Below are 55,269 nucleotides of genomic sequence, written 5' to 3'. Positions count from 1 at the left end.
GATGCTGGTGGGCATGGGCCTCTTCGCCATTCAGGAACACTATCGTGCGGCTAGGGCCGGAGCTGCACTATGACACTGGTCGACATCCTCACGCTCATATCCGGTGTCCTCGTTGGCTTCACCCTCGGGGTGATCGGCGGCGGCGGCTCGATCCTGGCCCTACCATTGCTGCTGTATGTCGTGGGCATGAAGGACCCGCACGTCGCGATCGGTACGAGCGCGCTGGCGGTCGCTGCCAACGCCTTCGCCAACCTGATCCAACACGCCCGGGCCGGAACCGTGAAGTGGCCCTGTGCCCTCGTCTTCGGGGCATCGGGTGTCGTCGGCGCTCTGGTCGGCTCCACCCTGGGCAAGATGGTGGCGGGTCAGCACCTCCTGGTGCTGTTTGCGGGCGTGATGATCGTGGTCGGGGTTTCGATGCTGCGGGGCAAGTCGGGCGGCGGCGATCCGGACGTGCGGATCACGCGGCCAATCGCTGTCCGGCTCGTGGTGATCGGCCTTCTCGCCGGCCTGCTGTCAGGGTTCTTCGGCATCGGCGGCGGCTTCCTGATTGTGCCCGGCATCATGCTCGGCAGCGGCATGCCCATCCTCAACGCGGTCGGATCGTCGCTGTTTTCGGTGGGAGCGTTCGGCTCGGCGACAGCCTTCAACTATGCCCTGTCAGGCCTCGTGGACTGGCGCGTGGCCGGCTTCTTCATCGCTGGCGGGGTCGCTGGCGGCATGGCCGGCATGCAAACGGCCATCCGGCTCGCCGATCATAAGGGCCTGCTCACCCGCATCTTCGCTTTCGTCCTGCTGGCCGTGGCCGCCTACATGCTGTTCCGCAGCCTGGGCGGGATCGGCAGCTAAGCACCATTGGAGGCCGATCATGATCTTTCGTCAGTTGTTCGAACCCGAGTCCTCGACATACACCTACCTCCTCGGCTGCCCGGAAACGCGCAAAGCCGTCCTCATCGATCCTGTCCTCGAAACGATCGAACGCGACCTTGCCGCACTTCAGGAACTGGATCTCGAACTGGCCTATACGTTGGAGACGCATGTGCATGCGGACCATGTCACCTCGGCCTGCTATCTGCGCAGCCTTACCGGCTCCAAGATCGCGTACCCCGCCATGGACAGCCTTCCGTGTGCTGACGTCGGCGTCGCCGAGGACCAGCCCCTGACCGTCGGCGCGCTCAAGCTTCAGCCGCTGTTTACGCCGGGGCACACCGATGCCCACCATACCTACCTGGTCGATCAGCCCGATGGTCTTCGCGCCTTCACCGGCGACGCCCTGCTGATCGACGGCTGTGGGCGGACCGATTTCCAGAACGGTGACGCCGCCACGCTCTATCACTCGGTCACGCAGAAGATTTTCACGCTGCCGGGCGACGGTCTGATCTTCCCCGCTCACGACTACAATCATCGCCACATCACGACAGTGGCGCAGGAGCGTGAGCGAAACCCGCGCCTTGCCGGCAAGACCGTTCAGGAATTTGTCGCGATCATGGCGGCTCTCGATCTTCCCTACCCGAAGAAGATCGACGTTGCCGTTCCGGCAAACAAGCTTTGCGGTGATTGCCCAACAGATTTGCCGGAGCGGCTACGCCAAATAGGCGGCAAGTCCGAGCAGGGCTGAGCGATCCGCTACAGGTTCATTTACAGGAGAAAGTCGATGCCAACACGCACCTCGAAGCAGCTCGTTTCTGAAGCGAATGCCCTTGTCGAAACTATCGCGCCTGAGGATGCAGCCAAACTTGTCGGCAATCCCGAGGTACGGTTCGTTGACATCCGCGAGCCAGGTGAAGTCGCGAAGTCAGGGCTGGTGTCTGGTGCGGTACATGTCCCGCGCGGCCTTCTGGAATTCCAGGTCGATCCTCAAAGCCCCACCCACAATCCCAAACTCGCCGCCGGATCGCGGTTGGTGCTCTATTGTGGGTCCGGCGCCCGCTCAGCGCTTGCCGCAAAATCACTCAAGGATATGGGCGTGGAGAATGTCGCCCACGTCCCCGGCGGGTTCGCGGCGCTCAAGGATGCCGGCGCTTCAATCGCACCGGAGTAATCCCATGGCGCGCTCGAGCACCCGTCCTCGCTGGCAGGATACAATCCTTGGATAGCCATATCGCATTTGCCAGCCTCGGATTGAGCCCGATTGCCATCTCCATAGGCCCGCTAGACATCCGCTGGTACTCGCTCGCCTATATCGCCGGCATTATTGCCGGATGGTGGTATCTGTTGCGGCTGCTGGCCCAACCCGCGGCCCCGATGAACCGCCAGCAGGCTGATGATCTCGTATTCTATGCGACGCTCGGCGTCATCCTGGGTGGCCGCCTTGGCTATGTAATCTTCTACGGTCCCGAGATGATCCTCCACCCCCTGCAAATCCTCAAGCTGTGGGATGGCGGCATGTCGTTCCACGGGGGTGCCGCCGGCGTCTCGCTCGCGCTGATCCTGTTCGCGCGACGACACGGCCTCGAATGGCTGCGGGTCCATGATTATGTCGCCTGCACCGTGCCGATCGGCCTGTTCTTCGGTCGTCTCGCCAATTTCGTGAATGGCGAGCTTTGGGGAAAGCCCACCGATGTGCCCTGGGCGATTGTGTTCCCCGGAAGCCATGATGGTCTCGCCCGCCATCCCAGCCAGCTTTACGAAGCCGGGCTGGAAGGGTTGGTCCTGTTCGCCGTGCTCGCCTTCCTGTTCTGGTTCACCGACGCGCGGCGCAAGCCGGGGATGCTCGTCGGGGTGTTTCTCATCGGCTATGGTCTGGCCCGATTTACGGTCGAGTTCTTCCGAGAACCCGATGCCCAGCTTGTCGGCTTCGCAGCCAGAACAGGGCTTCACATGGGTCAGTGGCTCACGGTGCCTATGATTGCGGCAGGGATCTACCTCGTTGCCGCAGCATGGCAGCGGTCAGTCGATCACCCGGCTCAAGTTACCCGAAGCCAGTGACGTGCTCGCATCGGGCAGATCTGCGCTCCGCTGGAATGGCAGCGATCAACCTACGCGATTGAACATCGATCGATTCAACCGTAGCTTCGCCCCCCGAACATTAGGTCCCTAGCGGCCAGATATCTCGCCTAAGCAGTAGCGCCAATGGCTGTGGGAGACGGCGCCAGGCTGGCGTCGGCGGCGTCCGCCCGCTCTAAGGTAGTGCAAACGGCGACACATATTCGTTATGTTTATCCTGCACGGGGCGCCATTTTCAAGATTATGGCAGAGATTTTCGAAGCTTTTCGAGCTTTCGAGCAACGCCGATTCGGGCATCGATGCTCAACGCCTTCTCATAAGCGTCCACCGCCTCCCGGATCGCGCCTTCCTTTTCGTACCATTCGCCCAAGAGCCGCAAAGCATGCGCTTGCAGCGTGCGCTCAGAACCTTGCGCCGCGACATGCAAGCCGGCCAAAAGTGCCTCTCGCATCCCGCGATCCATTGGCTTTTCTGACGCGAGGACCATACGAATGACATGAAGATCGCCAGCGCCGATGCGCTCGATCTGCCAGCTCTTGCGGTCGAGCATAGCCCCGTCGAAGTCATAGCCGACACGGCAGGCGTTCGTCCGTAACAAGTAGACGTGGCGACTGGTCGTATCGAACTCATAACCGTCCGCCCAACCTGTCTCGACCTCCCAGCGAGCGATTTCATCCCCCAGTTCGAGATCGAAAAGAATGTAGCGGCAACTGTCGGTGCTGCCGGGGGCATTTGCGGTCTGACAAATAGCGATGCGTCCATCGTCCGACAGGCCGTTGCTTATCAGATTGGCGCTCAGTTCCTTTTCGACCAGCTTTGCGCCGTCGGCCCCGAAGGCTACGAACCGACCCTTGAGGCCATCGCCGAACAAGCGGTCGTGGATGATGAAGCTGCCATTGTTCGCGGTCTTTCCATCCGCGGGACGCTCGAGCTGTCCCGTTGCGACAATTTCATCGCCGTGAAGCAGGGACCAGGAACCATGGCCTTCGCGGCGGTATCCGCCGACCGTACCTTCACGATTTCGATCCGCCCAAATCAGGTGAAAATCTCCATTGGGGGATGCGGCATGATGACCGAAAAACCCGATCGACTCGATCCGAACGAGGTCGTGCCCGAACTTCTGCATGCGAAGACCTGTTATCTTTGGGCGCGTGGGCAGCTCGCTTTGGGTTTCCGTTCCAAAGAGCCGCCGCAGAAATCTCTTCATCCCATACTCTCCGTCTCTGGGCGCGTTGCGACTTCAGAGCCGTGCAGGGGAGGCCCGCTCGACGCAAGAGGGCTCAAGCTCGCTGCCCGCCTTCTTGCCGATTGACTTGTCATTGGCGCTGCGCCAGATTTCTCGCAGGCCTTCAACAGGGGCCTGCCGTCTGCATTTGCGAAGCCATAATGGCACTGTTTTGATCACTGACCCATCGCATTTCGTGGCTTTGGGGGCGGTAGCAGGCGACGCCGGTCCGAAGCCCACGGAGACCTGCGATGATGTTTCAATATTCCACCCTCGCCGGGTTGAAATCGCTCGCCAAGCAAATCCAGGCGGAGCAATCGGTCCCTCGGCACGATGCGCTCGACCTCGCGGCATGTGCAGGCGGGTTCCAAGGCTATGTCGATGCGAAACGGAAACTTCCAAGCCGATCCACGCTCCACAATGTCATGGTTCGTCAGAACTGGTGGGGATATGAAACAAGGGAAAGCGGCACCGCGCACATTGATCTCAAATTGCGTGCGCCACTGACCGAGCTGGTACGGCGTCACCATCTGACGGGCTATCTGGGCGCCTGCAAGATCGAGGACTCGGTCTTTCTGGAGCGGACGGGCCAGCAGCGCCACGCCAATGAAATCCAATGGTATATTGGCCGGATCGCCCGTGCGCTGCAGTTCATGGACGCAACCGGTCTCAAACCCTCAAGCGCCCGCAGATGCTATCCGACGCACGAGTATGACAGTCGTCCGCCCGTCGCGGATCATGATCATTGCTGGTTCGATCCCGAAGCGCGGGTCCATATATTGTCGACAGAACCCTATCCCGGACGAACCGAACGAGGCGAACCCCGACAGATCGAATGGGAACGGCGGCATGGATGGAGCACCATCTATGTCAACTGGGGCAGCATTTATGGAAACGGCACTGAGTTCATCCTTTGTTGCCCCGCAGCCTACGCCGAAGTGCTTTCGGCCAAGGTTGAACTCCTCGAACGCTCGTCGCCAGCCGTCGAGGATGAAGCGGTCGTGATCGAGACATTTGATCCCGCCGCGCGCAAGGTCATCGTCTTCGATTAGGTTTGCCGGAAGGAGCGGGGCTGCGGGCGCGCTCTTTCCCGCCGGCCTGTCGGTCGGCTCCTGAGGGCGCGGCACCTGATGTATCGGGCCCCGCCGCACTCTGAACCGGCGGCATTTCCAAATTGCGGGCGTTGAAAGCCGACATGCCCCGGCTTTCCGCCCGCACTCATTGGGCACATGGCCGCCTTGTTGCAGGGTGCGCTCCATTGATCAGGCGCTCGCTGGGCGCTCGCGGTCCGTCAGCCACGGTTCGGCCTCGATAATGATTTCAGAAAAATACATCCAGATTTGGGGCCAGTTTCCATTGCGACAATTCCGGTTTCGACCAGAACATCTTGGCGCCTTATCAATACGGGCGTGTGACCGGGTTCCGTCACGTATGTCCAGGCGAAAGCTAAAGGTGACGGTATGCGCTCCCGACGCGCGTTTCCTTTGCGCGGTCACCTTTTTACCCTGATCGCACGTTCAGAAAATAAACGGATTATAAAATAGAGCAGCTTTTCGCTGTGGCTTAGCGTCGGACTGCGACTCATTTCGGTCGCGAATGATGAAAGGAAAAGCCATGGACAAGCGTGAAAACGGTATCGTCGATCTGGGCGATGCGCGCACCGAAACCCGCGGCCTCGGTGTCGAAGGTCCGATCGACCTTGCGACGCTCCAGCGGACATACAACGCCGGCATCCAGACCGACGACTGATGCACCGGGCGTGCGGCGCCTCGGTGCCGCACGCACGCATATATCTCATATGGCCTCCTACCGCCTCCGCTCCGACCTCAGATATTGCGCAATAGGCACACGGATAATTTGCCTCGATCTTTCGGCGAGCCGCTACTTCCTGCTGGAAGATGTTGCAGCCGAAGCGTTTGAGGCGTTTGCGAAGGGCAAGGCGAGTGAAGAGCAGACCGCTTGGCTGGTCGAACGAAATCTGGTCGAGGCTGGCGTTCCCACAGTCCCACCATCGCTGGCTCCTGATCCGACCGAAAGCATCTTCGATGGTCCAACCGGGGCATCGCACCCTTGGCTTATCTTGGAAGCCGTCGCCTCCCAATGGCGCGCTCGCCGCAACCTCGCAGCCCGGCAGCTTGGCACTCTCCTTATCCCGACGGGGCTGCCCGAAACTGGACTAGATCCCTGCAGACTCGTTGCCGCCGCCTTTGCCCGGGCATCGCGCTATCGCGATGCGACCGACCAATGCCTCGTCCGGGGGCTTGCCATGCGAACGATGCTTGCGCGCCGCGGACTGGGCGTCGATCTCGTCATCGGAGTGATGCTGCCGTTCGCAGCGCATTGCTGGGTTCAGGCAGGCTCTGTCGTACTCAGCGATCCCCTGGACCGCGTCCGGAATTTCAAGCCCTTGCTGACGGTGCGATGAGACTTGCCTTCCGCCTCGACATTGCGCCGTCGGGTCTTCCGCCGTCGCCTGCCAGCACCGCGACGGAGTGTCCGGTCTTCAGCTCGTCCGTTGCGCGGTTATGCAGTGCGGCGCCGTGTATCGATCTTGGGGAAAGGGGCTGCATCGTCGGGCCGCTCTTCCGGCGTGAAATACCATCGGGCCGCGTGACCGATCTCAATCGGGACGAACGGCAATCGATCGCCGAGACGCGCGGCTTGGCGCTGCTCGCTGGCTATTGGGGTGGCTATATTGCCATGCTGATCGGCGATGACGGAACAGTTTCCTTGATGCGTGATCCGTCCGGAATGATGCCATGCTATATGCGCCGCGCGGCGAGCGGTGTCGTGCTGGCCAGCGATATGACGGCCATCGCCGAGCCGGGACAAGTCGCCGTCGATTATAGCGCGCTGGCGCGCATGTTTGGCGGGATCGACTTCATCGGCCGAAAGACAGGCATCGATGGCGTCGAGGAACTGCTTCCCGGCGAGCGTCTCGTCGTAACGGCTGACGGGAACCGGATCGAGCAGGCATGGTCCCCATGGGACCATGTTCGCCCGCCTAAGGGCTGCGGGTTCGAAGCTGCGGCTGTCGCTCTGCGTGACACGCTCAAGGACAGCATCGGCGCCTGGTCGACCGGCTTCGACAACATCTTAGTCGGCGTGTCGGGCGGGCTCGACAGCTCGATTGTAGCAGCGGCGCTCGGCCCGCGCATACCAAGGTTCCGGTGTCTGACCATGGTCGAGCCCGGCACCGATGGGGATGAGCGGCGCTATGCTAAGGCCCTCGTCGATAGGCTCGGTGTCGGGCTTGATGCGCCGATCTTCGACCTCGGCACCGTCGACGTTACTAGGCCGGTCATGCGCCACCTGCCGCTGCCCATTGCTGCCCACTACTTCCCCGCCCTTCAGGCCGAGCATCGCCGACTCGCGCGCGACAGGCCGATCGACGGATATTTTTCGGGCAATGGCGGCGACAATGTTTTCTGCGCCCTGCGCAGCGCGGCGCCGCTTGCCGACCGTTTTCTTGCACAGGGACTTCACCCGGGACTGTTCGCTACCGCGCGCGACCTTGCCGACTTGACCGGCTCGGGCATGATCGACGTCGTCCGCGCAGGCTGGGAACGCATTCGGCGACGGAAGGGCGGGCATCGCAGGCGTATCGATCTTACGGGCCTCGGATCTACGGGCCGGGCCGCTGCTGTGGCGGAAGGAGATCGGCATCCCTGGTTCGCGGCGCCGCCGGGCGCGCTCCCGGGCAAGGCAGCGCATGTTGCCATGCTGGCCCGTGCCCAAAAGAGCATCGAACTCTATCCCCGTGCGATCAGCCCGCCCCAGATCACCCCTTTGCTGTCGCAACCGGTCCTCGAACTCTGCCTATCGATTCCGTCGTGGTTTTGGGTGCGAGGGGGCCGCGATCGTGCGGTAGCGCGCATGGCGTTCCGTGATCTCCTTCCCGATCTCATTCTCGAACGCAGGACGAAAGGCAGTCCCGGCGGGTTTGTCCGGCGCGTGTTTGACGCTCAAGGAACGATGGCCGTCGAAATGCTTCTGGAGGGCAAGCTCGTCGGCGCCGGGCTGATCGACCCCGACTGGCTTATCCGAGCAAGCAAGGAAGGCTGGCGGGACGATGGACGCGATCACCGGATCCTGACGTTCGCGGCGGCCGAGGCATGGACGCGCTGGTGGGAGGAGGGAGGCCGGGTCGAAAGCTAATGTCGGTTCTCATCGTTCGCCGTTTTGGCGCTGCAACTGCGCGGGGCCGCGTCACGCATCTTGTCCCATAGCGCGTAGCGGTCGGCGTGAGGCGATTGTGGATCGCGCTTGCCGAGGAGCCAATAATCGAACCACGCGATATTTTCCTCCATCGCAAGAATGCGGTTCGACGGGATGTGGAAGATGTGCGTTTCATCTGTCGCTGTGTTCTCGCCCGGATAAAGGCTGAGCTGCGCGGGAACACCGGCCTTGCGGAGCGCGGCGTGAAGATCAATCGACGGAATGAGCGGTGCCGCGACCTGTTGCAGCACCGCGCCGCAAACTTCGTTTGCACGAAGCGACGGAGAGAGCCGGCGATAATTTGCGAGCGCCGCCGGATCGGTTGGCGGCCCGCCGAACACCGTGCCGTAAGAACCTGCCACGTTGAAATAGAAGGCCGGTTCGAGATAGCCGCCGTCGCCGCTCGATGCCGCGCGGAACATCGAGCTGTTCGTGATCGTGACATTCGTCATTTGCGAGCCGAAGCTGTAACCTGCGATCCCAACCCGCGCCGGATTCACGATCCCTCGATCGACGAGCTCCTTCACGGAATCTTCGAAGGTCGCGACCGAGTTCAACCAAATTAGCTGCCTCAGCTTCTCTGGCGAAACCGCCTTCGTCTCGCTGACCCAGGCTTCATAGGCGGCATCGATTTCGGCGTTTTGGCGGGACGTCGGACTATTGACGAGCAGTACGACATAGCCCCGTTCGGCGAACAGTTGCGCCGGATATTCCCATTGATTTTCGTGCGTTGCAAAGCGGTCGTCCGCGTCCGATGCATGCGTAATGACGATCGCCGGATATTGCCGACCCTTTGTGTATCCGCGCGGCCAGACGATATAACCGGTCGCCTTGTAACCATGTCGATTGATCCAAGTTCGGGGTTCGATCCGAAGCGGCGCGATCCCTTCGTGATCGGCCGAGACCGATGCCACGCGGGTTATGCCGCCACTCGCAACGTCGACGCGCACCACCGATGGCGGCACCGTCTGCGATTGCGCGATGCAGGCGCCTTTGGTGAGCGAGACCGTAAAGTCGCAATAGTTGAGGCTGAGAGCGCTACTAATCGTTCGGACACGATCATTTTCGATGATTGCTAGCCCGAAGCGAGGATTGTCGATCGTGCGGAACCCCGCAATCGCGCGCCTTCCATCAGGCGACAGGAAGCCGCCGGCCGCGCGGGCATCGCCCACCGCAAAGGGAAAGCGTCCGAAGCTCCGCCGCTCGTCGCCGGGAATGGTTTCGACAAGCTCGCGCGTATCGCCGGTGCCTTCCGACGACAGCCGGCCGCCATGAAGGCCGGGGAGGCGCCAGTAACCGCGAGCGGCTTTGCCATCCACCACTCGAATTTTTTCCGATGTGAACGACCAGCCTATCGTCACAACCTGCTGCCCTCCGGCGGGGTCCGTTTCCATCACATCGAACCGCACCTCATCCTTCTCCCACTGGACGAAGCTCCTGTCGAAAAATGTCCGAAGGTCGCTTTGCGGACGCGTCGCGAGAAGAATGTCCCTGCCCTCAGGATCGCGGAGGTAGATCGAGGCAGTGGCCCGGCCGGGGGCGCGGCGCTGCGCGCGCTCGGCAGTGACCGCGTCGTCGTAGCGCATCGCTTTGACGAACGGTGCGGCGTCAAGGACGACATACCAGAGCCAGCGCCCATCGGGAGACCAGCTGTGCGCCCGCACCCCCGTAGCAAGCGGCGCATGACCATAGCCCGGAAGCACAGCACCCTCGGTATCGCCATAAATTGCAGTCGCAGGATGCGCGACGATCGGGGTTACAGCGCCGCTCGCCCCTATCCGATAGAGCTGGACGCCATTGCCCTTATCGAGCCGCGCGCTCCAGTCCCCCGTTCCGGGAATGCGCTTCAGCTGATCGATCCACGCGGCTCGCTGCAGCTCGCGGGTCGTGCCCTTTTCCAGATCAACATATCGCAGCAGCGCGACCGTCCGGTCGCTCTGGCGGTCGGCGATCCGCACGACATAGATCGCGCTCTTCGCATCCGCCGAGACCGCGAGATCCCGTACCTCGGGGACCGTCAGTTGATCGTCGATCGTCCAGCTGCGGCCGGCTTTCTGTGCGGCTGAGGCCGGCGAGGTCGGCAGCGCCGCGCCGAGCAGTGCCGCCCCTGCGAGCAGAAGAGGGCGGATCATGCTCACCACTCCTGCCGCACGGTGAGGCCGACGAAGCGCCCCGCCGGTGAATAATTTGTCGTATCGTAGGGCGTCTCGCTGGGCAGGGCGGTGACAATCGCCGTCGGCTTCGCATTGAACAGGTTGAGCGCGGCAAGCGACACGTCGGTCCGCTTGCCAAGGCGCACCCGCGCCGTGAGGTCGAGCGTGGTATAGGAGGGAATGCGCATGCGCACCGCCTGCCGATCGTCATCGAGCCCGCTCATATGGTTGACGAAGGCGGCGAGCGTGAAACGGTCGCCGCCATAGGTAACTCCGGCACGCCCGCGAAAGCGCGATGGCCGGAACAATGTGCCGGCGAGCGACGTCCAGGCAGCGCCGGGAAGGATCTGCTGGCGGCTCTTCAGGAAACTGCCCGCGGTCGAGAGCGCAAGCTCTTTCCCACCATCGAATTCAATGCGGTAGCGCATCGAAAGATCGACGCCCGAATAGCGCTGGCGCGCGATATTGCGGTCGCGTGCGTCGATGAAAGCAACGATGGTCGCAGGGTCGTAGGGCCGGCCCGTACTATTCTCCAGGCCGAGAAGTGCGCCGTCAATGATCGCGGCAAGATCGTTCGCATCGGGGTTTAGCGTAACAAGATCGGCATAGAGCGGATTATCGAGCACGCCGACGAGCGACGGGATCGGCGTCGCGACGCGGTCGGTGTAATCGATCCTGTACCAAGTGGCGGAGAATTCGAGGCCGCGCGCAGGAGTAAGCTGCGCGCTCAGCGTAATATTCTCCGAACGCTCGGGTCCGAGGCGACTGTCGGGGCCCGCCGCGAAGATGACGTTCGCGCTCGCCGGATAACCGTTCCCATAGCGGGCAGCGCGTCCCATGATCGCCGAATAGCCGCTATACTGCTGGTAGAGCGTCGGCATTTTGAACGAACGCCCCCACGAAGCACCGAGGCGGAGGATCTCCGCCGGCTCCCAAACGACGCTGAGCTTGGGGATCATAATGCTCGGCGCGTCCGAATAATCCTCGAAGCGGAGCGCGGCTGTGAGCGAGAGCGAGTGCAATCCCGCAATCTCTTGCGCGGGTGCCGTGACCGGGACCAGCAGTTCGCCATAGGCAAAGAGATTGTCACGCCGCCGCCGGACATCGCCCGTGGGGGACGCCGCGAAGAAGTGATTGCGCCGCGCCCCACCGCCGACGGCAATGCGCACGTCGCCCGCCGGCAGGGCGAACAGTGGTCCTTGGAAGCCCGCTTCAAGCGCGAGGTTGCGGTTGAAAAAATGTTTGTCGATGTGTGCGAGCAAATTTCCCCCGAAAAAGAGGTCGGAGAAGCCGCCCGTGCGATCGGTGCCGAAGAAGCCGCTCGCCTTGAAGCGCCAGTCCCCGCCGAGCTCCGCAGAGATGTTTGGGGCGATCCCGAAGGATTCCGAGGTACTGACATTGTCGAGCCCCAACTGGTCGGGGGCGAGCGCCAGGCTGTATCCGGTAACCGAGTGTAGCCGACTCTTCTTGTAAAGAAGGTCGGCAGCAAGCGTCACATCCGGACCGATCGCCTGATGTCCACTCAGGAGCAGCGAGTGCCGCCAGGTCGCGGGAAAGAGCATCGTTTCCGCATTGGCGGCGTCCGCATAATCGCGATCCCCCGCGCGGATCGCCGACGAACGGCTATAATCATAGGCTGCGAGCAGCCCGCCCGACGACCACGCCTTGCCGCCGAGCAGCCCGTACTGCTGCTGGACATTGCCGCCATCGGTCGATGCGCCGACGCGCGCCATTGCCGACGCACCGTCATAGTCGCGCTTGAGCAGGATGTTCACCACGCCCGCGACGGCGTCCGCGCCATAGATGGCCGAGGCCCCATCCGCGACGATCTCGATCCGCTCGACAGCGGAAACAGGGATGGCGCTGACGTCGATCACCGATGACACGCCGGTATAGGCGAAGCGATTTCCATTGATCAAAGTCAGCGTTGCATTGGGACCGATCCCGCGCAGGTTGAAGGTCGAGGCGCCGTTGACGTTGGCGTTCTCGTTTGGCGCTCCCTGGCCGTTGCCGATGCCGGGGTTGAATCCGCCGCCGAAATTCTGCGGGAGGCTGCGCGCAACTTCGCCGAGATCGGCCTGGCCTGCGTTACGGATATCTTCGCTCGTCACTCGGACAACCGGGGCTGCGGACGGGGCGCCCGCGATACGGCTGCCGGTCACCACGATGTCTTCTTGTGCCGGACTGCTCTCGGACTGCGCTCGCCCCAAAATGATGACCGAACCGCGCTCGAAGCGCGGGGTCAGCCCGGTTCCGCGCAGCAGGGTCTCGATTGCTTCGCGCGGAGTGATGTTTCCGTCTAGCGTTGGGGCCTTCCGGCCTGCGAGATCGGCACTCGACGCATAGAGTTCGATTCCTGCCTGCGCAGCCACTTTTCGCAGTGCCTCGTCGAGATCCTGCGCTGGCAGATCGAAGCTCTGGCGATCCTGCAACTGAGCCGCCGCGGCAACGGGATGCAGACAGGCCACACCGGCCATCAGCGACAAGCAAAAACGAGACTTTCCGGACATCATCATACTCCCCCTGGGTTGTGACCGGGTGCTTGGGCACACGGCCTTTGGGGGAGCGATGACGCCGGGTCGGCGACCGCCTTAGGGGAATGATGAAATAATTATCGGTGGCGCAGGTGGATGCCGTCGGCGCGCTTGCTGATCTCCAGATCGAACAATTGGGCGAGCCGCTCGGCCACTGTCTCGGGCTGGCTGATCCTGAACCGGCCCGACGCCTCGAGCCCCGCGGTTCCTGCGTCGTCGATGATGATCGGCTTCGCCGCGTAGCGATTGGCTTCGGCAGTGAGCTGATCGAGCCGGACCGAGCGATAGTCCGCCCAGCCCGACGGCCATTCGCGGCTGTCTTGCTGTGTCGGCGATGCGGCTGGTGGCTGCTCCTTGCCGTGCGGGCCGTAGGTCACGGACCGTCCCGATGACAGGACTTGGGCGTGCCGGGCGCCGGTTTCCGGGGCGCCGCCGAAGCGAATATCGGCCTCGCCGCGCAGCATCGTTACGCTGAGCGCGCCATTTTCCTCGAAACCGATATCGAATGCCGCATCCTCGGCCGTGACCACGCCGTCGCCGGCCTCGACGCGAAGCGGTTGTTCATTCTTGCTCACCGAAAGCCGGACGCGCCCCTTGGCGAGCCGCAGATGGCGTGTCGCTTGCGCAAATGAGACTTCGAGCCGGCTATCGGTGTCGAGCACTGCGGTGGAACCATCGGCAAAGCGGAAGCTGCGGATCTCCCCGCGGCGGGTGACCAGCGGCTCGGCCGCGCGCGCCGCGAGCGCACCGTCTCCGAGCGGACCGGAAAGCGGAGCGCCTCCGGCGCCGAAAGCCAGAAACACCACCGCAGCGGCGGCGATCACGGCTCCCGCCGACAGCCAGCGTCGCCCGGCCCGGCGTCGGCCGCTGCGCTGTTCGGTTTGCGCAGTGCCGTGACGCGGCGAGGATTTCAGGATCGCCGAGGCGGCGAGATTCTTCGCGATCCGTTCATAGGCCGCCTTGTGATCAGGCGAGGCCGAAAGCCAGGCGTCGAACTCGCCGCGGTGCGCATCGGGGTTCTCGCCGCGCATCTTCACGAGCCAGGCGTGCGCTACCGTGTCGACCGGATAGTCGTCAGACGCCTCACTCATCGGCCGCCGTCCACCACCTTTGCGATAAAGCCGAGCGCCCTCATCATATGATATTCCACCGTCGCGATGCTGATGCCGAGGCATTCATGTATCTCACGATAGCTGAGTTCGTCGACCCGGTGCATCAGAAACACCCGGCGTGTCTTTGGTGGCATGGCGTCGACCGCCTCTTCATAGAGCCGGAGAAGGTCGTCGGCTTCCATATTCCATTCCTGCTGCGGCGGGCTGGCGGCATCGCTTTCCTCCTGAAAGGAAAAGAAAAGCGCGGGGTTGCGCCGCTGCCTCCGGGCGCGGTCGATCAGCAGGTTCTGCGCTATCCGGCGAAGGAAGCCGCCCGGATTGGCGAGGCTGTGACGCTGCTCGCTGCCCGCCGCGCGCGCGAAAACTTCCTGCACGAGATCCGGCGCTTCTTCGGGCCCAGCCCTTCGGCGAAGAAAATGAAAGAGCCAAGGACCATGCGCCCGAAAAGCGTCATCGAGGTCGCAAGCGTCCGCCGGTGCCACGACGGGCCGGTCGTCGGGATGCGCGTGACAGGCCGACGACACCGAAAAGGGGTGGCGCTCCTGCGACAGTTTCTTGGCAGGGTATGATGACAATTTACACAGCCGATTGGCACGAGATCGCTGGCCGGCGTTTGCCCGGCTATCGATCTTCCAACGCTGTGCCGCCGTTTGGCCGCGTGGGAGCGGCATGGTCCGGAACGGCCGCCAGTCCGACAAGGACGGGCGTTCATAATGGCTGGCGAGAATATCGCGCGGGCGTTGCCAAATCTGTCCCGCACCCCGAATCATGTCAGCATGGCCGCGCAAAGACAAGGATTATGGGCAGAATCAGACGTTGGGCACCGGGTCTGGCACTATGACGCGCCTCCAAGCAGCCGCGCATAGCTGGCCGCTTCGCCGGCGCGGCGTTCGTGATAGCGGAGCAGAAGGTTGCGCGTCTCATGCGGCGGGCCGCTTGTCAGCGCGGCCGCGAGCGCATCCAGTTCGGCGACTGTTTCGCCGACAAGCTGTTCGTCGAGGTGCCGCGCCAGATGGAGGCGGTCGCCGAGCGCGGTGATGCTCGCGACCAGTTCGCCATTGCCCGACCGCGCTGCCATTTCGATGAACAGTCCGGCGGTTCGATCGGGATAGTCGCCATCCTGCGGAGCCGGCGTCGCGCGCCCGCGCGGGGTCGTCGCAAGCGCAGCGAGCAGCAGGATGAGATGGAGTTCGAGCATGTCGCGATACTCGGTCTCGGACAGGCGATGCGCGTGAAACCCGTCGCCATGGCTGAAATCGACCATGCGCTCGCCCGCCAGTCGGTAGAGGCAATCACGCACCGGCGTCACGCTGACCCCGAGCTGATCGGCGATCTTCGCCGATTCCAGCCGGCTGCCAGGCACCCAGCCGCCGGCCATCAGCCGGCGCTTGATCGCTTCATAAGTTGGCTCGACGACATGCGCGGGGCTCATGCGCCGTTCCGCTCGGCCGCCGCGAACTCTGCGAGCATCGCCATCTGGTCGGGACGCAGCCCATCGACCGCGCCGATATGCTCCGGGATATCGCCTCCGAGGAGTAACGAAGGGCATTGGCCTTCATAATTGCCGAGATTGGGACGGTGCTGGCGATAGCCCGCGAGCGCGGCAAGCTCGCGCGGGAAGCCGCGCGCGATCTCGGGGGGATAGGCGAGCCATAAATTCTCATAAGGTTTGAGCCAGCCGAGGCTGTAGCCGATCACGACACCGCGCCGCACCTGGTCGGTGATATTGGCGCCGGCGCCATGCGCGGTCGAGCCCAGAAAGCAGATCGCGGCGCCCGGGTCGCACGCAGCGATGATCGGCTCGCCGGGGTCGATCTTCGCCATGCCCTCCGCGCCATGGCTGTGAGGATAGATGTGCGTTGCGCCATTGTCCGCGGTGAAGGGGGTGAGCGGCCAGATGACATTGAGCAGATATTCGTGCGCGCCTTTTTCTCCCGCCCACATGTCATGGTCGCGGTGTGGAAACTGCCGGATCTCGCCCGGATGGATTTCGATCGCCTGCGCGACATTGAGCTGGATGCTCTCGCAGGCGTCGCCGAGAATGGATTCGACCGCCGCGAGGATTGTCGGTTCGAGCGCCAGTGCCTGCGCCCAGACCGAGCGCTTCATCAGGGCGCCGAATCTTTTGGTGCGGTGACCGTAGAAGTCGCCGCGCCCGAACGGTGTCGCGGCGAAGACCGGATCGAGATCGGCGTCGAGCGCCCCAATCGCATCCGGCGGCATCAGGTCGGGGACGATGCAGTATCCCGTCTCGCGCAGTTCCCGGGCAAGATCATCGGACGCAAGACCGGTCATGCTTCCGCCTCCCCATCGTCGTCGGCGAGGCGGAACGAGAGCGGCGCATAGACGCCGCCGCGCTTGAGGTCGTCGAGCACATGCGCGTCGATATGGATGTGCAATGCCATCAATCTCCCACCCGGATCCGCGGCCTTCGGCCCGAGCGCGTCGCATCTCCAGCCGAACTCCCGGACCTGATCGAACCAGCATAGGTCGGCGACGCCGGTATAATCGGTGATGCCTTCGCGCAGCGCATGCTCTGCAAGGGCGGTCACCAGCTGGTCGCGCGCGGCGCGGCGCGATGCTGCGTCCTGGTCCCGGTCGAGGCAGAAGCGGCTGATCTCGCACACGGTGGGGCCGCGCGGCACGTCGCCGGCGCACAGATGCGCAAAATGATCGCCAAGGAGATGTGCGCCCTCGGTCGGGAGCAGCCGCGCCGAGGCGCGGTGGCGGCCATCGGCGTCGAGCAGGATGAGATAGCGCGCCGCCGGCGTGTCGAAATGGTCGAGCTCATATTGGCCGGCGAGTACTGGCAGGTCCCATTTGAGCAGGTCGATGAAGACGCTCTTGCGCGCGGCGAACATGGCGCGCAGCGCCGCGTTCCCGGGCGCGGCGGGCGCCCGCGGGGTCGTGTCGATCATGATGATTCCTCGGCTGTTGGTGCCGGGAATCAAATCATTTTCCGTGGACTGCGCGTATCCCCAGATATGAGGATGATCCGCGCGATTCCAGAAGCTCTTGATAGTTGAGCCTGTCGCTCGTCGTCACGCGGGTGTCATCCGGACGATCAGCCGTGCGGTGTACCGGCCCGAAGCGTCTGGAGCAGCGGACAGGCGGGATCGTCGCCGGCCTCGCAAGCCCGTACCGAAGCGGCGAGGACACGCTCCATCCGCTTGAGATCGGCGATCTTCGCGCGCACATCCGCAAGGTGCGACGAGGCGACGTCGCGCACCTCGGCGCAGGCAGCCTGGCCTCCAGTCGCGAGTTGGAGCAGCGCCCGCACCTCGTCGAGGGTGAAACCGAGCTCTCGGGCCCGGCGCACGAAGCCGAGGCGCCCTACATCCTCCTCGCCATAGTTGCGGTAGCGACCGCGCCGGAGCGGAACGTCGAGGACGCCGATCCGCTCATAATAGCGGATCGTTTCGATGTTGCAGCCTGTGCGGCGCGAGAGTTCGCCGATCTGCATCGCTCTGGTTGCGGCCATCGCAAAAATACCTCTTGAGTCTGTAGCTGCTACAGATGCTACGGCGTCCCCTCACACCGCACAAGGAACCGATCCCAATGCAGAATCGCCCCAAGGGTATCGACGCCGGCGCGTTCACCTTAGCCGGCATCGCCGCGGCTTTCGGCGTTGCATCCTGTTGCGCGCTGCCCTTCCTGCTGGCCTCTGCGGGGATCGGAGCCGCATGGCTCGGCGGCATCGCGATGGTCGCCATGCCCTATCGCACGCCGCTTCTTCTGATCGGGGCGGCATGCCTCATTCTCGGCGCCTTCCTGCTGTTCCGCCAGCAGCGCGCGGCCGCGCGCTGTGGCCCCGGCGGTGCCTGCACGCCCCGCTGGGTGCGCATCCTGACGCTTGCCGGCCTCCTGCTTGGCGCGGCGCTGCTGTGGGCGGGCTACCATTATGTCTGATGCCGGCCCCGACCTTCGTTCGACGATCACCTGTCCGCAGTGCGGCCATCGCGAGACGGAACCGATGCCGACCGACGCCTGTCAGTTCTTCTATGACTGCAAGGGCTGCGGTGCCGTGCTGAGGCCCGAGCCCGGCGACTGCTGCGTGTTCTGCTCCTATGGAACCACGCCCTGCCCGCCGATCCAGATCGGAGGCAAGGGCGCGTGCTGCGACTGAGCGGCACGCCCTTGCCTCGGCTGTCATTCCGGGCGTGCCTGCCTCCTTGCTGAATTTCCGGACAAGTCGTCGTTGACGCGGTCAGCGCGCGTGCCACCAGTCATAGACGTCCCCGAATCCGATGAGGCCATCGAACAGCGCGCAGAGGGTCAGCATCTGGCCGCAATGCACGTCATAGCGGTCGCGCGCGGTCTTGAGATGCTGGACGACCGTCACTTCGCCGATCCCGAGAATGACCGCCACTTCGGCCGCGGTCTTGCCGCGTGCGGTCCATAATACGCACTCGCGCTGCCGTTCGCTCAGCGTCGCTTTGCTTTTTAGCGGCACGGCGCCGACGAGCTGGCGTGCCGAGACGATCGCGAGCGCGCCGATGATTTCGGCAATGCGGAGCATATCGTCCTGAAGCTCGCTTTGCGGGCGCAGGACGAAAGAGCAGGCGCCGCTGGCCTCGCCAGGGAGGTGGCGCGGCACCGTATAGCCGTCGGCGAGACCATATTCGCGGCCGACATGGAGCATTTGCCGGTCGCTGCGGGTCAGCGGGATGTAGCTTTCGATCTCGTCCCAGCGGAAGCCGGTCATCGACCGTTCGCCGGCGCGGCGCACCGGATCGGCACCGCCAAGATCGAAACCGACATAGACCTTGGCCCAGGCATCGGGGTAATTGTGAACCAGCAGGGATGCCGGCTCGGCATTGCCGCGCCGGTCATAGGCGAGCGCGAAATGGTCGAAGCCGAGGCGCATCGATGCGCGCGCGAGGGCTTCGAAGAGCCCGTCCTCATTCGTCGCCGTGGAAATTTCGAGGGCGAGTTCCTCCATCAAACAAAAATGCTTCACTGTGACCGTCCGGTCGCCGGCACGTTCCCAACCCGTCGATCCCGCGAGCCGCTCCCTGGGTCGCCGGTCCCGGTTCCTCTCCGGCACGGACGACAGATGGGACATTATGCGACTGGTCCCGGCCCTCGGCGAGGCGGGCTTTTGCCCTGGCCCCTGCTGCGCGACGGCGATCGCCTCCCGGTCCTAATCGATTGGCCGGAAACGGGAAAGGCGCGGGCCCCGGAAAATTGGCCCCAGATCTGCATCTATATTCCGGTCGCCGGACGGTGCCGCGGGGCGCCGGAAAGAGAGCGAGAGGAAGGCACGGGTCCTGGTGAGCGGATCGAAGGAGGCGGGAGTGGCCCTGCCTCCGGTCCGCCGCGGAGACCTTGCATGACATATCATCCCTTCTTCCTGCCCCGGGCGCTCGCGCGGCCCGGCGTCCGCCCGGCCGGCATGTACGCCCCAACCCTGGCGGGCAGGGCGGCGACATGAAACTCCTGACCCCCGATCTCGCGGCGCACCTGCGCGCCAACGACGCGGCCCGTCGTGCAGCCGTCGCGCGCGGCGGGCGCGAGCCCGATCCGGCGCCCGTCGTGCGCTTCTTCAACCCGGTGGGATCGGCGACCTGGCTCGCGACCGAGATGGACGAGGACGGCATATTGTTCGGCCTTGCCGACCTTGGCTTCGGATGCCCCGAGCTCGGCAGCTTCGCGCTGGCCGAACTCGAAGCGGTCCGGCTGCCGTTCGGCCTTGGTATCGAGCGTGATCTCGGCTTCACGCCGCATCATCCGCTCTCGGTCTATGCCGCGGCGGCTCGCAGCGCGGGCTCGATCCTGCTCGGCGAGCGGCGTTTGCGCGAAGCGGCAGCGCGGATGAGCGGGCGTGGCTGCCGGATTTCCGGGTGCGGATAGGTCCGCCTGCGGCGGCCCCAAAGGGAGAGGAGGGCCGGGTTTTCGTGACGGGCTTGAAAGCCGGGAGAGTGTCTCGCGGCGGCCCGTCATGGAGAATGGCCATGGCCAGAACTGCCGCCAAAATCACCCTCAGCCCGTCGCGCGACATCCCGCTCGACCGGCTGGTCCTGTCGCAGTCCAATGTCCGGCGTGTGAAGGCCGGCGTGTCGATCGACGCGCTGGCCGACGACATCGACCGGCGCGGGCTGCTCCAGAGCCTCAACGTCCGGCCGCTGCTGGGTGCCGACGGCCAGGAAACCGGCCGGTATGAGATACCGGCCGGCGGGCGCCGCCACCGCGCGCTGGAACTGTTGGTGAAGCGCAAAAGGCTCGCGAAGGATGCGCCGATCCCCTGCGTCGTGCGCGCTGCCGACAATGATATCCTCGCCGAGGAGGACAGTCTCGCCGAAAACAGCTTTCGCGAGCAGCTTCATCCGCTCGACGAGTTTCGTGCGATGCTGGCGATGGTCGAGAAGGACACCGGCATCGAGGAAATCGCCGCGCACTTCCACACCACGCCGGCCGCGGTGCGCCAGCGGCTCAAGCTCGCGGGTGTCTCGCCGAAGCTTCACACCCTCTACGCCGACGATGCGATGACGCTCGACCAGCTGATGGCGTTCACCGTGTCGGACGACCATGCGCGCCAGGAAGAGCTGTGGGACCAGCTCGAACACAGCTTCAACAAATCGGCGGCCTATATTCGGCAGAAGCTGACCGAGAACAGCGTGCGCGCCGCCGACAAACGGACATGCTTCGTCGGTCTGGGCGCCTATGTCGAAGCCGGTGGCGGCGTCGTGCGCGACCTGTTCGAAGCCGACGGCGGCGGCTGGCTCACCGATCCGGCGCTTCTCGATCGGCTGGTCGACGAGAAGCTGAAGGCGGAAGGCGAGCGCGTCCTTGCCGAGGGCTGGAAATGGGTGACGACCTCGATCGACCTGCCGTGGGACGCCACGCGCGGCCTCCGCGAAATCGACCGCGAGGTGACCCCGATGAGCGAGGACGAGCTGGCGCGCGTCGCCACGCTCGAGGCCGAAGCCGAGGAACTCGAGGGTGAATGGGCCGATGCCCCGGAGGTTCCGGCCGAGGTCCACGCGCGTCTCGATGCAGTCGAGACCGAGCTCGGTACGCTCGCGGACCGGCCGGAGCTGTTCGACCCGGCCGAAATGGCGATCGCCGGTGCCTTCGTCTCGATCGATCGCGATGGTTCGGTGCGGGTCGAGCGTGGATTCGTGAAGCCCGAGGACGAGCCGAAGGCGGAAGCGTCCGAAGACGAAGCGCATTCGGCCGCGGACGGCGATGCCCGGTCCGCCGGCCCGGACGCGGGCGGCGAAGCCGCGGTGTCGGCGGACGCCGGGGAGGACGAGGAGGTGGAGACACTCCGGCCCCTTCCCGATCGGCTCGTGTCGGATCTGACGGCGTGGCGCACGCTCGCGCTTCAGGACGCCTTCGCGCAGGATCCGGCGACCGCCTTCGCTTCGGTTCTCCATGCCCTGGTGCTCGGCTGCTTCTATTCGAGCAGCAGGGAAAGCTGCGTTCAGGTGTCGCCGAACCGCGTCTATTTCACCAACGCGCCGACCAATTTGCGCGATTGCGGCCCGGCGCAGGCGATCGACGCGCGCGCGGCCGAATGGAAGGAGCGGCTCCCGCAGTCGGACAAGGAGGTGTGGGACTATCTGCTGACGCTCGATGGCGAGGAGCAGACGAAGCTGTTCGCGCATTGTGCGTCGCTCTGCGTCAACGCGCAGGCCGAGATCGTGCCCAAATATGACAATGGCCGCATCTCGGCGCATGGCGTCGAGCGCCGGATCGCGCACAGCCATGTGCTGGCGCAGGCGGTGGGACTCGATGTGCTCGGCGCGGGCTGGCGTCCGACGGCCGACGGCTATTTCCGCAGCGTGACCAAGCCGCGGATCATCGCCGACGTCGCCGAAGCGCGGGGCGATAATTTTGCCCGGATGATCGACCATCTCAAAAAGGCCGATATGGCACGCGAGGCCGAGCGGCTGCTCGAAGACAGCGACTGGCTCCCGGCGCCGCTGCGTAATCCTGACCTTGAGCCCGCTCCGGTTCCGGATGCGGCGAATGATGACGCCGGGGGCGCACTTCCGCCGGGTCTCGCCGACGCGCTCAATGACGATGTCGCGGGCGGCGATGTCGTCGCGGCCGAATAGCCGCCGCGGGCCAGGACGGCCCATCCCGATCCCAAATTTGAAAGCCCGACCGCGTGCCGGGCTTTCCTTCTTCTGGAGAATTGAAATGTCCAATCTTGCCAATCAACTGTCACCGGTGACGATGCCGGGCGCAGACCATGGAGGGCGTCATGGCTGACCGTGTTCCAGTTTCGATTACGATCGGCGGCTATGCCGACCAATCGACCTTCGCCGAGCTTGCGGGCCTGATCGCCATGGAGGGCCTGTCGACCGAATGGGATGGTCCGTCCTTCGAGCCCGGCCATCGCACCGTCGGCGAGGCGGTGTCGCTCTATGCCCATGAGGTTGCCTGGGGCCGGGTCGAAGCCCTCGAAAGCTTCTGTGCCGAGAAGGGGCTGCCTTTTGTTCGCTGGTCGGGGAGCTATCCCGGCGAATGGAGCGCCGAACGGATCGTCTTTCGCGGTGCCGGCTCGATCGATTCCTACATGGTCGACGAATCCGACCGCGTCATGATCGACCACTATCTGGTGAACGAGCGCGGGAGCATCGAGGCGGTCCTCGCCTATTTCGACGCGGCGGCCTTTATCGTGCCGCCGCTGGTGGTCGAGGGCGATCCCCCACCGGTGGATGCGGCTGCTGTGGAGGAGGCGCGTCATGGCTGACTATTTCTCCCAGACGGTCATCCAGCCCGATGTCCCGGTCGCGGCGATGACTGTGCTCGAGCGCAGGATCCTTGGCGAAATCTTCGAGCATGAGGATATGGGCGACGACGTCTATTTCTTCGCGAGCGCGGGTCCGAACGACTTTCTGTTCCTGTCGGTCGATGAGGCGAGGGCGCTGCTTGCGGAAAGCGAGGGTGTTCAAAGCTGCGCAGCCGAATTGGTCGAAAAGGAACTCGGCGAATGCGAAGCGGAGGCGACCGAACTTGAGATCGACATGTCGATGTTCGGCTATGAGACCATCCTCCAGGACATCGTCCGGCGATCGGAGACACTCGATCATTTGCAGGTGATGATGGCCTGGACCTGTTCGAAGATGCGCCCCGACGGCTTCGGCGGCATGGCCATCTTCATCACCGCCGACGACATCGACACGATGTCGACGACGGGCTTCCTCGAGGAGGCGCTTGGCCGGCTTCAGAGCGACCGTCCTACGGGATGATCGATCCAGTGCTGACAAACCGACGGAAAAGCCCGGCTCTGTGCCGGGCTTTTCCTTTTTGGGGAGGTAGGTCCTTGTTTGGGAGGCAGGCGTGTCCGCCTCCCTTTTTCCCACCTCTTCGACCCGTTCAAAGGAGGCAAGCCCATGCCCGAGATTGTCGAAACGACCATATATGGTCTCGAAGAGCTTTCCGAGCCGGCAAAGGACCGGGCCCGTGCATGGTATCGCGAGGGCGGCTTCGATTATGATTGGTACGATACGGTTTTCGACGATTTCGAGCGCATCTGCGACCTTGTCGGCGTCGAACTGGCGACGCAGCGGGTCCGGCTGTTCGGCGGCGGCACGCGCGCGCGAAGCTGCATCTGGTTTTCGGGCTTTGCGAGCCAGGGCGACGGTGCCTGCTTCGAGGGTGTCTATCGTTACGCCAAGGCTGCGCTGAAGAATATCCGCAGCTTTGCGCCGAAAGACGCCGAGCTTCATCGCATCGCGGGCGCGTTGCAGGCGGTCCAGCGCCGCAACTTCTATCGGCTATCGTCGGTCGTCGTGCACCGCGGCCGATATCATCACGAATATAGCATGGCGATCACCGTCGAGCGTGATGACCCGAGGATGCGGGAGATGACTGCGGATGCCGAGGATGAGATTGGCGAAGCGCTGCGCGATCTGGCGCGCTGGCTCTACCGGCAGCTCGAGCGCGAGTTCGATTATCTGAACTCCGATGAAGCCGTCGACGCGGCGATCCTGGCCAATGGCTATGGCTTCACCGAAGCCGGGGAACGCTTTGGCTGAGAGGGAGAGACGGGCCGGAAGGGGATAGCCCCAGGGTTCAGGAGAGAGCGCCTGGCGGCTGCCCTTCAACGCCTCTCCAGGATATTCCCGCCATGCGAACCATTTTGCCCGACGCCGCAGCCGGCGCCGCCCCCATTTCCTCATCTCTTTCCTCACCTGCAGCCACCCCGGCGGCGCGGCTCTTCGATGCGGCCCAGCGCCTGCTTCCGCTGCTTGAGGACGGAACGCCCTTCGACACCGGGCAGATCCGGATCGCGATGACGTCGGCCTACGGCCAGAAGGATGCCGAGGGCGCATGGGACTGGAAGATGGCCTATGACGCGTGCGAGGCGGCGCAGGTCCTGCTGCTGCGCCGCTATGGGCGCGCGCTGGCCGCGCGCAGCCGCTCGCCGCAGCGCCAGCTCGCGATGTGGCAGCGCATCGCGGCGCGTGTCCCGACCCAGACGCGGCGCTCCGAGGAAGGACAGTCCTTCCAGCAATTCTCGACCCCGCTGCCGCTCGCCTTTGTCGCCGCCTTCGCTGCCGCGATCCGGCCCGGCGATTGCGTGCTCGAGCCCTCGGCGGGGACGGGCATGCTCGCCGTGCATGCGGGTCTTGCGGGCGCGACGCTCGCGCTCAACGAATTCGCCGAACTGCGCGCGGGCCTGCTCGAGCTGCTTTTCGCGCCGACACCCGTCAGCCGTCACGATGCCGCGGCGATCGACGACCGGCTCGATCCGGCGGTTGTGCCCGATGTCGTTTTGATCAATCCGCCATTCTCCTCGCTCGTGAATGTCGACCGCAAGATGAAGGGCGCGGCGCTTCGCCATATCGCCTCGGCGCTGGCGCGTCTGAAAGACGGCGGCCGTCTCGTCGCGATCCTCGGCGCCGGCTGCTCACCCGAGGCGCCGGCATGGCGCGACGCCTTCATCCGCTTGCAGGAAAGCGGCACGCTTCGTTTCTCGGCGGCGATCACCGGCCAGGTCTTTTCGCGGCATGGCACGACGATCCCTACCCGCCTCATCGTGATCGACAAGATTCCCGCGGGCGATCCCGCGCAGCTTCTACAAAGCCGCGGTGAAGCGCCCGACCTTTCCACATTGCTCAAATGGGTCGAGGAGGATCTGCCGCCGCGCCCGGCACCGCCCGCTTTGCTCGCCGCAACGACGACGGTCGGGCCGGCCCGTACGGTCGCGAACATTGATCGCGCATGGGCCCCGGCTTCGGCAAAGGCTGCGCTGCCCGCCGATCCCGGCGTCGAGCTTGGCTATGAAATATTGGACTGGATGCCGCCCGAGGGCCAACTCGGCGACACCATCTACGAGCCCTATGCGCTCCAGTCGCTCCTCATTCCCGGCGCGAGGCCGCATCCCACCGCGCTGGTCCAGTCGGCCTCGATGGCATCGGTCGCGCCTCCCAAGCCTGTCTATCGACCGCATCTGCCGGCGCGGCTGGTCAGCGAAGGCATGCTGTCCGACGCGCAGCTCGAATCGATCATCTATGCGGGTGAGGCCCATGCCGGGCATCTCTCGGGCGCGTGGACGGTCGATGCCACCTGGGACGTCGTCGGCGCCGCATCCGATGACGCGGAAGGCGCGGTGCAGTTCCGGCGCGGCTGGTTCCTCGGCGACGGCACCGGCGCCGGCAAGGGCCGCCAGGTCGCGGGCATCATTCTCGACAATTGGTTGAAAGGGCGCCGCCGCGCGCTCTGGATCTCGAAGTCGGACAAGCTGCTCGAAGACGCCCAGCGCGACTGGTCGGCGTTGCAGCAGGAGAAACTGCTCGTCACCCCGCTGTCGCGCTTCCGCCAGGGGGCGCCGGTGAAGCTCGGCGAGGCCATTCTTTTCACCACCTATGCGACATTGCGTTCGCAGGGGCGCGAGGGGAAGGCGAGCCGGATCGAGCAGATCGTCGAATGGCTCGGCCGCGACTTCGATGGCGTCATCATCTTCGACGAGGCCCATGCGATGGCCAACGCCGCGGGCGGCAAGGGTGAGCGCGGCGATCAGAAGCCATCGCAGCAGGGGCGGGCCGGGCTTCGCCTCCAACATGCGCTTCCCGAGGCACGCATCGTCTATGTCTCGGCGACGGGGGCCACCACCGTGCAGAATCTCGCTTATGCCCAGCGCTTGGGTCTCTGGGGCGGCAGCGATTTCCCGTTCGTGTCACGGGCGGATTTCGTCGCGGCGATCGAGGACGGCGGGGTTGCGGCGATGGAAGTGCTCGCGCGCGACCTGAAGGCGCTCGGCCTTTACGCGTCGCGTTCGCTCTCCTTCGACGGCGTCGAATATGAGCTGCTCGAACATGCGCTGACGGGCGAACAACGGCGCATCTACGACAGCTATGCCGCCGCCTTCCAGGTCATCCACAATAATCTCAATGCCGCGATGGAGGCGGCGGGGGTGACGAGCGCAGAACATGGCACATTGAATGCCCAGGCCAAGTCGGCGGCGCGATCGGCGTTCGAGAGCACCAAGCAGCGCTTTTTCAACCATCTCATCACCGCGATGCAGACGCCGAGCGCGATCGCGAGCATCGCGCGCGATCTTGAGGCGGGCCATGCGGCGGTCGTTCAGATTGTCTCGACCGGCGAGGCGCTGCAGGAGCGGCGGCTGGCCGAGATCCAGGCGGACGAGTGGAACGATGTGTCGGTCGACATCACGCCGCGCGAATATGTGCTCGACTATCTTGCGTCGAGCTTCCCGGTCCAGCTCTTCGAGCCCTGCACCGACGGCGACGGCAATCTGTCGTCGCGCCCGGCCTATGACGGCGATGGCAATATGATCGTCAGCCGCGAAGCCTGTCGGCGCCGCGACGCGATGATCGAGAAGCTGGCGTCGCTGCCGCCCGTGCCGGGCGCGCTCGACCAGATCGTCCAGCATTTCGGGACCGCTATGGTGGCCGAGGTGACGGGGCGCTCGCGGCGGATCGTGCCGCGGGCCCGCGAGAGTGGCGACGTCCGTTTCGCGGTCGAGAACCGTCCGGGCAGCGCCAATGTCGGCGAGACCCATGCTTTCATGGACGATGAGAAGCGAATTCTCGTCTTTTCGGAAGCCGGCGGCACCGGGCGCTCCTATCATGCCGACCTTGGCGCGAAGAACCAGCGCCGCCGTATCCACTATCTGCTCGAGGCGGGCTGGAAGGCCGATGCCGCGATCCAGGGCTTCGGGCGCACGAACCGCACGAACCAGAGGCAGCCGCCGATGTTCCGCCCGGTATCGACCGACGTGAAAGCGCAGAAGCGCTTCATCTCGACGATCGCGCGGCGGCTCGACACGATGGGCGCGATCACGCGGGGGCAGCGGCAGACGGGCGGCCAGAATATGTTCAGCGCGCACGACAATCTGGAATCCTTCTATGCCCGCGACGCGCTCCGCCAGCTCTACATGCTGATCGTGCGCGGCAAGGTGGAGGGCTGCTCGCTGCTCTGCTTCGAGGCCGCGACCGGGCTGTCGCTGCTCGATGCCGAAGGCGGGATTCGCGACGAACTGCCGCCGATCACCACCTTCCTCAACCGCATGCTCGCGCTCACCATCGACCTACAGAATATCCTGTTCGACGCGTTCGAGGGGCTGCTCGTCGCCCGGGTCGAGGCGGCGATCGCGGCGGGCAGCTATGAGGTCGGCCTCGAGACGCTGCGCGCCGAGAGCTTCATCGTCACCGATCGCCGGACGATCTACACCCATCCCGGCACCGGCGCCGAGACTCAGCTTCTGACGATCGACCGGATTGACCGCGTCGTCCCGCTCTCGCTCGGCAAGGTGCTCGATCTCGCTCGGGCTGAAGAAGCGGCGTTGCTGGTGAACGGGCGTTCGGGCCGGGCAGCGGTCAAGCTGCGCGCGCGCAGCCTCGTCGACGACGAGGGTGCGGTGCATCGCCGCTTCCGCCTGATCCGCCCGATGGAGACTGTACTGATCCTCGCCGAGCAATTCGGGGCGAGCCACTGGACTATCGTCGATGCGGAGGCGTTTACCGCGGCGTGGGAAGCCGAACTTCGAGAGCTTCCTGAATATGAAACCGGCACGCTCCATATGGTCTCGGGGCTCCTGTTGCCGATCTGGCGCAGCCTGCCGAACGAGTCGACACGGGTCTACCGCCTGCAGACCGATGCTGGCGAGCGCGTGATCGGCCGCCGCGTATCGCCCGCATGGGCCGCTCGGATCGTCGATGACGGGCCGCCGAAGCTGTCGGCCGAACAAGCCTGGTCGATGTTGCTCGCGGGCGATGCCGTTTTCCACCTCGCTGAGGGTCAGCGCGTCGCGCGCGTCCGGGCCATGAACGACTGGCGGATCGAGCTTACCGGTTTCAACGATCTGGGGATCGAGCGCCTCAAGGCATTTGGCTTGATTTCGGAGATCGTCTCGTGGAAATTGAAGCTCTACGTGCCGGCAGGGGCTGCTGGCGCCGATGTGTTCGCGAAGCTCGTCGATCGGTTTCCGATTGAACGGGTCAGCGACCGCAAGGCCGCCTGAAGGAGCCCCGCATGGAAAGTCCAGCCCGTGAACTCGCGCGCCGTCTCGGTGAAAATGCCGAGGCGGTGTGCCGTCACTATCTCTCGAACGGTCGCCGTGAAGGCCATTATTGGCTGGTCGGCGATGTGCATAATGCGCCGGGGCGAAGTCTTTATGTCCGTCTCAGCGGTGACGACGGCAAGCCGCGCGCTGGAAAATGGACCGATGCGGCGACCGGCGACCATGGCGACTTGCTCGACATCATCGCCGCGAGCTGCACGCATATGAGCCTCGGCGAAACGCTTGCCGAGGCGCGGCGCTTCCTGAGCCTGCCTCCGCCTGACCTGGTGAAGCGCAACCCGCGTCCGCGGCGGGCGAGCCCGGGAAGCAGGGAGGCGGCCGCGCGGCTTTGGGCGGCTTCGAAACCCATCGCCGGGACGCTGGTGCCAATCTATCTCGCGGGCCGCGCTCTTCGGCGGGGCGGGGATTTGCCGGCGCTGCGATATCATCCGCATTGCTATTATCGCCGGTCCGAAGAGGATGCCCCATCGGTCAAGCCGGCATTCCCGGCGATAATCGCCGCTGTCACCGATTTGGACGGCTCGCTCATGGGCGTCCATCGCACCTGGCTCGATCCGGCACGGCCGGCCAAGGCGCCGGTGGCCTATCCGCGGCGCGCGATGGGACATCTTTTGGGGCATGGCGTTCGCTTCGGGCTGGCGGGAGAGGTCATGGCTTTCGGTGAGGGCATCGAGACCATGCTGTCATTGCGCGAGGTCGCGCCATCGCTGCCGCTCGTCGCCGGCCTCTCGGCGGCGCATCTCGCGGCGCTCCTGTTTCCGACAGGCTTGCGGCGCCTCTACGTCGCGCGCGACGATGATCCCGCGGGGCGCGCCGCTTGGGCCGCGCTGAACGAACGCGCCTTGCCGCTGGGCATCGCGGTCCACGCGCTTGAGCCGCAGCGCGACGATTTCAATACCGATCTCCGCCGCGTCGGCCCGGCGCGGCTGGCAGAAGGGCTGCGGTCGCAGTTGACGCCTGTCGATGCGGGGAGATTTCTTGGACGATGATGCCTGACAAAAACCGTTCGGCTTGGAGCCCGGACGCTATCGTGCCCTTTTACGTATCGAGGCTCTTCTTTTCATAGATGGTCGTGATGGCCGTGCCGTCCCACATATAGCAGAGATGCCGTTCCTGCCGGCAATTGGACAGGAGGCGCGGCCGGAAGGCGGCGGCGCATTCGCCGCCGGGATGGCGGACGCTCTGGTAGCGGATACCGTCCGAACCCGCATCGCGGAGCTCCGCCCCGAGCCCTTGCGCATGGATATAGCTGTCCGGATCGTAGAGATGCGCATGGCTGTCCGCGAGACCGCGAATGTCGTGGAGACTGGCCTCAAGGTCGATGGCATAGACGCGCATGTCGATCTCCTGGGCAGGCTCGTCGGTCGCGGTGAGGAATCTGGTGCGGTGATGCCGCGTTTCGGCGATCGCGGTGTCGAGCGTGTGGCCGGCGTAGAAGACGCCGAAGCTGCCGTCGGTAAAACGGCTGCCCTCGGGATTGAGATGGGTGAAGGCCGCCATGATCGGTGTCGTGCCGGGGCCCGAAACACGGTCCTCGGGCGGCACCAGCGCGAGTATGCCGACTTCGTCGCGGAGGCGATCGTTGGTCATCGCCTCGATCTGGAAGACCGCCTCGAGATCGTCCGGATCGGCGACCTTCTCGAACAGGCCGATCGGCGGGAAGCGGCTGGGGATGATGCGGTAGCAGGGCGACCAGCTCGTCGCCGTGACCGGAATGTCGAGCGGCATGGGCTTAGCCGCGCTGCCCGTCGATATATTGCCGCACGACATAAAGGTCCGAGACATTGCCCGACACCATCCGGTCGAGGGCGGACTTGCCGGCGAAGCTCTTCGCCTTGTTCGGCTTGCGGACCCACTCGTCCGCGGTCTGCGGCACGAGAATCTGCAAGCCTTTGTAGATGCCCATGACATAGGAAATCCGCTCGAGCGCATCCTTCGAAAGCGCCGCGACCTCGCCGCGTTTCCAATTATGCAGCGTCGAACGGCTGTCGAGCCCGAGGACCGCCATCTGCTCGCTTTCGCTGAGCTTCCACGCCTCGGCGATGTTGAAAAAGGTGCGCAGCGCCGGGCCGGTAAGATCCTTCCGGTCGATCGTCTTCGCTACGGCTGTTGCCATGTCGGGCTCCTTTCATGGTCCATATGTTCCGTTATTGTGCTAAAGTCAATATTTATACCGAATAGGAACATTCTTGGCCATGAGATCCCAGCCGCAGCGATGGCGATGTCCGAAAAACATATAGGAATTTCGGACACATTCGATCTCGCCGTATCGCTTTGCCGAGTATCTGGCCGTGCGCGCAGGCGAAACTCCTAATGGCGCGGCACCCATCACATTCTGCGTGCGCAGGGCCGCAGCGGCACGAGCGGCTCGCCATATCCGGATGGAGGTACAGGGCTTTTGCTATCTTCTTCCGGAAAGCTGCACCTCCGGCCTTCGCTGGAGGGCGACTGCGGCAGCGCGCGCGGGCCTCGCAATGGCTTGGCGTGCGGCTATTTTCCGCCGGGGCTCTGCCCCTTTGCATCGCGAGGCAAAATAGCCTTCGCCCGCCATCCTTCGCTGCGCTTCGGCCGCCCGGGCTCTGCCCGTGCGGTGCGGACCCGCACCCGCCGCCGCGGAGGCGTCGCCGCGAAGGCCGCGAGAGGCGCGGCCGCCAGATGCGAGAGATGACATGACCGACCTGTCCGACCTTCCCGAACACGGCGAACCGCATGAACCCGGCGCCAGCGCTTATCTTCTTCAGGAAATGCAGCTTTATGGTCACCGTCCCTATGACGACGAGCCCGATGGCAGGCCGCTTCCCGACGACCGGCTCGCCGGCGGTGCCGTCGCCGACATCTTCGACGCAATGGCGGGTTGCCTTGTCGATACCCGCATCGAGCCCGATCTCGAAGACCTGCTCTGGAACATCGTCAATATCTTTCACCGAGCCGGCGAGCGGATCGAACGCGACCTCGATCGCAATGAGCAGGCGCAGCGCGAGCAGCAGCGCGAGCAGGACGGCAGCGAAATCCGCTCGGTCGAACTCGAGCGCAAGATCGCGGAAGGCATCACGATGATCGAGCGCCGCGATACGATGGAATTTTTCCGCGAATGCGCCGCCGAGCAGTTCCGCCTTCATGTCCGCAAGGCGTGGATGCCGCGCACTGGATCGCGCGCGCAGCACAAGACCTTGACCGCCTCGATGATCGACAGCCGCGATTTTCTCGACAAGAGGCTGCGCGAAAAGGCCGCAGCATTGATCCCCGAAGGCACCCGTGTCGCCTTCAGCGGTGGTCCCGGCTGCAACGATCACCAGCATATCTGGGCTGCGCTCGACCGTATCCACGCCCGCCACCCCGACATGGTGCTCATGCATGGCGCCACCCCCACCGGGGCCGAACGTGCCGCCGCCTGCTGGGCCGACACCCGCCGCGTGCCTCAGGTCGCTTTCCGGCCTGACTGGAACCGCCACAAGAAGGCCGCGCCCTTCAAGCGCAACGACCGGATGATCGACGCGATGCCTGCCGGGCTGGTCGTCTTCTCGGGCACCGGCATCCAGGACAATCTCGTCGACAAGGCGCGCGCGTTCGGCATCCCCGTCTGGGATTTTCGCGTGCCGCCCGAAACTTGACGGCAAATTTGACTGCAACACCGCTTGCCATCGGGCGAGCGGACTTACAGGGTGAGAATAGTTATGCGAACCGATGTCGATCATCTACCGGCGAACAAGCAGCGCGAGCTCGAGCGCGTGAAGGCGATCATCTTCGAGGAATTCGAGGATGCGATCGCACTCGCGACGATGAGCTGGAAGAAGAAGGGCCGGATCGAAAAGCTGATCCTTTACGGCAGCTATGCGCGTGGCGGCTGGGTCGATGAGCCCCATACCGCCAAGGGCTATCGTTCGGATTTCGACCTGCTCATCATCGTCAACGACAAGCGCCTGACCGAGCGGGTCGATTTCTGGCTGAAGCTCGAGGACCGGCTCATCCGCGAACTGGCGATCGACAAGACGCTGCACACGCCGGTCAATTTCATCGTCCACACCTTGCAGGAGGTGAACGACGGGCTCGCGCACGGGCGCTATTTCTTCATGGATGTCGCGAAGGACGGGATCGCGCTCTACGCATATGACGACAAAGAGCTGCACAAGCCGAAGCCGAAGACGCCCGAGCAGGCGCTGGCGATGGCGCAGGAATATTTCGAAGAGTGGATTCCCGGCGCGGCAGAGTTTTTAGAGGGATATAAGTTCTACATCGGTCGACGGAGTTACAAAAAGGCCGCATTCCTGCTGCATCAAAGCACCGAAAGTCTCTATCATGGCGTTCTGCTCGTCTGCACCTTCTATACGCCCTACGTTCACAATCTAGGTTTCTTGCGAACGCAGGCCGAGCGCATCGACATGCGTATCGTCAATGCTTGGCCACGCGAGACGCGTGCTGAGCGAGCCCGCTTCGAGAAGCTGAAGGAAGCCTATGTGAAGGCGCGCTATTCGAAGCATTATCGCATCACCGAGGAAGAGCTTCTCTGGCTCGGCAACTGCGTCGAGGAACTGGGACGCGCAGTCCATGCGATCTGCTCCGAGCGCATCGCGGAGCTCGAGGAGCGGTGCCGCCCGGCTCGATCGCCGGGCTAGTCGGCGGTGCTTTCCGCCTTTCGCAAGGCGTCGGCGATCATCGCGGCGAGCGATTCCTCGGCCTGGATGCGGGCGACATGGTCTTTTGAGTCCAAGTCGCGGCGGACCCATTGCGGAACCCGTTCGACAGCGCGCAGGACGATGCTGGTCAGTTCATCGGTCATGCGGGCGCTATATCGGAACGTGCCGGACTGGCAATCGCCAACGGTTAGGTGCGGCGATTGTGTCCTGGCTTAATCCTTGCCCAGGAACCGCTTGAAACGCTCGCGGCCTTCGACCGTCTGCACCGCGACGTCGGCGTTCGTGCATTCGTCGCCGCGCGTCGAGCCGGCTCGGCAGTCGGCGACGACCTTTCGCGCCTCGTCGAGATTCGCCTCGAAATATTGGGTGCTGCGCGGCTCGCTTTGGCCGCAGGCGGACAGGATCAACCCGAGTGACAGGATAGCGGAATGTCGCAAATTCATTCTCCAGCCAGAAAATGGGAAGGAGAATATACCCGCCAAGACCTTGGGCGAAAGGCGAACTGGAACCAGATCTGGTTCTATTTCCCCAGGTCGATCAGTCTCTTGGCCCGCCCTTCCTATGCCGCCTGCGCTTCATAGCCGGCTTCGCGGATCGCCGCGATGAGCGACGCGCTGTCCGCGCTGGTCTCGACGCTGACCTGTCTTTCGGGAATGTCGGTTTCCACCGTGGCCGCGGTATCGATGCCCTGGATCGCCTTGGTGATCGAGCGCGCGCAGCCGCCGCATGTCATCCCGGGGATATTGAAACGGATAGTCATAGTGCCTCCAAACTTCGATTGAAGCTCGAAGATGGGGCTTGCCATCGTGACAAGGTCAATGCCCCCGAAGTGCATTTTCTTCCTCTTGACCTTCCCATCGTTGGAAGCCCCACATTCCGGTCGAACGAGCAAATCCGGAGAAAAATATGATGTCCGATGTTATCGAGTTGAGGCGGAAGCGCGATGTTCCCACCACCGGGCCGGAGCGTCTGAGCGTCGCCGTCGCCGGCATGACCTGCGCCTCCTGCGTCGGCCATGTCGAAAAGGCGATCGGCAAGCTGCCGGGCGTAACCGGGGTCGCCGTCAATCTGGCGACCAACCGCGCCGACGTGACATTCGCTGGAGCGTCCGATCCCGGTGCCGTCGTGCAAGCAGTCGAGCGCGCCGGCTATGAGGTGCCCGAGGCCGATGTGGAAATCGGCGTCGCGGGCATGACCTGCGCCTCATGCGTCGGGCATGTCGAAAAGGCACTGTCCAAGGTGCCGGGGGTCAGCAGCGCCACCGTCAATCTGGCGACCGAAAAGGCCAGCATTCGTTATCGCGCCAGCATCGCGTCGCTGGAAGATCTGGAGGCGGCGATCCGTGGCGCCGGCTATGAACCGCGCCGGATTGAGAGCGACAGCACATCGTCCGACCAGGAAGCTTCGGCGCGCGAGCAGGAATTAGGCAGCCTGCGCCGTTCGCTGTTTCTCGCGGCGGTGTTGGCACTGCCGGTGTTCATCCTCGAGATGGGCTCGCACCTCATCCCCGCCGTCCATGATTTCGTCATGGGTACGATCGGGATGCAGACGAGCTGGCTGATCCAGTTCGTCCTCACCACATTGGTGCTCTTCGGGCCCGGGCTGCGCTTTTTCCAGAAGGGCATTCCCGCGATCTTGCGCGGCACCCCCGACATGAACTCGCTCGTCACTTTGGGGACGAGCGCCGCCTGGGGCTATTCGCTCGTCGCGACCTTTGCCCCCGGCGTCCTGCCGCCCGGCACCGCCAATGTCTATTATGAAGCGGCGGCGGTGATCGTCGCGCTGATCCTGCTCGGTCGTTATCTCGAGGCCAAGGCCAAGGGCCGGACGTCGGAGGCGATCAAGCGGCTGGTCGGGCTTCAGGCGAAAACCGCCCGCGTCATGCGCGATGGCACGGCGCTGGAAGTCGCGCTCGCCGATGTCCGGACCGGCGATATCGTCCAGGTGCGCCCGGGCGAACGCGTGCCGGTCGATGGCGAAGTCGTCGACGGAAATTCCTATGTCGACGAGTCGATGATCACCGGCGAGCCGGTTCCGGTCGCCAAGGCGGCAGGCGCAGCCGTCGTCGGCGGCACGATCAACAAGACCGGCGCCTTCACCTTCCGCGCGACCAAGGTCGGCGCTGACACAGTGCTGGCGCAGATCATTCGCATGGTCGAGCAGGCGCAAGGGTCGAAGCTGCCGATCCAGGCAATGGTCGACAAGGTGACCGCCTGGTTCGTCCCCGCGGTGATGGGGATCGCGGGACTGACCTTCCTCGTCTGGCTCATCTTCGGCCCCGATCCGGCGCTGACCTTCGCCTTGGTGAATGCGGTCGCGGTGCTGATTACCGCCTGCCCATGCGCGATGGGGCTCGCGACCCCGACATCGATCATGGTGGGAACCGGGCGCGCCGCCGAACTGGGGGTGCTGTTCCGCAAGGGCGAAGCGCTCCAGACGCTGCGCGACGTGACCGTCATCGCGCTCGACAAGACCGGTACGCTGACCAAGGGGCGACCCGAACTGACCGACCTTGAACCGGCCGCAGGCTTCGGGCGCGACGAAGTGCTTGCCTTGGTCGCGAGCGTCGAAAGCCAGTCCGAGCATCCGATCGCCGAAGCCATCGTGGCGGCCGCGAACGCGCGGGGTCTTGATGTTTCATCGCCCGAGGCGTTCGAAGCCATTCCCGGTTACGGCGTATCGGCAAGGGTTGGCGGCCGCGAGGCGCAGGTCGGTGCCGACCGCTTCATGACCAGGCTGGGACATGATGTCTCGGCCTTTGCTGCTAAGGCCCGCGAACTCGGGGCGATGGGCCGAACGCCGCTCTATGCCGCGATCGATGGCAAGCTCGCCGCGGTGATCGCGGTCGCCGATCCGGTCAAGGACACGACGCCCGAGGCGATCCGGGCACTCCACGCCCTCGGGCTCAAGGTCGCGATGATCACCGGCGACAATCAGGCGACGGCCGATGCCGTCGCGCGCACGCTCGGGATCGACGAAGTCGTCGGCGAAGTGCTGCCAGACGGCAAGGTCGATGCGATGAACCGGCTGCGTGCTGGCGGCCGCAAGGTTGCGTTCGTCGGCGACGGCATCAACGACGCCCCCGCGCTTGCCGAGGCCGACGTCGGCCTGGCGATCGGCACCGGCACCGATGTCGCGATCGAGTCCGCCGACGTCGTGCTGATGTCGGGTGACCTGCGCGGAGTGGTCAATGCGATCGCGCTGTCGAAGGCGACGATCCGCAACATCCAGCAGAACCTCTTCTGGGCATTCGGCTATAATGCGGCGCTGATTCCCGTCGCCGCGGGGGCGCTCTATCCGCTGAACGATACGTTGCTGTCGCCGGTGTTCGCCGCCGGCGCGATGGCGTTGTCGAGCGTCTTCGTGCTAAGCAACGCACTCAGGTTGAAGACCTTCCGGCCGGTGATCGCCGCCGACAAGGGAAAAGAAGGAGAGGCGGCATGAACATCGGCCGCGCCGCGAAAATATCGGGCGTCTCTCCAAAGATGATCCGCTATTACGAACAGACGGGTCTCATCCCCAAGGCTGCGCGTCAGGACTCGGGTTACCGCGACTATGACGACGCCGACGTGCACCGCCTGCGCTTCATTCGGCGCGCGCGCGATCTCGGCTTTACTGTAGAGCAAATCGGCGAGCTGCTTGGTCTTTGGTCCGACCGAAGCCGCGCCAGCGCCGACGTCAAGGCTTTCGCGCTCGAACATATCGAGCGGCTCAAGGAAAAAATGGCCGAGATCGAAGCCATGGTGCGGACGCTCGAGACGCTGGCGGATCATTGCCACGGTGACGACAGGCCCGATTGCCCGATCATCGAGGGGCTGGCGGAAGAGGGGGGCGCGACGCCGCGCCTCCAACCGCGCGAACCCCGGCGCTTCGGCAGGTCCGGCGGACAATCCGCCCGGCGCCATGCCTCGAGTTCATCGAACCGCACGCACTAGCCTGGCCTCGGGATCATTTGGCCCTTCCGCATGCGGAGGGGCCTTTCCTGATTCTTCGCGGGACATAGTCCTGACCAACGCAGTCGCCACACGCTAGATTACTATTACCGCTCGGCTCCGCCTACTAATAGGCGCGGTGTCTTCTACGGATTCATATGCATTCGACGCCGACGAAGAAAATCTCTTGACCCTCCAACGATGGAAAACCGCACCCCCCGAAATATGAGCTCGCCATCCATCCGGATCGGCGAGCAAGGATTCGGAGGTTGAGATGCGGAAATCGAGGGTCGCCGCGGCGCTGGGCGCGATATTGGCGACGGGGCTGGTGGTGCTTTGGGTGCGCGGGCCGGAAGGCGGCGAACAGGCCACTGCGCCGGGGCCGCCGATGGTGCTCGCCGCATCGGTCGTCGTGCAGGATCATGTGCCGCGTTCGACCTATACCGGTCGCTTGACCGCGGTCGAGACGGTCGATCTCAAGCCGCGCGTCTCGGGCTATATTGCCGACATCAGCGTTCCCGAGGGGCAGATCGTCCGGCGCGGGCAGATCCTTTTTCGCCTCGATAATGCGCCCTTCGCCGCGCGGCACGCCGCGGCGCGGGCGGCGACGCGTGAAGCCGAAGCGCGGCTGGGGCTCGCGCAGGCCGAGGATGCGCGTGCGCGCAGGCTGGTTGCCGAGGGGGTCGCCGGGCGCGAACGCTCGGACGTGACGACCGCGACCTTGCGCGAACGCGAAGCGCAGGTCGCGTCGGCGCGCGCCGCCGAACGGCTGGCCGCGCTCGACCTTCGCTATGCCGGCGTCGAGGCGCCTATCGCGGGCCGGGTCGGCCAGATTCTCGTCACCCGCGGCAATCTGGTCGCTGGCGGCGAGGCGGCGACGCCGCTCACCACCATCGTCTCGGTCGATCCGCTCCACGTCGAATTCGATGTCGACGAGGCGACCTATCTCCGCTCGCTCGCCGATCGGCGCGGCCATGGTGCCGAGGCCAAGGTCGGCGTCCGCCTCGAAGATGGAAGCACCCGAACGGCGCGGCTGGACTTCATCGGCAACCGCCTCGACCGCGCGACGGGGACGATCCGCGCGCGCGCGGTCCTGCCCAATCCGGGCGGACGTCTGGCGCCGGGCCTGTTCGCCGAGGTCGATGTCGCGACCGATGATGCACGCCGCGCACTGCTCGTCAGCGACCTCGCGATCGGCGTCGAACAGGGGCGGCGCTTCGTCCTCGTGCTGGGCGAAAAGAATATGACCGAATATCGCCCTGTGACACTCGGCCCCGTCGTCGATGGCCTGCGCGTCGTCGAGACGGGCTTGCGGCCCGGCGACCGCGTCGTCGTCAAGGGGCTCGCTGGCCCCGGCATGGCGGTCAAACCCCAGATCGTGCCGATGCCGCGCGGCAATGGCGTCCAGAAAAGCAGCGTCAAGCGGGAGGCCGCACGATGAACTTCCCCCGATTTTTCATCGACCGGCCGATCTTCGCGATCGTGCTGTCGGTGCTCCTGCTGATCGCGGGACTGCTCGCGCTCCTCCGGCTTCCGCTCAGCGAATATCCGGCGGTGGCGCCGCCGACGGTGACCGTCGTTGCGGCCTATCCGGGCGCGTCGCCCGACGTCATCGCCGAGACGGTCGCGAGCCCGATCGAGCAAGCCGTCAACGGCGTCGAAGGCATGCTCTATATGTCGAGCCAGGCCGCCACCGATGGCCGGATGACGCTCACGGTCACCTTCGCGCAGGGCACCGATCCCGACCTTGCGCAGGTTCAGGTCCAGAACCGGGTGTCGCGCGCGCTGCCGCGGCTGCCCGAGACGGTGCAGCGGCTCGGCGTCACCACGCAAAAGGTCGCGCCCGATGCACTGATGGTCGTGCATCTTCTCTCGCCATCGAAACGCTATGATCCGCTCTTCATCTCCAACTATGCGCTGCTTCAGGTCCGCGACGAGATCGCGCGCATTCCCGGGATCGCCGATGTGGTGGTCTGGGGCGCCGGAGAATATTCGATGCGCGTCTGGCTCGACCCGGCGCGGATCGCTTCGCGCGGGCTGACGGCGAGCGATATCGTGGCCGCGATCCGCGCACAGAATGTCGAGGTTGCCGCGGGCAGCGTCGGGCGTCAGCCCAACCCCGCCGCCGCGCAGCAGGTCGCGCTCGATGTCAAAGGCCGCCTCGCGACCGAAGAAGAATTTGCCGCAATCGTCGTCAAGACCGGCGCTGACGGCCAGCTTACGCGGCTGGGCGAGGTCGCCCGGATCGAAATGGGCGCCAATGATTATGCGCTGCGCTCGCTGCTCGACGGCGAACCGGCGATCGCGCTGCAGATTTTGCAAAGCCCCGGCGCCAACGCGCTCGACACCGCGGCCGAGGTCCGGACGACGATGGAGCGGCTCTCGGGCGAGTTTCCCGACGGGCTGGAGCATCGCATCGCTTATGACCCGACGATCTTTGTCGAAGCCTCGATCGAAAGCGTGATCGTCACGCTGATCGAGGCGACCCTGCTCGTCGTCCTCGTCGTGATCCTTTTCCTTCAAACATGGCGTGCGTCGATCATTCCGCTTGTCGCGGTGCCCGTTTCGTTGGTCGGGACTTTGGCGGTCATGTATTTGTTCGGCTTTTCGCTGAACACGCTGTCGCTGTTCGGGCTGGTGCTCTCGATCGGTATTGTCGTCGATGACGCGATCGTCGTCGTCGAGAATGTCGAGCGCCATATCGGGCTTGGCGAATCCCCGCGCGAAGCCGCGCGCAAGGCAATGGCGGAGGTCACCGGGCCGATCATCGCGATCACCTCGGTCCTCGCCGCGGTCTTCATTCCCACCGCCTTTCTGGGTGGTTTGCAGGGCGAATTTTATCGCCAGTTTGCGCTCACCGTTGCGATCTCGACCATCTTGTCGGCGGTCAATTCGCTGACGCTGTCGCCGGCACTCGCCGCGATATTGCTCAGGCGTCATGATGCGCCGCGCGATGGCCTCCAGCGCGCGATCGACAAGGGCTTTGGCTGGCTGTTCCGGCCATTCAATCGCGCCTTTGACCGCGGTTCGCTCGCCTATGTCGGCGGCGTCCAGCGCGTCATCCGGCGCGGTGCGGTCGCGGGGTTCACCTATGCCGGGTTGCTCGGCCTGACCTGGTTCGCCTTTGACAAGCTGCCCGCCGGTTTCGTCCCCGCGCAGGATAAATATTATCTCGTCGGCATCGTTCAGCTCCCGAACGGCGCGTCGCTCGACCGCACGCAGGCGGTGGCCGAGCAGGTCTCGAAGATCGCACTGGCCGAGCCCGGCGTCGAAAGCGTCGTCGCTTTTCCCGGCCTGTCGATCAACGGCTTCGTCAACGTGCCCAACGCCGCCGTCATGTTCGTGATGCTCGATCCCTTCTCGCAGCGCACGTCGCCGGACATGGCGGCGGGGGCGATCGCCGGGCGGCTGCAGGGCAAATATGCGGCGGTCCCCGACGGCTTCGTCGGCGTGTTTCCGCCGCCGCCGGTTCCCGGTCTGGGCGCCACCGGCGGGTTCAAGATGCAGATCGAGGACCGCTCGGGCGCGGGCTATGAAGCGCTCGCCGCGGCCAGCGCCAAGGTAATGGCCGCCGCCGCCAGGGAGCCCGCGCTCGCCGGGCTGATGACCAGCTATAATGTCGCCTCGCCCGAACTTTCGGTCGATGTCGACCGGACCAAGGCCGCAGCCCAGGGGGTCGCCATGACCGACGTGTTCGAGACGATGCAGGTCTATCTCGGCTCGCTCTACGTCAATGACTTCAACCGCTTCGGTCGGACCTATCAGGTCTATGCGCAGGCCGAAGCCGACGCGCGGGCGCAGCCCGATGCGGTCGGGCGGCTTCAACTCCGCAACGCGCAGGGCGACATGGTCCCGCTCGCGACGCTGGTCACCACCGCACCCGGCGCAGGGCCAGATCGTGTGATCCACTATAACGGCTTCCCCTCGGCCGATATCAGCGGCGGTCCCGCGCCGGGCTTCAGCTCCGGACAGGCGGTCGCCGCCATGGAACGGATCGCGCGCGCCGAACTGCCAGAGGGCATGACGTTCGAGTGGACCGACCTCACCTATCAGGAAAAGACCGCGGGCAATGCCGCGCTCTATGTCTTCCCGATCGCGGTGCTGCTCGCCTTCCTGATCCTCGCGGCGCAATATAACAGCTGGACGCTGCCGCTCGCGGTCCTGCTCATCGTGCCCATGTGTCTGCTCAGCGCGCTTGTCGGCGTCTGGCTGACTGGGGGTGACATCAACATCTTCACGCAGATCGCCTTTGTGGTGCTCGTGGGGCTGGCCGCGAAAAATGCGATCCTGATCGTCGAGTTCGCGCGTGCGCAGGAAAATGAAGGCCTCGATCCGCTCGCCGCAGCGCTCGAGGCCTGCCGATTGAGGCTGCGTCCGATCCTGATGACGTCGATCGCCTTTATCGCCGGCGCGGTTCCGCTGGCGATCGCCACGGGGGCGGGCGCCGAAATGCGGCAGGCCATGGGCCTCGCGGTGTTCGCCGGCATGCTCGGGGTGACGCTCTTCGGCCTCTTCCTGACCCCGCTCTTCTACGTCGCGATCCGCAAGGCCGTTCTGCGGCGCGAGGCGCGGCGCCCTTCAAGCCCGGACACCAAGCCGCAGGAATTGACCCTATGAAATCGATCGCCAAGCTTTCGCCCGCCGTTCTTCTCCTTGGTCTTTCCGGGTGCGCCACCGCTGGTTCCAACTATGTTCCGCCGCAGATCGAGGCACCCGGAGCTTATGCCGCGCAGCCGGTCGGCGTCGAAGATGCCGCTGTCGAGACCGCCTGGTGCAAACTGTTCGGCGACCCGGCGCTCGATGCCCTGATTGCCGAGGCGCTCGCCGCAAACCTCGATGCGCGGCTCGCCGTCGCGCGGCTCGACGAGGCGCGCGCACTCGCGGGCGTATCGCGTGCGGGACAGCTTCCCGGCGGCGGTGTCGATGCCTCCTATCAGCGTCGCCGTCTGGCCGATGCCGAGCGTCCGGGCGGTCAGGCGCGTGAGGGCGATGCATTGGGCCTCGGAGCGGAAGCGTCGTGGGAAATCGACCTGTTCGGACGCGTCCGCCGCGGGGTCGAGGCCGCCGAGGCAGAGGTCGGCGGCGGCGAGGCGCTGCTACGCTCCGCTCGCGCCGCGGTCACCGCCGACGTCGCCAGCCATTATTTTGAACTGCGCGGAAGCGAAGCCGCGCTTGCGATCGCACGCCGCCAGATCGAAACCCAGCGGCGCTCGCACGACGTCACACGCAAGCTCGAACGTGCCGGTGCGGGCGGGCGCTTCGACATCGTTCGCGCCGAGGCTGCGCTGTCGGCCGTCGAAGCGACGCTACCCGGGATCGAACAGCGCATCGGCACCGCGCATCATGCTCTTGCCGTGCTGCTTGGCCAAACACCGCAAAGCTTCGCAGGGCCGACCGCGACAACGACCAGCCTGCCGCAGATCGCGCAGATCAGCGTCGGCGCGCCCGCCGACCTGTTGCGGCGACGGCCCGATATCGCGGCCGCCGAACGCGCGCTCGCCGCCGCCACTGCACGGCGCGGCGTCGCCGAGGCCGAACTGTTCCCGACGGTGCGCCTGTCTGGCTTCATCGGACTTCTCGCCGGCGGGTTCGAATCCTTGTTCACTGGCGGCGCGCTCGCTTTCTCTGACGGCCCCAGCCTCGATTGGGCGGTGTTCGATATGCCGCGTCTGCGCGCGCAGGTCCGCGTCGCCGATGCCCGCACCGATGCGGCGCTGATCGACTATCACCGGACCGTTCTGATCGCGCTTCGCGATGTCGAAGATGCGCTGACGGCCTATGGCGCGATCCGGACCAGCCTAGCAAAGCGCGACCAGCAGGTCGGCGCCAGCCGCGAGGCAGCGCGGATGGCTTCGCTTCGCTTTCGCGAGGGCGAGGGGCAATATCTCGACGTTCTCGATGCCGAACGCAGCCTGTACGAAGCCGAAGCGACGCTCGTTGCGGCGCGCACAGACCATCTCCTGTCTGTGGTCGAAATCCACCGCGCTCTCGGCGGGGGCTGGGAGGTTTGTGAAGGGGCGGGCGGTCCAAATTGTACCGGAGGGCGTACATTCGGCCAGTAAATGTTATAATAGGAATGCGGCCGGTTTGCACCTGATCCAGCTCGTAGCAAGCCGCGAAGTCGCTGCCCGAAACCTGCCCTTCGAGCATTTCGAAGCTCCCGTCAGCAACGCGCCCGTTTTTAGTCGAACGCCCGGTAGGATCCCGGCGCACACCAGCGAACTTGCCCGGCGGTTACGAAGAAGTGGCTCTCGCAGCCAGTCGTTCGCCACACCGACGGGCGAAGCGACACGCGTCCTTTTCCGTCAGTCTCCAGCGTCCAACGCGGAAAGCGCTTGCCGAGAAAACGAAGGTGCAGTGTTTCGCCGCAGCCGCAAGGGCAGGCGAGATAACCGAAGGCCGGACCATCGGCGCCGCGGCGGACATAGAGGATGTTGCGCGCGAGCCGGGATGGCACGTCGCCGACCTCCTGTTTCACGATCGCGGGGCGGCGCCACCCGCCGATCTTCCAGCGGACCATGCCGAATGCTGCGAGGAGCCGGCAGAGCAGTTTGCGTCCGGGTATCACGACGGGCCGCCTAGGCGGGGCAGCAGCAGCGGCGGGTTGGTCGTTCCCAGCCCGACGTGGCTGGCGAGATTGGCGTCGGGTTCGCCGTCGGGGCGCAGGATGATGCGGCCGTGCGACATCGAGATGCGCTGGATGGCGAAGTCGCCGTTCGGACGAGTGCGGAACGGATGGAGGCGGGCGAGCAGCTCGTTCACGGCCATAGATGCGACCATGGTGTTGATGCTGATCACCGCGGGGCGATCGACGACGATGCCGCGCACATAGCCGCGGCGGACCTGATCCTCGTAGAAATCGGGATCGGTGCGGCGCAGCACATCGGCGTGCAGTTCGGCCTCCGAATAGACGCCGCGCGAGCGCAGGCTCGAGCCGCCCGGCTGAATATAGTGCACCACCCCCGACACCGCGTTCACCCCGCCGCTGCCATCGGCATCGATGCGCACGCCGAGATCGAAATAGGGCAGCGTATAGAAGGTCGCGATGCGGTTCAGCGTATCGCGGCCCTCGATCGAATCCATGCAGCCGAACAGGACATCGCACGTCGCTAAGCGGGCGATCGCTTCGGGGCTGTCGACGAAACCTTCGACGATTTCCACTTTCGTGCCGAGGCCGATGCGGTCGATATGGCCCTTCATCATCCGCGCCTTATTGACCTCGGCGACCGCGTGACGGCGGGTCGCGCCATAGATACGGTTGAGATTCTTCGCCTCCACATGATCGGGCTCGATCAGCACGATCCGGCGGACGCCGAGACGGACGAGCATCTCAACCGTCGGGCTCCCACTGCCCGACACGCCGACGACGCCGACGCTGAGCGAGCCGAGGCTTTCGGTCGTGTGATCGCCGAACATCTGGCGGTGACGAACGTCGAAGTCGGCGCGCGCCAGGCTCGGGCGGCCCGGCCAGATGAGGATATCGTCGCCGACCACCGACACGCGGTCGAGCATGCCGCGTGGCCCGCCGATGCCGACGCGGCGGCCGAAGATTGACCCATCGGGCAGCATTATCGCGCTCACATGCTCGCCGATGACCTTGAGGCCCACGGCGTTGAAGAGGTCGAGGTCCGAGGCATCGTCCTGCGAGGAGAACTGCCGGTAACCGCCCGGATGCGAGTGGATCTTGAGGATCGCCAGGTTGTTTGCGCGCGCCTCGGCGAGCAGCGCCTTGAGGCGGCACGTCGGCCAGGTGATGCGGTCCGGCGCCCGCAGACATTCGTCCGACGGGATTTCGACAATCCGGTGAACGACAAAGACGCTGCGGCCGTCGATCATGGCGCGGCCGCACAGGCCCACCACGATCGCTTCGAGGCCGGTGCCGTCGAACAGGTGGCTTGCGAGCGTCGCGTGCTGCGACTGGCTCAGGCGCAAGATGTGCATGACCCTTATCCTTCCTAACGCTTCTTGAATTCGTTCTTCAGCCAGGCGCGAACGCGGCGGAGATGGGTACAGAGCGAGTCGACCCCCTGCCGCCACGGGTAGTGGCGCGACCATTGCTGGAACGAGCGGTTGTCGATCGACAGCGCGCTGAGGTTGTTGATGACCTTGCCGTCGGCGCGGCTCAGCGGCGGGCTGAAATAGACCATGTCGATCATGCCGGCGGGATATGCGTCGAGACGGATCGCGACGTCCGCCTGCGCGACGTTATAGCCTTCGGGGATGGGGTGCTGCCGGAGGAGCAGCCACCGCGCCCCGCCCTGGGCGATGGTTTCCCAAGGACATCCGAGTGCTTCGAGCACCCGGATGTCGTCAGGACCGAGGTTGAACTCCCGGCGCATTGCGATCAGCCCTCGGTCTCGTCGAGCGGGAAGGTCTCGAAGACCTCGATGCCGCACTCGCCGAGGTCGACCTTTTCGTCGACGGCGATCGAGACATAGTGGCCGCCGTGGAGGCGCTTCTCGAGTTCGTACTTCTCGATGGGCGTCTTGCCGCCCGCGACGAGGATTTCGCGGCCGGTGACGAAGCGGCGATCGAACACGTGGTAGATGTGGTCGATCTTCACCTTGTAGCGGTGCGCGTGCGGCGGCGGCTGGTTGGCGCGGCCGCATTCCTCGACATCGACGATATCGACGATGACGATGTCGTGACCCTTCTCGTGCTTGATCTCGACGTCGACATCCGCGCCGGTGCGGTTGTTGATGATCACGATCTCGGGATCGTCGTCCTTGTGATCGCGGGGGTGGTTGTGGGTATCCATAAACAGATCCTTGTACTCAGCGGGCCAACAGCGGCGGCTGTGGTGCTAAATTGGCGAAGCAGTGCTAAGTTGTCAAGGGGGCTAAGATGTGCTTGACAAATTTAGCGCCCGCGCCTAGGTTCTTGGTCCCCAAAAACTAGGATGGGTGATTTATGACCGATGAAAGGACAATCGATGAGGAGGGAACTGATCTCGGGGGATTTCTGAAGAAAGTGCGCCAATCGCGCGGCCTCTCGCTCCGGGAAGTCGAGCGCTTGACGGAAGGCACCGTCTCGAACGGCTATCTCAGCCAGTTGGAGAATGGGAATATCGACAAGCCGTCGGCGATGATGCTGCACCGGCTTTCGAATGCCTATAAGCTCGATTATCACGAAATCATGAAGCGGGCCGGCTTCCTGACCGAGGCGGAAGAACCGCTCAACAGAATGGCCACGTCCGTACTGGGTGAACTGACCTCCGACGAGGAAGACCAGCTTCTGGCTTTCCTCGGCTTTCTGCGACGTCAGAAGAAATAATGCTGGCAGACGACTGTAGCGTTTCGCACGAACAACTCGTCGCCATCCGGGCCGCCGCCGACCGCGCCTTGCGGGACGGCGGCGCTCTCGGCATCTTTCCCACGCCCGTCGACGACATCATGGCCGCAGCCCGGATCGAAATGGTCCCGCTGGCGATCGACGAGGGCTATCTCGCGAAGCTGCGCCGCAAGGCGGAAAACGCCGGCAAGGCCTTGCTCACCGCGCTGTCGAAAGCATGGGGTGTGTTCGACCCCCGGTCGCGCATCGCCTTCATCGATCCCGAAACGCCGGACGCCAAGCTTCCCTTCCTGAAACTCCACGAGGGCGGTCACGCGCTGCTCGAATGGCAGAGCATCTTCGGCCTGTTCGAAGATTGCCGGATGACGCTCGATCCGTTCATCAAGGCGCAGTTCGAACGCGAGGCAAATGTCTTCGCCTCCGAAGTCCTGTTCCAGATGGACATCTTCGCCGAGGAAGCAGGCGACCTGACGTTCGGCATGGCGGCGCCGCTGCAACTCGCCAAGCGTTATGGCGCCTCGGTCTATGCCACAGCCCGGCGATATGTAATGGCGAGCGACCGCGTCTGCGCGGTCCTGATCTTCAATCCGCCGATCGAGGAAACGTTCGACCAATCGGTCAGCAGCCTGCGTCGCGTGGTCGCGTCGCCGTCGTTCGAAGCGCGCTTTCCAGCGATGGCCTGGCCGAGGGAAATCCGCTCGCGGGAAGCCTTTGCCCGGCTGATTCCCGATCGCCGGATGACGCGGCCGCGGACGGTCAGCTTTCTCGACGCGAATGGCGACCGTCAGGAGTTCATCGCCGAATCCTTTCGAAGCCGCCACCAGACGCTCGTGCTTCTGCACGCCGTTGCAACGCTTCAGCGCCGAGTCTACCTCCCCGCCCAGCACAGCCTCTCGCTTTTCTAGGCCATGGCACAGATTCTCGGCTATCTTTCGGACGGTGAGGCGAGCGCGTTCCAGCAATATGCCGCCGAACTTCGGCTCGATGTCACGGCGCTTGCCAATCTGCTGATTGTCCGGGAACTCAGGCGCGACCGGCTTGCTGTGCTTCGAGTGCTCTACGATCGCGACCTTGGCGGGCAGGGAAAGAAGAAAATAGTCGCGCATCAGTCCGACCACGAAACCAAGGTGGCGTTCAAGGCGCATGCAATCGCGCGTGATCTGAAACCAAGCCGCGCCGCGGCAATAATATTCCGCGCGGAACTTGCCGAACGCTGGCTCGCCGTCAGCATGGATCTAAGTCAATTTGACTCAGTTTGAGTCATTTACTATGCTGTAAGAACGGTCGTGCGAGATCAGAGCATGGTCACCGACCAACTGGAGAAAAGGGGCTCCTCGGTCATGCAGCAAAGCCTTGTATCCTTTTCGAAATATAGTCTTTCCAATCTGGCCCTGCGATCGATCGTCGAGCTTGAGCGGATGAATGCCGGGCTGGACAGCAACCCCGACGTCTTCACCAACCTCGCGACCGCACTCCGACAGAATTCGGAGCCGAGCGCCTGCACCCTCCAGTTCCGCTTCGTCGAACCCGGCTATTATGAGTCGTTCGAGCGACTGTACCGCATGGCCTCGAGCGCACCCGACGGCGAAGTCGAGAATATCCAAGAATATATGAAGACGGTCAGCCAGCAGCTGAGCGCGGTCGCCGAAGGCCAGGTCGATGCAGCCGCATCGCTCCTGCCGGTCTGCATAGCGCTGCATCAAGAGCTGATCCAGGAACTGGCGGGAGAAGATGGCTTTGACATCCACGAGCGGTCTCCCCTCAGCGAAGACACTTCGGCTGGCTTCCGCCCGTCGTAGACTGAGGGCGTTCATCGATCAGATTGCGGAGTTGGGCACATCCGATTTCGCCCATCTGGACGGCAAGGATGCCCTAACTTTCATCAAGGGATATTCGCTCGAGCTTCGCGAAGTGCTGGAGCGGTTGACGCCTGAAGCGAGCGAGGCGAGCGTCAATGAGGCATGTGCGCAAACCAGCCTCATGGTATCGCGATACACCGATATCCTCGGCTTCATTTTGCGCTCCACGAACGTGCGCAACGCGTTCGAGATGCACTTTCCGCTCAAGCGCCTCGTCGAAACGGCGGTCAGCCCTGACGCACGCCTGATCATGTCATCCGAATGGAAGTTCGTCCCCTTCACTTATCCAATGACCCTCGACTGGCTGCCCGGCTTCGCGCTCGTCGGCGGTCCCGCGCCGGAATCGGACAATGTCCTGATCGTTCCTCTCGCTGGCCATGAGATCGGTCACTCGGCGTGGCGGAGCAAGCAGCTCAAGGATCAGCTCATGGCGGATCTGGTGGCTGCGATCGCCCAGACGCTCGACGATATGCCTGCCGAAACAAGTTTGGTTTCCAACGAGCTCGGCGTTGACGGCGTCGCGCTCGCGAAGCTGCGCGACGCGGTGCTGCGGTCAGCTATCAAGCAGCTCGAAGAAATCTTCTGCGACCTATTCGGCCTGTTTATTTTCGGCCGGTCCTTTCTCTACGCCTATGAATACTTTCTCGCACCGGGATGGGGCATGCGTTCCGCTTATTATCCGTCGAGTATCGATCGGGTGCGCTATCTCATCGAGGCGGCGGAAGAGCTAGGGATCGCTCCAGAAGCCGATCTTTTCGAGGCTTGGGGGGACTCGATCCCGCTGAAGTTCGCCGACGGTGCGGTGATCAGGCTTGCCGATGCGGCGGTCGCAAAAATCTATCCGGCCCTGCGCGCGATCACGTTCAATATTCTGGCAGATCACGGCATCACCCCGCCGACGGCCGATGCAGCCGATCGCGTGCTGGCATCGCTGCGACAGCATGTTCCGGATGGCGAGGGTGCAACCTTGCCTGAAATCGTGACCGCGGGCTGGCTCCTGCTGCGCGAGCGTGGCGGTCTGTCGCTCGATCAGGACATTGCCGAATACAAGATCCTGAACGAGCTGATGCTCAAGTCGGTCGAAGTGTCCGAATTCAAGCTGAGAGTCGAAGCCCATGCTTAGCGCTGCCGAGATCGTCGGGGCTCTTGAACATCAGACCAAGGAGGAGCGGCTGACCGTCGTGCCCTGGCCCGAGCGCGACGAACTCCTTCGCAAGGGTGAAACCTCGATCGATCTGCGCCTCGGCCGGTGGTTTCGTTCGTTCAAGCAAACCCGCACGCCGTCAGTTTCACTCGTCGGCCGCATTCCGCGCGACTCTGACGAACCATCGGAAACGTCGCGAACCAAGCAACATTTTGTGCCCTTCGGGTCGAACTATGTTCTGCACCCCGGACGATTCGTGCTGGGGGTGACGCTCGAATGGCTGCGCTTGCCTGCGAGCCTGTCGGGCTATGTCACCGGAAAATCCTCGCTGGGCCGCCACGGTCTGGTGATCGAAACGGCGGCTGGCATCCATCCGCAGTTTTCCGGTTGCCTGACCCTCGAGCTTGCCAATGTCGGCGAGGTCCCTTTGGAAATCTATCCCGGCATGCCGATCTGCCAGATATTCCTGCACCGCACTCAGCCGGGTGAAGAGCGCGAGCCTGATCGCTTCTCCGGCCGCAGGAAGCCGATGCTGTCCCCGCCGAAAGCGGACGAGACCTTCATGCGGCTCGTCGACTCCCGGCCCGACGGGGCCTAGGATGGGCGTTATGCGTTGGGAAGCGTTGGGTCTAATTCGTTAGTTTGCGTCCGCTATTCAAGCTTTACTTCGAGAATCAGACTGTTTCCAACCGAGTATTGGAATCTACCTGATTACGCCGAAGCGGAATGTCGGCGGGCTTGACGAGGAATCGCTGCGCGTGGCTTGCGACCGCTCTTCGCCGGTTGGCAGGAAAAGGGCGGGGTGCGATACATTGCTGATCGAGGGCTATCGGCTATGCGGGGCTACATATATTTCATGTCGATACGGATTGCAGTGCGTCCATCCACCTGGAAGGCGACCTTTTTGTAGCTCGGCTTGCCCAGGTTCCAGACCGATATAGACGGGTTGTTGGACATCCCGCCGCCATCGGAAAAAATGTCGGTCTTTCCGTTGCCGTTGAGATCGTGCCTGACCGCGATCGCGTATCGACCCGGCGCATCCACCGGAATACAGAACCGCATGGTTCCTGCGGCTGCTTGGACATCGATCCGTTTTAGCCATCGCCCCTTTTTGAGCCAATCGGTTTTTGTGGCGCGGTAACTTTGGACACGCATGGTGCCTTGCGCCTGCTTGATCCCACGAACAGTTGCGAGCACCGCAGTACCATTGCCCGTACACCTTGCCATATCGTTGGGAATCTTCTCCCCTGCCGCGGCGGGCGAAGCGATAAGCAATGCGCCGCTTGCCACGGCCAGTGTCGAGCGAAAACTCACCCATTCTCTCCTTGCAAAATCACTGCGACGGTGGAGCACTCGCAGCCAGGGATTTGCGCACCGCTTCCTCGAATTGGCCGGCAGTAAGGTTTGTCGCCAACCCCGCTTTGGATACGAACAGCAGGTTGCGCGGAATTTTCACGTCTCCCGCCGTGGTCGCGAGCGTCGCCGAATTGTCGCCAACTTGCTTGACCGTGCCGAGCACCTTGCTCCCACCTGCGCTATGAACCTCGGCGCCCGCCTTGAGCGCGGAATTCAGCGCCGCAGCGTTTTCCTTGACCGATTGTTCGACCGACGCAAGGATTTCGGCCTTCGACGCGTTCAGGGCTGGACCCTTTTCGGTTTGAACCAATGCCTGGAGCGGCACGACGATGCCGTTGTTCCCGACGGCGACCGCGACCTTGTCACCCGCGATCTGAGCGACGGTACCGACTTGCTGGCCGGCATTGTCATACACTTTGGCGCCCGGGGCAATCGATGCGACGGGCTGCATCGAAGCCGACTGCTGGGCAAGCGCCGATGCGGCAGCTATCGGCACCGCTCCAAGGGCGCACAGCGTGGCGACAAAGCCAAAAGGCTTTTCCATAAATTTTCTCCTGATTTCCGGGTGCGCGCACAGTCGAGCCCCGCGCGTGATGTTTCAAAGTCGTTGTTGCCGAGTGGTGCATCAGGCAGGACGGGCCGTGCTGAACGGCGGGGGGCAGCACCGCCCAAAGCGCAAGCTGCTACGCCGGTGGCGCCGGGACCGGAATTTCAGCCGTTACGGTTGCCGCGTAATCGACCAGGTCGCCAAGGTTTCGTCGCGCGCCGGGTCTTCCATCCGGACGGTGTCGATCCGCGCGCCGATCAGGCATCGCGGCCGCTGCTCGCTGCCCCCTGGCTGGACGCAGCGAATGGGCGCGCCGCCCGCGATATTTTCGATGCGCCCAGTGACGCGCAGCCGGAACCCCTGCGAACCGTCGAAATCTTTGGTATCCACACGCTTCACAACGTCAAATGCCCGCCCGCTTCGCCAGCCATCGCGGTCCGCTTCGTCTCGGAAAATTTGGGCGATAGCCAATGACTGGCCGGGTAGCGTCACCGGATCGGCGCCCTGCACGGTGGCTTGATCGCCGCGCGGCTGGCATTTGTCGCCCGTTGACCATGGGCGAGCGATCCAGAACCCTTCGGCCGCATCGATTGCGGCCTGGTCGTCCAACCCCCAGTCGTCCGCCCGCCATGCCGTGGGCTTGAACGAAATGCGAAGAATTCCGTCGTCATCGCCTAGACTCCAACGCTCGGGAAGGTTGCTGTCGGCATCGGTCGGTCCCGCACAGCCGAATGGCAGAAGCAGCTCAAAGCGCTGGCCGGCGGCGTCGCCGACAGCGTCGGGAAGGCTCTTGCCCGACGCAAGAGCATCGGCCGCCTGCGCCGACAACGCGATCAGCTCGGCACGCCCCAACTTGGCCGGAGTCTCAGGTTCAGGAGCCGGCGTAGGCACCGGAACCACTATGGGGCCGGGCGTCGGCGGCGCGGGTGCCGTTTCGCGGCCAAGAAAAAATCCGCCGCCGCCGACGACAAGGATTGCGGCGAGTCCGCCGGCGATCGCGAGCCGACTATTCCTTACGCTCGGTTCCTGCATATCACCTTGATAGCAAATCCGGGCTTATCCTCCAGACCCCAAGCCAGATTTTATTATGCAAGACATTGACAGCGCGTCGATGCCGCCTGACGCAGAGGTATGACGGTGGACCAGATTCTGACCTTGCTCGTCCTCGCCGCGGTCGTCGCCGCGCTCATCTGGGACAAGGTCCGGGCCGATGTCGTTTCCTTGACCGGTGCGGCGGTGTTGCTGATGACCGGGGTCGTGCGTCCGGTCGAAGTGCAGAGCGCCTTTGCGAGCCCCGCGATCATCGCGCTCGCCTCGCTGTTCGTGATTGCCTATGCGCTCGAACTCAGCGGCCTGCTCGACCGCGCGATCACGCTGGCCGTGGCGATGTGTCGGCGCCTCGGCACGGCGGGGCTTTGGTTGCTGATCACGATGATCGGGTTGGTGTCGTGCTTTCTCAACTCGACGCCGATCGTCGTACTTGGGGCGCCGGTGATCCGCGACGTCGCCACCACGCTGGGCCTGTCGCCCAAGCGCTTTCTGATACCCTTGTCCTATGTCACGATCCTGACCGGTTGCTGCACGTTGATCGGAACATCGACCAATTTGTTGGTCGACGACATGGCGAGTGTCGCGGGACAGCCGCGTTTCGGCATCTTCGAAATCACTCCGGTCGGGATTCCGATGGCGATCGCCGGTGGAATCTATCTCTTTCTGGTCAGCAGCCGGTTGCTCGGCAGACGCCATGAAGCCGACGAGCGGGACGGCGCGCCAGCCGATATCGATCAGGCGCATATCGGCAGTGCGCAAATCGGGGATGCCGGTCTGTTCGCGGCCAAGCGCTCGCTCCAGCCGCTGAAGGCCGCAATTGCCTTGGCAACCTTTGTCGGCGCGGTGGCGCTTGCCACTTTGGGCGTGGCGCCGATCGCAGCCACGACGTTCGCGGGCGCCGTGTTGCTGATCCTGCTCCGCGTCATCACGGCAGATGAGGCGTATAGCGGCCTCAGACCGGAAATCCTGATTCTGATCGCGGGCATGGTGGTGATCGGCATCGCCATGGAGGAGAGCGGCCTTGCGGCAGAGGCATCCGATCTTTTGATTGCCAGCGTCGATGGTTTAAACCCGTTGGTCGCGCTGATCGTCCTTTATCTGCTGACGATGGTGCTCACGGAATTATTGTCCAATGCGACGGTGGCAGTGTTGGTCACGCCAGTTGCGGTTGCGCTGGCCGAAAGTCTGGCGGTGAGTCCGCGACCGTTCCTGGTCGCCGTGATGATGGCCGCCAGCGCTGCGTTCGCGACACCGTTCGGATATCAGACCAACGTCATCGTCTACCAGATGGGCGGCTACCGCTATATGGACTTCGTGCGCGTCGGTTTGCCGCTCAACTTGCTGACCTTCGTCGTTGCCATCGCCGCTATCAGCATATTCTTCCCATTTTGAACCGGCAAATGGCACAGGCGCGGTCGGTAACGTCAAATAGCGCGGCGGGCGGAAGGCGGTCGATCAATCGATGATCTCTTTCGCCGCTTTCCATCCAAGGACAAAGAAAATGATGGTCCCGATCAGTGCGATAACAAAAATGACCAAGGCAACATCGACCAAAGCTCCAGCGAGGCCGCCGAATCCAAGAACGGCGGCGATCAGAGCAATAATCGCCAGTGTGAAGGCCCATCCATACATCATAATCTCCCGTGGTTCTGGTACGCGACCGCACAAGCGCAAGACCGTTGCGCTCCAGTTGCCGTTTGTCCGAGGGTATGCATTGCCGACGCCGCGTTTCGCGCATCGTTCCCGGCGCGCCCGCACCCTGAACGGGGACTCCGCAACAACATGACCAGATGTTGGAAAGCCCGTTCGAGTTCCATCGCTTCGCTGATTGCCTTGGTGCTTGCGATGCTGTCGGTACCCGCTTTGGCACAAACCGACGCTGCAACCGTGCGTATCCCCGGCTGAGCCCTTGATTGGCTTCCGGTCGCCGACATCGCGCTTTTATCGCGCGGCCCATTTACTCGCAGATGTTCCTGGGGACATCTAAGGTCTCCAGACTGCGCGCGAAGCGAGCAGGTCGAAGCCGACCAAGGCGCTTGCTTCCATATCGTCGATCCGACCCGGCTTTGAGTCCGACGATGGCTTCGCCCGTGGATCGACGGCGGGATTTCCGGCAATATATGCAAGTATCGGTTACCGGCTCAGCGCCGCTATCGTCTCGCCAAGGGGACGACCAGCAGCCCCGCAAGCGCTACGACTGCGCATCCTGCACCGACTAGAAAGGTGGCCGCGGGTCCTGCCGCATCCCATGCGAGGCCCGCAATGACGCTTGCCGCCAGCAACGCAAGGCCGGTGATCAGGTTGAATATCCCATAAGCCGACCCGCGCAAATCGCTTGGCGAGCGGTCGGCAACGAGTTTGGCGAACAGCCCCTGCGTTGCCGCCATGTGGACGCCCCACAGGCCGACGCCGACGAATGCGCCCGCGACGCCCGGGAGCAAGGCGAGCGCAAGATCGGCGGCGATGAGCACAATCAGGCCCCAGACCAGCATCGTTCGCGCGCTAACCCGATCCGACAGGCTGCCGAGCGGGTAAGCCGCGAACATATATACAGCGTTCATTGCGACGAGGACGAGCGGCGTGAGCGCGAGCGGCAGCCCTTCGGCATTGGCTTTGAGAATGAGAAAAGCCTCGCTGAACCGCGCGAGTGTGAACACAGCGCCGATTGCGACAAGCGACCAGAAGGTCTGAGGATCAGCGTGCAATAGGCACCCCCTTCGTGGGGTGATCGGCGTGCAAAAAGGACCCCTTCATCCCGGGGATTT

The 55,269-nt window shown here is 64.1% G+C and carries 56 protein-coding genes (1 of these 56 only partly in view); 32 read left to right on the top strand and 24 right to left on the bottom strand.

The window, feature by feature from the left end:
• The 5 genes in view from AC3WS4_RS24960 to lgt are tightly spaced (at most 47 nt apart) and all read left to right on the top strand, a layout consistent with a single transcriptional unit that may run on beyond the window.
• Window positions 1-73: the end of a DUF6691 family protein gene (locus tag AC3WS4_RS24960; protein WP_054725928.1), read on the top strand. The gene continues 371 nt to the left of window position 1, outside the view; 73 of the gene's 444 nt are visible here — the last part of the coding sequence; its start codon lies off the left edge, out of view; its stop codon occupies window positions 71-73.
• Window positions 70-849, top strand: a complete 780-nt coding sequence (locus tag AC3WS4_RS24955; protein WP_089216930.1) for a sulfite exporter TauE/SafE family protein — start codon at window positions 70-72, stop codon at window positions 847-849. Before AC3WS4_RS24960 ends, AC3WS4_RS24955 begins: the two co-directional genes overlap by 4 nt.
• A 19-nt stretch (window positions 850-868) precedes the next feature.
• A complete protein-coding gene (locus tag AC3WS4_RS24950) occupies window positions 869-1,618 on the top strand; it encodes an MBL fold metallo-hydrolase (RefSeq protein WP_054725930.1) in 750 nt (249 codons plus the stop codon).
• A 36-nt stretch (window positions 1,619-1,654) separates the two neighbouring features.
• Complete coding sequence (locus tag AC3WS4_RS24945; RefSeq protein ID WP_054725933.1) at window positions 1,655-2,041, top strand: rhodanese-like domain-containing protein; 387 nt, start codon at window positions 1,655-1,657, stop codon at window positions 2,039-2,041.
• Between the two features lie 47 nt (window positions 2,042-2,088).
• Entirely contained in the window at window positions 2,089-2,928 is an 840-nt protein-coding gene (gene lgt / locus AC3WS4_RS24940; RefSeq protein WP_082395462.1) for a prolipoprotein diacylglyceryl transferase, read from the top strand.
• Between the two features lie 259 nt (window positions 2,929-3,187).
• Here lgt and AC3WS4_RS24935 read toward each other — a convergent pair whose 3' ends face one another.
• The gene (locus AC3WS4_RS24935) at window positions 3,188-4,153 is read right to left on the bottom strand and encodes a tetratricopeptide repeat protein (protein ID WP_058818192.1); all 966 of its coding nucleotides are present in this window, start codon (window positions 4,151-4,153) and stop codon (window positions 3,188-3,190) included.
• 269 nt (window positions 4,154-4,422) lie between these two features.
• On the opposite strand from AC3WS4_RS24935, the gene AC3WS4_RS24930 reads away from it, so the two are divergent.
• The 4 genes from AC3WS4_RS24930 to AC3WS4_RS24915 all read left to right on the top strand — a co-directional run bounded on the left by AC3WS4_RS24930 (window position 4,423) and on the right by AC3WS4_RS24915 (window position 8,329).
• Complete coding sequence (locus AC3WS4_RS24930; protein ID WP_058818191.1) at window positions 4,423-5,223, top strand: hypothetical protein; 801 nt, start codon at window positions 4,423-4,425, stop codon at window positions 5,221-5,223.
• Window positions 5,224-5,785: 562 nt separating this feature from the next.
• Window positions 5,786-5,920 (top strand): hypothetical protein, encoded by a 135-nt coding sequence (locus AC3WS4_RS24925; RefSeq protein ID WP_269433469.1) that lies wholly within the window; start codon window positions 5,786-5,788, stop codon window positions 5,918-5,920.
• 49 nt (window positions 5,921-5,969) lie between these two features.
• Complete coding sequence (locus tag AC3WS4_RS24920) at window positions 5,970-6,596, top strand: lasso peptide biosynthesis B2 protein (RefSeq protein ID WP_058818190.1); 627 nt, start codon at window positions 5,970-5,972, stop codon at window positions 6,594-6,596.
• A 185-nt stretch (window positions 6,597-6,781) separates the two neighbouring features.
• Window positions 6,782-8,329, top strand: a complete 1,548-nt coding sequence (locus AC3WS4_RS24915) for an asparagine synthase-related protein (protein WP_058818189.1) — start codon at window positions 6,782-6,784, stop codon at window positions 8,327-8,329.
• Here the strand turns inward: AC3WS4_RS24915 and AC3WS4_RS24910 are convergent.
• From AC3WS4_RS24910 to AC3WS4_RS24875, 8 genes are all read right to left on the bottom strand, one after another.
• Window positions 8,326-10,347 carry a prolyl oligopeptidase family serine peptidase gene (locus AC3WS4_RS24910; RefSeq protein WP_492743052.1) on the bottom strand — a complete coding sequence of 674 codons (2,022 nt, stop codon included), beginning with the start codon at window positions 10,345-10,347 and terminating at the stop codon, window positions 8,326-8,328. The two genes, AC3WS4_RS24915 and AC3WS4_RS24910, sit on opposite strands and share 4 nt — an antisense overlap.
• 176 nt (window positions 10,348-10,523) lie before the next feature.
• Window positions 10,524-13,019, bottom strand: coding sequence for a TonB-dependent receptor (locus tag AC3WS4_RS24905; protein ID WP_231728230.1), 2,496 nt, complete (start codon window positions 13,017-13,019; stop codon window positions 10,524-10,526).
• 134 nt (window positions 13,020-13,153) lie between these two features.
• Complete coding sequence (locus tag AC3WS4_RS24900; RefSeq protein ID WP_058818187.1) at window positions 13,154-14,167, bottom strand: FecR family protein; 1,014 nt, start codon at window positions 14,165-14,167, stop codon at window positions 13,154-13,156.
• Window positions 14,164-14,886, bottom strand: a complete 723-nt coding sequence (locus tag AC3WS4_RS24895; protein ID WP_444808515.1) for an RNA polymerase sigma factor — start codon at window positions 14,884-14,886, stop codon at window positions 14,164-14,166. Before AC3WS4_RS24895 ends, AC3WS4_RS24900 begins: the two co-directional genes overlap by 4 nt.
• A 137-nt stretch (window positions 14,887-15,023) precedes the next feature.
• Complete coding sequence (locus AC3WS4_RS24890) at window positions 15,024-15,620, bottom strand: GntR family transcriptional regulator (RefSeq protein ID WP_058818186.1); 597 nt, start codon at window positions 15,618-15,620, stop codon at window positions 15,024-15,026.
• Complete coding sequence (locus tag AC3WS4_RS24885; RefSeq protein WP_058818185.1) at window positions 15,617-16,483, bottom strand: phytanoyl-CoA dioxygenase family protein; 867 nt, start codon at window positions 16,481-16,483, stop codon at window positions 15,617-15,619. The genes AC3WS4_RS24890 and AC3WS4_RS24885 overlap by 4 nt, the downstream gene beginning before the upstream one ends.
• Window positions 16,480-17,106, bottom strand: a complete 627-nt coding sequence (locus AC3WS4_RS24880; RefSeq protein ID WP_053556400.1) for an acyl-homoserine-lactone synthase — start codon at window positions 17,104-17,106, stop codon at window positions 16,480-16,482. Before AC3WS4_RS24880 ends, AC3WS4_RS24885 begins: the two co-directional genes overlap by 4 nt.
• A 146-nt stretch (window positions 17,107-17,252) precedes the next feature.
• Window positions 17,253-17,669 carry a MerR family transcriptional regulator gene (locus AC3WS4_RS24875; RefSeq protein ID WP_053555753.1) on the bottom strand — a complete coding sequence of 139 codons (417 nt, stop codon included), beginning with the start codon at window positions 17,667-17,669 and terminating at the stop codon, window positions 17,253-17,255.
• 77 nt (window positions 17,670-17,746) lie between these two features.
• On the opposite strand from AC3WS4_RS24875, the gene AC3WS4_RS24870 reads away from it, so the two are divergent.
• Together AC3WS4_RS24870 and AC3WS4_RS24865 are read left to right on the top strand one after the other, a co-directional pair.
• On the top strand, window positions 17,747-18,097 hold the full coding sequence (locus AC3WS4_RS24870; RefSeq protein ID WP_053555752.1) for a mercuric transporter MerT family protein: 351 nt from the start codon (window positions 17,747-17,749) through the stop codon (window positions 18,095-18,097).
• The gene (locus tag AC3WS4_RS24865; RefSeq protein WP_492740785.1) at window positions 18,090-18,314 is read left to right on the top strand and encodes a GDCCVxC domain-containing (seleno)protein; all 225 of its coding nucleotides are present in this window, start codon (window positions 18,090-18,092) and stop codon (window positions 18,312-18,314) included. Before AC3WS4_RS24870 ends, AC3WS4_RS24865 begins: the two co-directional genes overlap by 8 nt.
• 81 nt (window positions 18,315-18,395) lie before the next feature.
• Here the strand turns inward: AC3WS4_RS24865 and AC3WS4_RS24860 are convergent, their stop codons facing one another.
• The gene (locus AC3WS4_RS24860) at window positions 18,396-19,148 is read right to left on the bottom strand and encodes a LuxR family transcriptional regulator (protein ID WP_235527045.1); all 753 of its coding nucleotides are present in this window, start codon (window positions 19,146-19,148) and stop codon (window positions 18,396-18,398) included.
• 470 nt (window positions 19,149-19,618) lie between these two features.
• On the opposite strand from AC3WS4_RS24860, the gene AC3WS4_RS24855 reads away from it, so the two are divergent.
• The 7 genes from AC3WS4_RS24855 to AC3WS4_RS24825 all read left to right on the top strand — a co-directional run bounded on the left by AC3WS4_RS24855 (window position 19,619) and on the right by AC3WS4_RS24825 (window position 29,680).
• Window positions 19,619-20,041: a DUF2958 domain-containing protein gene (locus AC3WS4_RS24855; protein WP_053555749.1), complete on the top strand. Its 423-nt coding sequence runs from the start codon at window positions 19,619-19,621 to the stop codon at window positions 20,039-20,041.
• A 101-nt stretch (window positions 20,042-20,142) separates the two neighbouring features.
• Complete coding sequence (locus AC3WS4_RS24850) at window positions 20,143-22,251, top strand: ParB/RepB/Spo0J family partition protein (RefSeq protein WP_444805307.1); 2,109 nt, start codon at window positions 20,143-20,145, stop codon at window positions 22,249-22,251.
• Window positions 22,252-22,400: 149 nt separating this feature from the next.
• The gene (locus AC3WS4_RS24845) at window positions 22,401-22,892 is read left to right on the top strand and encodes a hypothetical protein (RefSeq protein ID WP_058818215.1); all 492 of its coding nucleotides are present in this window, start codon (window positions 22,401-22,403) and stop codon (window positions 22,890-22,892) included.
• A complete protein-coding gene (locus tag AC3WS4_RS24840; protein WP_058818183.1) occupies window positions 22,885-23,391 on the top strand; it encodes a hypothetical protein in 507 nt (168 codons plus the stop codon). The genes AC3WS4_RS24845 and AC3WS4_RS24840 overlap by 8 nt, the downstream gene beginning before the upstream one ends.
• Before the next feature lie 144 nt (window positions 23,392-23,535).
• Window positions 23,536-24,180 carry a DUF8835 domain-containing pootine gene (locus AC3WS4_RS24835; protein ID WP_058818182.1) on the top strand — a complete coding sequence of 215 codons (645 nt, stop codon included), beginning with the start codon at window positions 23,536-23,538 and terminating at the stop codon, window positions 24,178-24,180.
• A gap of 92 nt (window positions 24,181-24,272) precedes the next feature.
• Complete coding sequence (locus AC3WS4_RS24830; protein ID WP_492740784.1) at window positions 24,273-28,631, top strand: strawberry notch-like NTP hydrolase domain-containing protein; 4,359 nt, start codon at window positions 24,273-24,275, stop codon at window positions 28,629-28,631.
• An 11-nt stretch (window positions 28,632-28,642) separates the two neighbouring features.
• The gene (locus tag AC3WS4_RS24825; protein ID WP_058818180.1) at window positions 28,643-29,680 is read left to right on the top strand and encodes a DUF7146 domain-containing protein; all 1,038 of its coding nucleotides are present in this window, start codon (window positions 28,643-28,645) and stop codon (window positions 29,678-29,680) included.
• A gap of 49 nt (window positions 29,681-29,729) precedes the next feature.
• Here the strand turns inward: AC3WS4_RS24825 and AC3WS4_RS24820 are convergent, their stop codons facing one another.
• Together AC3WS4_RS24820 and AC3WS4_RS24815 are read right to left on the bottom strand one after the other, a co-directional pair.
• A complete protein-coding gene (locus AC3WS4_RS24820) occupies window positions 29,730-30,419 on the bottom strand; it encodes an RES family NAD+ phosphorylase (protein ID WP_310257566.1) in 690 nt (229 codons plus the stop codon).
• A gap of 4 nt (window positions 30,420-30,423) precedes the next feature.
• The gene (locus tag AC3WS4_RS24815; RefSeq protein WP_286750102.1) at window positions 30,424-30,807 is read right to left on the bottom strand and encodes an antitoxin Xre-like helix-turn-helix domain-containing protein; all 384 of its coding nucleotides are present in this window, start codon (window positions 30,805-30,807) and stop codon (window positions 30,424-30,426) included.
• A 553-nt stretch (window positions 30,808-31,360) separates the two neighbouring features.
• Here AC3WS4_RS24815 and AC3WS4_RS24810 point away from each other — a divergent pair.
• Window positions 31,361-32,302, top strand: a complete 942-nt coding sequence (locus AC3WS4_RS24810) for a DUF2493 domain-containing protein (RefSeq protein WP_286750103.1) — start codon at window positions 31,361-31,363, stop codon at window positions 32,300-32,302.
• Between the two features lie 63 nt (window positions 32,303-32,365).
• The gene (locus AC3WS4_RS24805) at window positions 32,366-33,304 is read left to right on the top strand and encodes a HEPN domain-containing protein (protein WP_286750104.1); all 939 of its coding nucleotides are present in this window, start codon (window positions 32,366-32,368) and stop codon (window positions 33,302-33,304) included.
• Here the strand turns inward: AC3WS4_RS24805 and AC3WS4_RS24800 are convergent.
• The 3 genes from AC3WS4_RS24800 to AC3WS4_RS24790 all read right to left on the bottom strand — a co-directional run bounded on the left by AC3WS4_RS24800 (window position 33,301) and on the right by AC3WS4_RS24790 (window position 34,085).
• On the bottom strand, window positions 33,301-33,468 hold the full coding sequence (locus AC3WS4_RS24800) for a hypothetical protein (RefSeq protein ID WP_286750105.1): 168 nt from the start codon (window positions 33,466-33,468) through the stop codon (window positions 33,301-33,303). The two genes, AC3WS4_RS24805 and AC3WS4_RS24800, sit on opposite strands and share 4 nt — an antisense overlap.
• A gap of 69 nt (window positions 33,469-33,537) precedes the next feature.
• Window positions 33,538-33,762, bottom strand: coding sequence for an EexN family lipoprotein (locus AC3WS4_RS24795; protein WP_286750106.1), 225 nt, complete (start codon window positions 33,760-33,762; stop codon window positions 33,538-33,540).
• Window positions 33,763-33,884: 122 nt separating this feature from the next.
• A complete protein-coding gene (locus tag AC3WS4_RS24790; protein WP_286750107.1) occupies window positions 33,885-34,085 on the bottom strand; it encodes a heavy-metal-associated domain-containing protein in 201 nt (66 codons plus the stop codon).
• 149 nt (window positions 34,086-34,234) lie between these two features.
• Between AC3WS4_RS24790 and AC3WS4_RS24785 the strand changes: the two genes are divergently transcribed.
• The 5 genes from AC3WS4_RS24785 (at window position 34,235) to AC3WS4_RS24765 (ending at window position 43,319) form a co-directional block, all read left to right on the top strand.
• Entirely contained in the window at window positions 34,235-36,769 is a 2,535-nt protein-coding gene (locus tag AC3WS4_RS24785) for a heavy metal translocating P-type ATPase (protein ID WP_286750110.1), read from the top strand.
• Entirely contained in the window at window positions 36,766-37,260 is a 495-nt protein-coding gene (gene cueR / locus AC3WS4_RS24780; RefSeq protein ID WP_286750108.1) for a Cu(I)-responsive transcriptional regulator, read from the top strand. The genes AC3WS4_RS24785 and cueR overlap by 4 nt, the downstream gene beginning before the upstream one ends.
• Window positions 37,261-37,531: 271 nt before the next feature.
• Window positions 37,532-38,698: an efflux RND transporter periplasmic adaptor subunit gene (locus AC3WS4_RS24775; RefSeq protein WP_310257572.1), complete on the top strand. Its 1,167-nt coding sequence runs from the start codon at window positions 37,532-37,534 to the stop codon at window positions 38,696-38,698.
• Window positions 38,695-41,874 carry an efflux RND transporter permease subunit gene (locus AC3WS4_RS24770; protein WP_310257574.1) on the top strand — a complete coding sequence of 1,060 codons (3,180 nt, stop codon included), beginning with the start codon at window positions 38,695-38,697 and terminating at the stop codon, window positions 41,872-41,874. Before AC3WS4_RS24775 ends, AC3WS4_RS24770 begins: the two co-directional genes overlap by 4 nt.
• The gene (locus tag AC3WS4_RS24765) at window positions 41,871-43,319 is read left to right on the top strand and encodes an efflux transporter outer membrane subunit (RefSeq protein ID WP_310257576.1); all 1,449 of its coding nucleotides are present in this window, start codon (window positions 41,871-41,873) and stop codon (window positions 43,317-43,319) included. Before AC3WS4_RS24770 ends, AC3WS4_RS24765 begins: the two co-directional genes overlap by 4 nt.
• Before the next feature lie 119 nt (window positions 43,320-43,438).
• Here the strand turns inward: AC3WS4_RS24765 and AC3WS4_RS24760 are convergent, their stop codons facing one another.
• The 4 genes from AC3WS4_RS24760 to AC3WS4_RS24745 are packed head-to-tail and all read right to left on the bottom strand — an operon-like array spanning window position 43,439 to window position 46,015.
• The gene (locus tag AC3WS4_RS24760; protein WP_310257578.1) at window positions 43,439-43,825 is read right to left on the bottom strand and encodes a ubiquitination-like system serine protease family protein; all 387 of its coding nucleotides are present in this window, start codon (window positions 43,823-43,825) and stop codon (window positions 43,439-43,441) included.
• Window positions 43,822-45,198: a ThiF family adenylyltransferase gene (locus tag AC3WS4_RS24755; RefSeq protein WP_310257580.1), complete on the bottom strand. Its 1,377-nt coding sequence runs from the start codon at window positions 45,196-45,198 to the stop codon at window positions 43,822-43,824. Before AC3WS4_RS24755 ends, AC3WS4_RS24760 begins: the two co-directional genes overlap by 4 nt.
• Window positions 45,199-45,212: 14 nt before the next feature.
• Window positions 45,213-45,596 carry an E2/UBC family protein gene (locus tag AC3WS4_RS24750; protein ID WP_310257581.1) on the bottom strand — a complete coding sequence of 128 codons (384 nt, stop codon included), beginning with the start codon at window positions 45,594-45,596 and terminating at the stop codon, window positions 45,213-45,215.
• A gap of 5 nt (window positions 45,597-45,601) precedes the next feature.
• Window positions 45,602-46,015 carry a multiubiquitin domain-containing protein gene (locus tag AC3WS4_RS24745; protein ID WP_310257583.1) on the bottom strand — a complete coding sequence of 138 codons (414 nt, stop codon included), beginning with the start codon at window positions 46,013-46,015 and terminating at the stop codon, window positions 45,602-45,604.
• Window positions 46,016-46,167: 152 nt separating this feature from the next.
• Here AC3WS4_RS24745 and AC3WS4_RS24740 point away from each other — a divergent pair, with 152 nt between their 5' ends.
• From AC3WS4_RS24740 to dcd, 6 genes are all read left to right on the top strand, one after another.
• Window positions 46,168-46,530 carry a helix-turn-helix domain-containing protein gene (locus tag AC3WS4_RS24740; RefSeq protein ID WP_310257585.1) on the top strand — a complete coding sequence of 121 codons (363 nt, stop codon included), beginning with the start codon at window positions 46,168-46,170 and terminating at the stop codon, window positions 46,528-46,530.
• Window positions 46,530-47,453, top strand: coding sequence for an ImmA/IrrE family metallo-endopeptidase (locus tag AC3WS4_RS24735; protein WP_310257587.1), 924 nt, complete (start codon window positions 46,530-46,532; stop codon window positions 47,451-47,453). The genes AC3WS4_RS24740 and AC3WS4_RS24735 overlap by 1 nt, the downstream gene beginning before the upstream one ends.
• A 3-nt stretch (window positions 47,454-47,456) precedes the next feature.
• Entirely contained in the window at window positions 47,457-47,807 is a 351-nt protein-coding gene (locus AC3WS4_RS24730; protein ID WP_310257589.1) for a hypothetical protein, read from the top strand.
• A gap of 81 nt (window positions 47,808-47,888) precedes the next feature.
• The gene (locus tag AC3WS4_RS24725; protein WP_310257592.1) at window positions 47,889-48,347 is read left to right on the top strand and encodes a hypothetical protein; all 459 of its coding nucleotides are present in this window, start codon (window positions 47,889-47,891) and stop codon (window positions 48,345-48,347) included.
• 31 nt (window positions 48,348-48,378) lie between these two features.
• Window positions 48,379-49,530 carry a hypothetical protein gene (locus tag AC3WS4_RS24720; protein ID WP_310257593.1) on the top strand — a complete coding sequence of 384 codons (1,152 nt, stop codon included), beginning with the start codon at window positions 48,379-48,381 and terminating at the stop codon, window positions 49,528-49,530.
• Entirely contained in the window at window positions 49,523-50,149 is a 627-nt protein-coding gene (dcd, locus tag AC3WS4_RS24715; protein WP_310257595.1) for a dCTP deaminase, read from the top strand. Before AC3WS4_RS24720 ends, dcd begins: the two co-directional genes overlap by 8 nt.
• A 245-nt stretch (window positions 50,150-50,394) precedes the next feature.
• Here the strand turns inward: dcd and AC3WS4_RS24710 are convergent, their stop codons facing one another.
• The 3 genes from AC3WS4_RS24710 to AC3WS4_RS24700 all read right to left on the bottom strand — a co-directional run bounded on the left by AC3WS4_RS24710 (window position 50,395) and on the right by AC3WS4_RS24700 (window position 52,486).
• Window positions 50,395-50,865, bottom strand: coding sequence for a DUF2141 domain-containing protein (locus AC3WS4_RS24710; RefSeq protein WP_286748919.1), 471 nt, complete (start codon window positions 50,863-50,865; stop codon window positions 50,395-50,397).
• A 19-nt stretch (window positions 50,866-50,884) separates the two neighbouring features.
• A complete protein-coding gene (locus AC3WS4_RS24705) occupies window positions 50,885-51,451 on the bottom strand; it encodes a hypothetical protein (RefSeq protein WP_286748917.1) in 567 nt (188 codons plus the stop codon).
• 174 nt (window positions 51,452-51,625) lie between these two features.
• Complete coding sequence (locus AC3WS4_RS24700) at window positions 51,626-52,486, bottom strand: hypothetical protein (protein ID WP_286748915.1); 861 nt, start codon at window positions 52,484-52,486, stop codon at window positions 51,626-51,628.
• A 99-nt stretch (window positions 52,487-52,585) separates the two neighbouring features.
• Between AC3WS4_RS24700 and AC3WS4_RS24695 the strand changes: the two genes are divergently transcribed.
• A complete protein-coding gene (locus AC3WS4_RS24695) occupies window positions 52,586-53,896 on the top strand; it encodes an SLC13 family permease (protein WP_286748913.1) in 1,311 nt (436 codons plus the stop codon).
• A gap of 63 nt (window positions 53,897-53,959) precedes the next feature.
• On the opposite strand, the gene AC3WS4_RS24690 is transcribed toward AC3WS4_RS24695, so the two are convergent.
• Both AC3WS4_RS24690 and AC3WS4_RS24685 read right to left on the bottom strand, forming a co-directional pair.
• Window positions 53,960-54,136 carry a DUF1328 domain-containing protein gene (locus AC3WS4_RS24690; protein WP_286748926.1) on the bottom strand — a complete coding sequence of 59 codons (177 nt, stop codon included), beginning with the start codon at window positions 54,134-54,136 and terminating at the stop codon, window positions 53,960-53,962.
• A 518-nt stretch (window positions 54,137-54,654) separates the two neighbouring features.
• A complete protein-coding gene (locus tag AC3WS4_RS24685) occupies window positions 54,655-55,209 on the bottom strand; it encodes an MFS transporter (protein WP_492740782.1) in 555 nt (184 codons plus the stop codon).
• Window positions 55,210-55,269: the final 60 nt, after the last annotated feature.

This window comes from Sphingopyxis sp. EU05-FHT14B03 (genome assembly GCF_058790875.1).
Note: the sequence above shows the minus strand (reverse complement) of the source record. Positions and strands in the feature narration are given on the sequence as shown.

Excerpts from the sequence above, each read along its gene's own strand:
- AC3WS4_RS24865 (WP_492740785.1), top strand. The coding sequence starts at position 18,090 with ATGTCTGATGCCGGCCCCGACCTTCGTTCGACGATCACCTGTCCGCAG.
- AC3WS4_RS24850 (WP_444805307.1), top strand. The coding sequence starts at position 20,143 with ATGGCCAGAACTGCCGCCAAAATCACCCTCAGCCCGTCGCGCGACATC.
- AC3WS4_RS24870 (WP_053555752.1), top strand. The coding sequence starts at position 17,747 with ATGCAGAATCGCCCCAAGGGTATCGACGCCGGCGCGTTCACCTTAGCC.
- AC3WS4_RS24840 (WP_058818183.1), top strand. The coding sequence starts at position 22,885 with ATGGCTGACTATTTCTCCCAGACGGTCATCCAGCCCGATGTCCCGGTC.
- AC3WS4_RS24950 (WP_054725930.1), top strand. The coding sequence starts at position 869 with ATGATCTTTCGTCAGTTGTTCGAACCCGAGTCCTCGACATACACCTAC.
- AC3WS4_RS24855 (WP_053555749.1), top strand. The coding sequence starts at position 19,619 with ATGAAACTCCTGACCCCCGATCTCGCGGCGCACCTGCGCGCCAACGAC.
- AC3WS4_RS24955 (WP_089216930.1), top strand. The coding sequence starts at position 70 with ATGACACTGGTCGACATCCTCACGCTCATATCCGGTGTCCTCGTTGGC.
- AC3WS4_RS24800 (WP_286750105.1), bottom strand. The coding sequence starts at position 33,468 with ATGACCGATGAACTGACCAGCATCGTCCTGCGCGCTGTCGAACGGGTT.
- AC3WS4_RS24805 (WP_286750104.1), top strand. The coding sequence starts at position 32,366 with ATGCGAACCGATGTCGATCATCTACCGGCGAACAAGCAGCGCGAGCTC.
- AC3WS4_RS24775 (WP_310257572.1), top strand. The coding sequence starts at position 37,532 with ATGCGGAAATCGAGGGTCGCCGCGGCGCTGGGCGCGATATTGGCGACG.
- cueR (WP_286750108.1), top strand. The coding sequence starts at position 36,766 with ATGAACATCGGCCGCGCCGCGAAAATATCGGGCGTCTCTCCAAAGATG.
- AC3WS4_RS24845 (WP_058818215.1), top strand. The coding sequence starts at position 22,401 with ATGGCTGACCGTGTTCCAGTTTCGATTACGATCGGCGGCTATGCCGAC.
- AC3WS4_RS24885 (WP_058818185.1), bottom strand. The coding sequence starts at position 16,483 with ATGACCGGTCTTGCGTCCGATGATCTTGCCCGGGAACTGCGCGAGACG.
- AC3WS4_RS24790 (WP_286750107.1), bottom strand. The coding sequence starts at position 34,085 with ATGACTATCCGTTTCAATATCCCCGGGATGACATGCGGCGGCTGCGCG.
- AC3WS4_RS24825 (WP_058818180.1), top strand. The coding sequence starts at position 28,643 with ATGGAAAGTCCAGCCCGTGAACTCGCGCGCCGTCTCGGTGAAAATGCC.
- AC3WS4_RS24875 (WP_053555753.1), bottom strand. The coding sequence starts at position 17,669 with ATGGCCGCAACCAGAGCGATGCAGATCGGCGAACTCTCGCGCCGCACA.
- AC3WS4_RS24880 (WP_053556400.1), bottom strand. The coding sequence starts at position 17,106 with ATGATCGACACGACCCCGCGGGCGCCCGCCGCGCCCGGGAACGCGGCG.
- AC3WS4_RS24690 (WP_286748926.1), bottom strand. The coding sequence starts at position 54,136 with ATGTATGGATGGGCCTTCACACTGGCGATTATTGCTCTGATCGCCGCC.
- AC3WS4_RS24740 (WP_310257585.1), top strand. The coding sequence starts at position 46,168 with ATGACCGATGAAAGGACAATCGATGAGGAGGGAACTGATCTCGGGGGA.
- AC3WS4_RS24785 (WP_286750110.1), top strand. The coding sequence starts at position 34,235 with ATGTCCGATGTTATCGAGTTGAGGCGGAAGCGCGATGTTCCCACCACC.
- AC3WS4_RS24765 (WP_310257576.1), top strand. The coding sequence starts at position 41,871 with ATGAAATCGATCGCCAAGCTTTCGCCCGCCGTTCTTCTCCTTGGTCTT.
- AC3WS4_RS24725 (WP_310257592.1), top strand. The coding sequence starts at position 47,889 with ATGCAGCAAAGCCTTGTATCCTTTTCGAAATATAGTCTTTCCAATCTG.
- AC3WS4_RS24820 (WP_310257566.1), bottom strand. The coding sequence starts at position 30,419 with ATGCCGCTCGACATTCCGGTCACGGCGACGAGCTGGTCGCCCTGCTAC.
- AC3WS4_RS24890 (WP_058818186.1), bottom strand. The coding sequence starts at position 15,620 with ATGAGCCCCGCGCATGTCGTCGAGCCAACTTATGAAGCGATCAAGCGC.
- AC3WS4_RS24920 (WP_058818190.1), top strand. The coding sequence starts at position 5,970 with ATGGCCTCCTACCGCCTCCGCTCCGACCTCAGATATTGCGCAATAGGC.
- AC3WS4_RS24905 (WP_231728230.1), bottom strand. The coding sequence starts at position 13,019 with ATGGCCGGTGTGGCCTGTCTGCATCCCGTTGCCGCGGCGGCTCAGTTG.
- AC3WS4_RS24830 (WP_492740784.1), top strand. The coding sequence starts at position 24,273 with ATGCGAACCATTTTGCCCGACGCCGCAGCCGGCGCCGCCCCCATTTCC.
- AC3WS4_RS24750 (WP_310257581.1), bottom strand. The coding sequence starts at position 45,596 with ATGCGCCGGGAGTTCAACCTCGGTCCTGACGACATCCGGGTGCTCGAA.
- AC3WS4_RS24770 (WP_310257574.1), top strand. The coding sequence starts at position 38,695 with ATGAACTTCCCCCGATTTTTCATCGACCGGCCGATCTTCGCGATCGTG.
- AC3WS4_RS24705 (WP_286748917.1), bottom strand. The coding sequence starts at position 51,451 with ATGGAAAAGCCTTTTGGCTTTGTCGCCACGCTGTGCGCCCTTGGAGCG.
- AC3WS4_RS24925 (WP_269433469.1), top strand. The coding sequence starts at position 5,786 with ATGGACAAGCGTGAAAACGGTATCGTCGATCTGGGCGATGCGCGCACC.
- AC3WS4_RS24810 (WP_286750103.1), top strand. The coding sequence starts at position 31,361 with ATGACCGACCTGTCCGACCTTCCCGAACACGGCGAACCGCATGAACCC.
- AC3WS4_RS24755 (WP_310257580.1), bottom strand. The coding sequence starts at position 45,198 with ATGCACATCTTGCGCCTGAGCCAGTCGCAGCACGCGACGCTCGCAAGC.
- AC3WS4_RS24945 (WP_054725933.1), top strand. The coding sequence starts at position 1,655 with ATGCCAACACGCACCTCGAAGCAGCTCGTTTCTGAAGCGAATGCCCTT.
- AC3WS4_RS24735 (WP_310257587.1), top strand. The coding sequence starts at position 46,530 with ATGCTGGCAGACGACTGTAGCGTTTCGCACGAACAACTCGTCGCCATC.
- AC3WS4_RS24930 (WP_058818191.1), top strand. The coding sequence starts at position 4,423 with ATGATGTTTCAATATTCCACCCTCGCCGGGTTGAAATCGCTCGCCAAG.
- AC3WS4_RS24835 (WP_058818182.1), top strand. The coding sequence starts at position 23,536 with ATGCCCGAGATTGTCGAAACGACCATATATGGTCTCGAAGAGCTTTCC.
- AC3WS4_RS24695 (WP_286748913.1), top strand. The coding sequence starts at position 52,586 with ATGACGGTGGACCAGATTCTGACCTTGCTCGTCCTCGCCGCGGTCGTC.
- AC3WS4_RS24700 (WP_286748915.1), bottom strand. The coding sequence starts at position 52,486 with ATGCAGGAACCGAGCGTAAGGAATAGTCGGCTCGCGATCGCCGGCGGA.
- dcd (WP_310257595.1), top strand. The coding sequence starts at position 49,523 with ATGCTTAGCGCTGCCGAGATCGTCGGGGCTCTTGAACATCAGACCAAG.
- AC3WS4_RS24935 (WP_058818192.1), bottom strand. The coding sequence starts at position 4,153 with ATGAAGAGATTTCTGCGGCGGCTCTTTGGAACGGAAACCCAAAGCGAG.
- AC3WS4_RS24900 (WP_058818187.1), bottom strand. The coding sequence starts at position 14,167 with ATGAGTGAGGCGTCTGACGACTATCCGGTCGACACGGTAGCGCACGCC.
- AC3WS4_RS24815 (WP_286750102.1), bottom strand. The coding sequence starts at position 30,807 with ATGGCAACAGCCGTAGCGAAGACGATCGACCGGAAGGATCTTACCGGC.
- AC3WS4_RS24745 (WP_310257583.1), bottom strand. The coding sequence starts at position 46,015 with ATGGATACCCACAACCACCCCCGCGATCACAAGGACGACGATCCCGAG.
- AC3WS4_RS24730 (WP_310257589.1), top strand. The coding sequence starts at position 47,457 with ATGGCACAGATTCTCGGCTATCTTTCGGACGGTGAGGCGAGCGCGTTC.